Source organism: Clavibacter davisi (genome assembly GCF_052751415.1).
The window spans coordinates 1-57,671 of sequence record NZ_CP199882.1 but is presented as its reverse complement, the minus strand read 5'-3'; the positions used below and the strand labels follow the sequence as shown (position 1 = coordinate 57,671).

The 57,671-nt window shown below is 71.5% G+C and carries 48 protein-coding genes and 3 tRNA genes (1 of these 51 running past the window's edge); 15 read left to right on the top strand and 36 right to left on the bottom strand.

The window, feature by feature from the left end:
• Window positions 1-3,414, top strand: partial view of an urea carboxylase gene (uca, locus tag ACU4ZT_RS00255; RefSeq protein ID WP_445337561.1) — the 3' portion only. It extends 249 nt beyond the left edge of the window; only the last 3,414 of its 3,663 coding nucleotides appear in the window; its start codon lies beyond the left edge, outside the window; its stop codon occupies window positions 3,412-3,414.
• 96 nt (window positions 3,415-3,510) lie between these two features.
• A complete protein-coding gene (locus ACU4ZT_RS00250; protein ID WP_445337560.1) occupies window positions 3,511-4,236 on the top strand; it encodes a TetR/AcrR family transcriptional regulator in 726 nt (241 codons plus the stop codon).
• Between the two features lie 21 nt (window positions 4,237-4,257).
• Here the strand turns inward: ACU4ZT_RS00250 and ACU4ZT_RS00245 are convergent, their stop codons facing one another.
• From ACU4ZT_RS00245 to ACU4ZT_RS00225, 5 genes are all read right to left on the bottom strand, one after another.
• Window positions 4,258-4,848 (bottom strand): dienelactone hydrolase family protein, encoded by a 591-nt coding sequence (locus ACU4ZT_RS00245; protein WP_445337559.1) that lies wholly within the window; start codon window positions 4,846-4,848, stop codon window positions 4,258-4,260.
• An 84-nt stretch (window positions 4,849-4,932) separates the two neighbouring features.
• On the bottom strand, window positions 4,933-5,673 hold the full coding sequence (locus tag ACU4ZT_RS00240) for a HEAT repeat domain-containing protein (RefSeq protein WP_445337558.1): 741 nt from the start codon (window positions 5,671-5,673) through the stop codon (window positions 4,933-4,935).
• Window positions 5,674-5,978: 305 nt separating this feature from the next.
• Entirely contained in the window at window positions 5,979-8,906 is a 2,928-nt protein-coding gene (locus ACU4ZT_RS00235; protein ID WP_445337557.1) for an NACHT domain-containing protein, read from the bottom strand.
• Window positions 8,907-9,415: 509 nt separating this feature from the next.
• Complete coding sequence (locus tag ACU4ZT_RS00230) at window positions 9,416-10,525, bottom strand: Gfo/Idh/MocA family protein (protein ID WP_445337556.1); 1,110 nt, start codon at window positions 10,523-10,525, stop codon at window positions 9,416-9,418.
• Complete coding sequence (locus tag ACU4ZT_RS00225; protein WP_445337555.1) at window positions 10,522-11,328, bottom strand: sugar phosphate isomerase/epimerase family protein; 807 nt, start codon at window positions 11,326-11,328, stop codon at window positions 10,522-10,524. Before ACU4ZT_RS00225 ends, ACU4ZT_RS00230 begins: the two co-directional genes overlap by 4 nt.
• A gap of 237 nt (window positions 11,329-11,565) precedes the next feature.
• Here ACU4ZT_RS00225 and ACU4ZT_RS00220 point away from each other — a divergent pair, with 237 nt between their 5' ends.
• Complete coding sequence (locus ACU4ZT_RS00220) at window positions 11,566-11,955, top strand: VOC family protein (protein WP_445337554.1); 390 nt, start codon at window positions 11,566-11,568, stop codon at window positions 11,953-11,955.
• Here ACU4ZT_RS00220 and ACU4ZT_RS00215 read toward each other — a convergent pair.
• The 9 genes from ACU4ZT_RS00215 to ACU4ZT_RS00175 all read right to left on the bottom strand — a co-directional run bounded on the left by ACU4ZT_RS00215 (window position 11,952) and on the right by ACU4ZT_RS00175 (window position 21,296).
• A complete protein-coding gene (locus tag ACU4ZT_RS00215; protein ID WP_445337553.1) occupies window positions 11,952-12,695 on the bottom strand; it encodes a gamma-glutamyl-gamma-aminobutyrate hydrolase family protein in 744 nt (247 codons plus the stop codon). The two genes, ACU4ZT_RS00220 and ACU4ZT_RS00215, sit on opposite strands and share 4 nt — an antisense overlap.
• Window positions 12,692-13,651 (bottom strand): FkbM family methyltransferase, encoded by a 960-nt coding sequence (locus ACU4ZT_RS00210; RefSeq protein ID WP_445337552.1) that lies wholly within the window; start codon window positions 13,649-13,651, stop codon window positions 12,692-12,694. Before ACU4ZT_RS00210 ends, ACU4ZT_RS00215 begins: the two co-directional genes overlap by 4 nt.
• Window positions 13,651-14,445, bottom strand: a complete 795-nt coding sequence (locus tag ACU4ZT_RS00205) for a methyltransferase domain-containing protein (RefSeq protein ID WP_063070886.1) — start codon at window positions 14,443-14,445, stop codon at window positions 13,651-13,653. Before ACU4ZT_RS00205 ends, ACU4ZT_RS00210 begins: the two co-directional genes overlap by 1 nt.
• Complete coding sequence (locus ACU4ZT_RS00200; protein WP_063070887.1) at window positions 14,442-15,632, bottom strand: MFS transporter; 1,191 nt, start codon at window positions 15,630-15,632, stop codon at window positions 14,442-14,444. The genes ACU4ZT_RS00205 and ACU4ZT_RS00200 overlap by 4 nt, the downstream gene beginning before the upstream one ends.
• A complete protein-coding gene (locus tag ACU4ZT_RS00195) occupies window positions 15,629-16,852 on the bottom strand; it encodes an ATP-grasp domain-containing protein (protein ID WP_445337551.1) in 1,224 nt (407 codons plus the stop codon). Before ACU4ZT_RS00195 ends, ACU4ZT_RS00200 begins: the two co-directional genes overlap by 4 nt.
• Window positions 16,849-18,090 carry an ATP-grasp domain-containing protein gene (locus ACU4ZT_RS00190; RefSeq protein ID WP_445337550.1) on the bottom strand — a complete coding sequence of 414 codons (1,242 nt, stop codon included), beginning with the start codon at window positions 18,088-18,090 and terminating at the stop codon, window positions 16,849-16,851. The genes ACU4ZT_RS00195 and ACU4ZT_RS00190 overlap by 4 nt, the downstream gene beginning before the upstream one ends.
• Window positions 18,087-18,986: a diiron oxygenase gene (locus tag ACU4ZT_RS00185; protein ID WP_270980932.1), complete on the bottom strand. Its 900-nt coding sequence runs from the start codon at window positions 18,984-18,986 to the stop codon at window positions 18,087-18,089. Before ACU4ZT_RS00185 ends, ACU4ZT_RS00190 begins: the two co-directional genes overlap by 4 nt.
• Window positions 18,987-19,512: 526 nt before the next feature.
• Complete coding sequence (locus tag ACU4ZT_RS00180) at window positions 19,513-20,895, bottom strand: hypothetical protein (RefSeq protein WP_445337549.1); 1,383 nt, start codon at window positions 20,893-20,895, stop codon at window positions 19,513-19,515.
• 32 nt (window positions 20,896-20,927) lie between these two features.
• Entirely contained in the window at window positions 20,928-21,296 is a 369-nt protein-coding gene (locus tag ACU4ZT_RS00175; protein WP_063070892.1) for a PadR family transcriptional regulator, read from the bottom strand.
• A 122-nt stretch (window positions 21,297-21,418) separates the two neighbouring features.
• Between ACU4ZT_RS00175 and ACU4ZT_RS00170 the strand changes: the two genes are divergently transcribed.
• Window positions 21,419-22,471: an alpha/beta fold hydrolase gene (locus ACU4ZT_RS00170; RefSeq protein ID WP_270980934.1), complete on the top strand. Its 1,053-nt coding sequence runs from the start codon at window positions 21,419-21,421 to the stop codon at window positions 22,469-22,471.
• On the opposite strand, the gene glsA is transcribed toward ACU4ZT_RS00170, so the two are convergent.
• The 3 genes from glsA to ACU4ZT_RS00155 form a co-directional block, all read right to left on the bottom strand.
• Window positions 22,468-23,484 (bottom strand): glutaminase A, encoded by a 1,017-nt coding sequence (gene glsA / locus ACU4ZT_RS00165; RefSeq protein WP_270980935.1) that lies wholly within the window; start codon window positions 23,482-23,484, stop codon window positions 22,468-22,470. The two genes, ACU4ZT_RS00170 and glsA, sit on opposite strands and share 4 nt — an antisense overlap.
• Window positions 23,485-23,794: 310 nt before the next feature.
• Window positions 23,795-25,603, bottom strand: coding sequence for a RecQ family ATP-dependent DNA helicase (locus tag ACU4ZT_RS00160; RefSeq protein ID WP_445337548.1), 1,809 nt, complete (start codon window positions 25,601-25,603; stop codon window positions 23,795-23,797).
• 128 nt (window positions 25,604-25,731) lie between these two features.
• Window positions 25,732-26,808 carry a GTP-binding protein gene (locus ACU4ZT_RS00155; protein WP_445337547.1) on the bottom strand — a complete coding sequence of 359 codons (1,077 nt, stop codon included), beginning with the start codon at window positions 26,806-26,808 and terminating at the stop codon, window positions 25,732-25,734.
• Between the two features lie 41 nt (window positions 26,809-26,849).
• Between ACU4ZT_RS00155 and ykgO the strand changes: the two genes are divergently transcribed.
• Together ykgO and ACU4ZT_RS00145 are read left to right on the top strand one after the other, a co-directional pair.
• Complete coding sequence (gene ykgO, locus ACU4ZT_RS00150) at window positions 26,850-26,972, top strand: type B 50S ribosomal protein L36 (protein WP_063070897.1); 123 nt, start codon at window positions 26,850-26,852, stop codon at window positions 26,970-26,972.
• Window positions 26,973-27,065: 93 nt separating this feature from the next.
• Entirely contained in the window at window positions 27,066-27,647 is a 582-nt protein-coding gene (locus ACU4ZT_RS00145) for a hypothetical protein (protein WP_270980938.1), read from the top strand.
• Between the two features lie 31 nt (window positions 27,648-27,678).
• On the opposite strand, the gene ACU4ZT_RS00140 is transcribed toward ACU4ZT_RS00145, so the two are convergent.
• The 4 genes from ACU4ZT_RS00140 to ACU4ZT_RS00125 all read right to left on the bottom strand — a co-directional run bounded on the left by ACU4ZT_RS00140 (window position 27,679) and on the right by ACU4ZT_RS00125 (window position 32,105).
• Window positions 27,679-28,857: a sensor histidine kinase gene (locus ACU4ZT_RS00140; protein ID WP_445337546.1), complete on the bottom strand. Its 1,179-nt coding sequence runs from the start codon at window positions 28,855-28,857 to the stop codon at window positions 27,679-27,681.
• Window positions 28,858-28,864: 7 nt separating this feature from the next.
• Entirely contained in the window at window positions 28,865-29,563 is a 699-nt protein-coding gene (locus ACU4ZT_RS00135; RefSeq protein WP_063070900.1) for a response regulator, read from the bottom strand.
• Window positions 29,560-31,818, bottom strand: coding sequence for a bifunctional lysylphosphatidylglycerol flippase/synthetase MprF (locus ACU4ZT_RS00130; RefSeq protein ID WP_445337545.1), 2,259 nt, complete (start codon window positions 31,816-31,818; stop codon window positions 29,560-29,562). The genes ACU4ZT_RS00135 and ACU4ZT_RS00130 overlap by 4 nt, the downstream gene beginning before the upstream one ends.
• Before the next feature lie 200 nt (window positions 31,819-32,018).
• Window positions 32,019-32,105 (bottom strand) — tRNA-Leu (locus ACU4ZT_RS00125).
• A gap of 198 nt (window positions 32,106-32,303) precedes the next feature.
• Between ACU4ZT_RS00125 and ACU4ZT_RS00120 the strand changes: the two genes are divergently transcribed.
• The 7 genes from ACU4ZT_RS00120 to pknB all read left to right on the top strand — a co-directional run bounded on the left by ACU4ZT_RS00120 (window position 32,304) and on the right by pknB (window position 41,490).
• The gene (locus ACU4ZT_RS00120) at window positions 32,304-33,035 is read left to right on the top strand and encodes an FHA domain-containing protein (RefSeq protein ID WP_063070902.1); all 732 of its coding nucleotides are present in this window, start codon (window positions 32,304-32,306) and stop codon (window positions 33,033-33,035) included.
• Window positions 33,032-33,607, top strand: coding sequence for an FHA domain-containing protein FhaB/FipA (locus ACU4ZT_RS00115; RefSeq protein ID WP_063070903.1), 576 nt, complete (start codon window positions 33,032-33,034; stop codon window positions 33,605-33,607). The genes ACU4ZT_RS00120 and ACU4ZT_RS00115 overlap by 4 nt, the downstream gene beginning before the upstream one ends.
• Before the next feature lie 4 nt (window positions 33,608-33,611).
• Window positions 33,612-34,874, top strand: coding sequence for a PP2C family protein-serine/threonine phosphatase (locus ACU4ZT_RS00110; RefSeq protein ID WP_063070904.1), 1,263 nt, complete (start codon window positions 33,612-33,614; stop codon window positions 34,872-34,874).
• Window positions 34,867-36,264: an FtsW/RodA/SpoVE family cell cycle protein gene (locus tag ACU4ZT_RS00105; protein ID WP_063070905.1), complete on the top strand. Its 1,398-nt coding sequence runs from the start codon at window positions 34,867-34,869 to the stop codon at window positions 36,262-36,264. Before ACU4ZT_RS00110 ends, ACU4ZT_RS00105 begins: the two co-directional genes overlap by 8 nt.
• On the top strand, window positions 36,261-37,712 hold the full coding sequence (locus ACU4ZT_RS00100; RefSeq protein WP_063070906.1) for a peptidoglycan D,D-transpeptidase FtsI family protein: 1,452 nt from the start codon (window positions 36,261-36,263) through the stop codon (window positions 37,710-37,712). The genes ACU4ZT_RS00105 and ACU4ZT_RS00100 overlap by 4 nt, the downstream gene beginning before the upstream one ends.
• On the top strand, window positions 37,709-39,622 hold the full coding sequence (locus tag ACU4ZT_RS00095) for a serine/threonine-protein kinase (protein ID WP_063070907.1): 1,914 nt from the start codon (window positions 37,709-37,711) through the stop codon (window positions 39,620-39,622). Before ACU4ZT_RS00100 ends, ACU4ZT_RS00095 begins: the two co-directional genes overlap by 4 nt.
• 113 nt (window positions 39,623-39,735) lie before the next feature.
• The gene (gene pknB / locus ACU4ZT_RS00090; RefSeq protein WP_063070908.1) at window positions 39,736-41,490 is read left to right on the top strand and encodes a Stk1 family PASTA domain-containing Ser/Thr kinase; all 1,755 of its coding nucleotides are present in this window, start codon (window positions 39,736-39,738) and stop codon (window positions 41,488-41,490) included.
• A gap of 42 nt (window positions 41,491-41,532) precedes the next feature.
• Here pknB and ACU4ZT_RS00085 read toward each other — a convergent pair whose 3' ends face one another.
• Genes ACU4ZT_RS00085 through ACU4ZT_RS00075 form a run of 3 tightly spaced genes read right to left on the bottom strand, consistent with a single transcriptional unit; the run spans window position 41,533 to window position 43,129 of the window.
• Complete coding sequence (locus ACU4ZT_RS00085) at window positions 41,533-42,171, bottom strand: anthranilate synthase component II (protein ID WP_063070909.1); 639 nt, start codon at window positions 42,169-42,171, stop codon at window positions 41,533-41,535.
• Window positions 42,168-42,290 (bottom strand): hypothetical protein, encoded by a 123-nt coding sequence (locus ACU4ZT_RS00080; protein ID WP_302621240.1) that lies wholly within the window; start codon window positions 42,288-42,290, stop codon window positions 42,168-42,170. The genes ACU4ZT_RS00085 and ACU4ZT_RS00080 overlap by 4 nt, the downstream gene beginning before the upstream one ends.
• A gap of 38 nt (window positions 42,291-42,328) precedes the next feature.
• Window positions 42,329-43,129, bottom strand: coding sequence for a class E sortase (locus ACU4ZT_RS00075; protein ID WP_063070910.1), 801 nt, complete (start codon window positions 43,127-43,129; stop codon window positions 42,329-42,331).
• Between the two features lie 106 nt (window positions 43,130-43,235).
• On the opposite strand from ACU4ZT_RS00075, the gene ACU4ZT_RS00070 reads away from it, so the two are divergent.
• Complete coding sequence (locus ACU4ZT_RS00070; RefSeq protein ID WP_015488825.1) at window positions 43,236-43,475, top strand: cell division protein CrgA; 240 nt, start codon at window positions 43,236-43,238, stop codon at window positions 43,473-43,475.
• A 407-nt stretch (window positions 43,476-43,882) separates the two neighbouring features.
• Here ACU4ZT_RS00070 and ACU4ZT_RS00065 read toward each other — a convergent pair whose 3' ends face one another.
• Window positions 43,883-44,746, bottom strand: coding sequence for a rhomboid family intramembrane serine protease (locus ACU4ZT_RS00065; protein WP_270980945.1), 864 nt, complete (start codon window positions 44,744-44,746; stop codon window positions 43,883-43,885).
• Window positions 44,746-45,285, bottom strand: coding sequence for a peptidylprolyl isomerase (locus ACU4ZT_RS00060; RefSeq protein WP_414763844.1), 540 nt, complete (start codon window positions 45,283-45,285; stop codon window positions 44,746-44,748). The genes ACU4ZT_RS00065 and ACU4ZT_RS00060 overlap by 1 nt, the downstream gene beginning before the upstream one ends.
• 122 nt (window positions 45,286-45,407) lie before the next feature.
• On the opposite strand from ACU4ZT_RS00060, the gene ACU4ZT_RS00055 reads away from it, so the two are divergent.
• Complete coding sequence (locus ACU4ZT_RS00055) at window positions 45,408-46,034, top strand: hypothetical protein (protein ID WP_254654470.1); 627 nt, start codon at window positions 45,408-45,410, stop codon at window positions 46,032-46,034.
• Window positions 46,035-46,196: 162 nt separating this feature from the next.
• Here the strand turns inward: ACU4ZT_RS00055 and ACU4ZT_RS00050 are convergent.
• From ACU4ZT_RS00050 to dnaA, 10 genes are all read right to left on the bottom strand, one after another.
• Window positions 46,197-46,269, bottom strand: a tRNA-Ala gene (locus tag ACU4ZT_RS00050).
• An 80-nt stretch (window positions 46,270-46,349) separates the two neighbouring features.
• A tRNA-Ile gene (locus ACU4ZT_RS00045) sits at window positions 46,350-46,426 on the bottom strand.
• Window positions 46,427-46,474: 48 nt separating this feature from the next.
• Entirely contained in the window at window positions 46,475-46,882 is a 408-nt protein-coding gene (locus tag ACU4ZT_RS00040) for a DUF3566 domain-containing protein (protein ID WP_063070914.1), read from the bottom strand.
• A complete protein-coding gene (gyrA, locus tag ACU4ZT_RS00035) occupies window positions 46,875-49,562 on the bottom strand; it encodes a DNA gyrase subunit A (protein WP_254654471.1) in 2,688 nt (895 codons plus the stop codon). The genes ACU4ZT_RS00040 and gyrA overlap by 8 nt, the downstream gene beginning before the upstream one ends.
• Window positions 49,563-49,644: 82 nt before the next feature.
• On the bottom strand, window positions 49,645-51,690 hold the full coding sequence (gene gyrB, locus ACU4ZT_RS00030; protein ID WP_254654472.1) for a DNA topoisomerase (ATP-hydrolyzing) subunit B: 2,046 nt from the start codon (window positions 51,688-51,690) through the stop codon (window positions 49,645-49,647).
• A 188-nt stretch (window positions 51,691-51,878) separates the two neighbouring features.
• Window positions 51,879-52,391, bottom strand: a complete 513-nt coding sequence (locus ACU4ZT_RS00025) for a DciA family protein (RefSeq protein ID WP_063070915.1) — start codon at window positions 52,389-52,391, stop codon at window positions 51,879-51,881.
• On the bottom strand, window positions 52,388-53,602 hold the full coding sequence (recF, locus tag ACU4ZT_RS00020) for a DNA replication/repair protein RecF (RefSeq protein WP_063070916.1): 1,215 nt from the start codon (window positions 53,600-53,602) through the stop codon (window positions 52,388-52,390). Before recF ends, ACU4ZT_RS00025 begins: the two co-directional genes overlap by 4 nt.
• Before the next feature lie 7 nt (window positions 53,603-53,609).
• Entirely contained in the window at window positions 53,610-54,497 is an 888-nt protein-coding gene (gene gnd / locus ACU4ZT_RS00015; protein WP_063070917.1) for a phosphogluconate dehydrogenase (NAD(+)-dependent, decarboxylating), read from the bottom strand.
• A gap of 20 nt (window positions 54,498-54,517) precedes the next feature.
• Complete coding sequence (dnaN, locus tag ACU4ZT_RS00010) at window positions 54,518-55,669, bottom strand: DNA polymerase III subunit beta (RefSeq protein WP_063070918.1); 1,152 nt, start codon at window positions 55,667-55,669, stop codon at window positions 54,518-54,520.
• Window positions 55,670-56,237: 568 nt separating this feature from the next.
• A complete protein-coding gene (gene dnaA, locus ACU4ZT_RS00005; RefSeq protein WP_063070919.1) occupies window positions 56,238-57,671 on the bottom strand; it encodes a chromosomal replication initiator protein DnaA in 1,434 nt (477 codons plus the stop codon).

The following is a 57,671-nucleotide window of genomic DNA, read 5'->3' as shown; positions in this document are numbered from 1 at the left end:
GCCCGGGCGACCGGCGCCGGCCTCGTCCATCCCGGCTACGGGTTCCTCAGCGAGAACCTGGAGTTCGCGTCGGCCTGCGAGGAGGCGGGGATCCGGTTCGTCGGGCCGACCGCCGACCAGATCCTCGCGTTCGGCGCCAAGCACACCGCGCGCGAGCTCGCCGAGGCCGCGGGCGTGCCGATGCTCGCGGGCACCGGCCTCCTCGCCGACGCCGACGAGGCCGTGCGCGAGGCCGCGCGCGTCGGCCTGCCCGTGATGCTCAAGGCCACGGGCGGCGGCGGCGGCATCGGCATGCAGGCCTGCGCGACGCCCGAGGAGGTGCGCGAGGCGTACGGCCGGGTGACGCGGCTCGCGGAGTCGGCGTTCGGATCCACCGGCATCTTCCTCGAGCGCCTCGTGCGCCCGGCCCGCCACGTGGAGGTGCAGCTCGTGGGCGACGGCGCGGGCCGCGTGGCCGTGATCGGCGACCGCGACTGCTCGCTCCAGCGCCGCAACCAGAAGGTCATCGAGGAGGCGCCCGCCCCCGCCCTGCCCGACCGCGTGCGCGCCCAGCTGCACGCCTCGGCCCGCGCGCTCGCGGAGTCGGTCTCCTACCGCAGCGCCGGCACGGTCGAGTTCGTCTACGACCCGGTGCGCGAGGAGGCCGCGTTCCTCGAGGTGAACACGCGCCTGCAGGTCGAGCACCCCGTCACCGAGGAGGTGCACGGCGTCGACCTCGTGGAGCTGATGCTGCGGCTCGCCCGCGACGGCGCCTCGGGCCTGCCCGACGACCTCTTCACCCGCGAGTGGATCCCGCAGGGCCACGCCGTCGAGGCCCGCGTGTACGCGGAGGACCCGGCCAAGGGATCGCTGCCGTCGAGCGGACTCGTGACGCAGGCCGTGCTGCCGGCCGGCGCCGGGATCCGCGTCGACGGCTGGATCGAGACCGGCCTCGAGGTCTCCGCGTTCTACGACCCGCTGCTCGCGAAGGTCATCGCCACGGGCGAGACCCGCGACGACGCGCTCGACCTCCTCGGCGAGGCGCTCGACGGCACGCGGATCGACGGCATCGTCACGAACACCGGCCTCCTCCGTGCGCTCACCGACGACCTCGAGCTGCGCACGGCCACGCACTCCACCTCCACGCTCGACGTGACGGACGACCCGGCGCCGCGCATCGACGTCGTCTCCCCCGGCACCATGACGACCGTGCAGGACCTGCCCGGCCGGCTCGGCCACTGGCAGGTGGGCGTGCCGCCGAGCGGCCCGTTCGATCCGGTGTCGCTCGCGGAGGCCAACGCCGCGGTCGGCAACCCGGAGGGCGCGCCGGGGCTCGAGATCACGGCCGACGGCCCGGTGCTGCGGTTCTCGACGGCGTCCGTGGTCGCCGTCACGGGCGCGCCCGCGCCGGTCACGGTCGACGGCGAGCCCGCCGCCATGTGGGAGCCGATCGAGGTCGCCGCCGGGCAGACGCTCGCGATCGGCCGCGCCGACGGGCCCGGGCTCCGCCTGTTCCTCGCCGTGCGCGGCGGGATCGACGTGCCCTCGTACCTCGGATCCGCGTCCACCTTCACGCTCGGCCGCTTCGGCGGGCACGCCGGTCGGGCGCTGCTCGCGGGCGACGTGCTGCGGCCCGGATCCCCCGACTCCGACGCCGAGCACCCCGCGTTCCCCGCGGGTGCGCGCCTCGGGCTGATCGGCGGCCCGACGCCCGCGCACCGGCGGCCGGCGCTGACCTCCACGTGGGAGATCGCCGTCACCGAGGGCCCGCACGCGGCGCCCGGCTTCTTCACTCGCGACGACATCGACGTGCTGTACGCCACCGACTACGGCGTGCACCACAACTCGGCGCGCACCGGGATCCGGCTCATCGGCCCGCGGCCCGGCTGGGCGCGCGAGGACGGCGGCGAGGCGGGGCTGCACCCGTCGAACATCCACGACACCCCATACGCGGTGGGGGCCATCGACTTCACGGGCGACACCCCGATCATCCTCGGCCCCGACGGCCCGTCCCTCGGCGGCTTCGTCTGCCCGGCGGTGGTCGCGAGCGGCGAGCTGTGGAAGCTCGGCCAGCTGCGGCCGGGCGACACCGTGCGGTTCGTGCCCGTGAAGGAGGCCGACGCGGCGGCGCTCGTCGACGCGCGCGCCTCGCTCACGGTGATCCGCACGGGCGGCGACGGCGACGACGGCGTGATCGGCCGGCTGGAGGCCACCGACGCGCGCCCGTCCGTCGCGTACCGGCGCGACGGCGACGATGACGTGCTCGTGGAGTACGGCGACATGACCCTCGACATCGCGCTCCGGATGCGCGTGCACGCGCTCATGACCCGGCTCCAGGAGGAGCGGCCCGCGGGCGTGCTGGAGCTGACGCCGGGGATCCGCTCGCTGCAGGTGCGCACGGATCCGCGCGTGCTGAAGGCCACGGCCGTCGCGGGCCTGCTCCGGGAGCTGGAGGACGAGATCCCGCCGACGGACCAGCTCGTCGTGCCGTCGCGCACCGTCCGGCTCCCCCTCTCCTGGGATGACCCGGCGACGCGCCTCGCCATCGAGCGCTACATGGCGGGCGTCCGCGACGACGCGCCCTGGACGCCGTGGAACATCGAGTTCATCCGCCGGATCAACGGCCTCGACTCGGTCGACGACGTCTACCGCACGGTCTTCGACGCCAGCTACCTCGTGCTCGGCCTCGGCGACGTGTACCTCGGCGCGCCCGTGGCCACGCCGCTGGATCCGCGCCACCGCCTGGTGACCACGAAGTACAACCCCGCGCGCACCTGGACCGCCGAGAACTCGGTCGGCATCGGCGGCGCGTACCTCTGCGTCTACGGGATGGAGGGGCCGGGCGGGTACCAGTTCGTCGGCCGCACGGTGCAGATCTGGAACCGCTTCCGCCGCGGCGGGCTCTTCCAGGAGCACCCCTGGGCGCTGCGCTTCTTCGACCGGATCGAGTGGTACCCCGTGGGCGCCGAGGAGCTGCTCGAGCTCCGGGCCGAGACGGACGCGGGCCGCGGCGACTTCGCCACGGAGGACGGCGAGTTCTCCATCGCCGACCACCACGCGTTCCTCGCCGCGAACGACGCCTCGATCCGCTCCTTCCGCGAGACGCAGACGCGCGCGTTCGAGGAGGAGAAGGCGCGCTGGCGCCTCTCCGGCGAATTCGACGTGCGCGACGAGCCGGTCGTCGCGACGCCGGACGAGGTCCCGGTGCCGGCGGGCGCGACCGCGGTCACGGCGCCGTTCACCTCGACCGTCTGGCGGGTGGACGTGCGCCCCGGCGACGACGTGTCCGCGGGCGACGCGGTGCTCGCGGTGGAGGCGATGAAGATGGAGTCCGTGGTGGGCGCGCCGGTCGCGGGGCGCGTGCTGGAGATCCGCATCGCGCCCGGCGAGCAGGTCGCGCCCGGGCAGGTGCTCGCGGTGATCGGGGCGGCGTGATCCGGCCGCCGCGGGAGGCGGTCCGGGTGCGCCGCGTGTCCGGGGCCGCCGCGTGATCCCGGCCCTCGCGTGATCCCCACCTGCGAGGATGGCGGGATGGCCAAGGACGACAAGCCGGCCCGCGTCGGCCGCCCCCGCGCGGTGCCCGACGCCGGGTCGACGCTGAGCCCGCGCGAGCAGATCCTCGACGCCGCCGCCGCGCTCTTCGCGGAGCACGGGCTGAGCGGCACGTCCACGCGCCTCATCGCCGAGCGGGTGGGGATCCGCCAGGCCTCGCTCTACTACCACTTCGCCGGCAAGGACGACCTGCTCGTCGAGCTGCTGACGCGCTCCGTGCGCCCCAGCCTCGACGTCGTCCGCGGCATCGAGGAGGCCGTCCCCGACCGCGCGTCGGCGGCCGGCGCCCTGCACGCGCTCGTGATGGCGGACTTCCGCACGCTCGCCGACACCCCGCACAACATCGGCACGCTCTACCTGCTGCCCGAGGTGCAGGGCGAGCGGTACGACGGCTTCCGCACCCAGCGGCGCGAGCTGCAGGAGGCGTACGGGCGGATCGGCACGGCCGCGGCGAGCGCCGACGTGCGCCGCACCATCGGGCCGGAGGCGCTGGGGGCCGTGCTGATCCAGCTGGCCGAGCTCGTGATCCAGCTCCGCCGCCGCGGCGAGCCCGGAGACGCCGACCGCGACGCCATCGCCGCTACGTGCCTGCGCGCATGCGGGCTGGGGACGGCCGAGATCGCCGAGGCACGCCGCGACGCCGAGCGGCTGCTGGCGACGGTGCCCGCGGGGGTGGATGCGGCGAGCGCGGGATCCACGAGCTGAGATCCGAGGGGCGGGACGGCCTCAGCCGATGCGCGCCAGCAGCTCGAGCGACCGCTCGACCACGAGGGCGGTGGCGACCGGATCCGACGACGGCAGCGACGCGTCCGTGAACAGGTGCGCGTCGCCGTCGTAGACGAAGACCTCGGCGAGCTCGGGGCCGACCGCGTCCACGAGCTCGCGCGCGGCCTCGAGGTCGCCCTCGCCCGCGAAGTACGGATCCCGCGCCATGCCGTGCACCTGCACCGGAACGCCCGCGGGCCACGGCCCGAACGCCCACTCCGCCGAGAGCGACACGAACGACTCGTAGAGGAGCGCGCCCCGGGCGCCCGGCCGGGTCTGCGCGAGGCGCTGCGCGATGGATCCGCCCCACGAGACGCCCGCGTACACCAGCCCGGCGGGCAGGCCCTCGAGCGCGCGATCGGTGCGGGCGGCGACCACGCCGTCGTCGAGGCCGGCCAGGAGCGCGAGGCCCGCCTCGACCGTCTCGGGCAGCGCGCCGTCGAGCAGGTCGGGCACGTGCACGACGTGGCCGCCGTCGCGCAGGGCGTCGGCGAGCGCGTGGACGCCGGGCGTCGCGCCCTGCACGTGGTGGAACAGCACGATCTCGGCCAAGGGAGCCTCCCGCCCGCCGCGCGGACGCGGATCCGTCGGCGCGCGGACGTCGCGGGCCGTCGCTGCCCACGATAGGGACCGGGATCAGCGCGGGGAAGGGCGCCGGCCGTCCGTCTCCGCCGCGAGGTGGCCGCCGAAGGACAGGCGGCGCGCGTCGTCCACCGCGTCCTCGAAGCGGAGGGCCGGGTCGCGGAGCATCGCGAGGGTCGCGAGCGCGTGGATCCGCACCCGCCCGTCGGCCGCCTGCCGCGACCGCTCGACCACGGGCTGCGCCAGCCGGCCGACCGCGACGAAGGCGCGCGTGAGGCTGTGCTGCATCTCGGCGGGTCCGCGGCCGAGCTGCGACGCCAGCTCGCGGAGGAGGAGCCCGGCGCCGGTCGGATCGCGGTCGGCGTCGATCAGGCCCGACGCCGTCCGCCACGCGGTGCGGGCGACGTGCTCGTCGGGGTCCCGCAGGAGCTCGCGCCCGATCGCCGGCAGAGCACGCCGGTCGCCGATCTTGGAGAGCGTGTGCAGCGCCTGGCTGCGCGCCTGCGGCACGGGCGACGCGAGCTCGGCGACCAGCGGCGGGATCGTGAGCTCGCGGTCGTGCCGGATCAGCGCCCACGTGAGCATCTCGCGCACGTTGAGGTCGGGCTCGACCCGGCAGCGGTGGATCAGCCCCTCGACGAGCGCCGGATGCGGCCGGGTGCCCGCGGTGAGCGCGGCCTGGAGGCGGGCGGAGGCGTCGGGCGCGCGGAGGGCGGCGGCGAGGCGGGCGGCGATCTCGGCGTCGGCGGGGCGGGAGCGGTCTGGGCCAGCCGGGCGCTGGTGGGGTGCGGGCATGCGTCAAGTCTCCCCGCCCGTACATGGATCCTGCAGCAGTCAACATCTCGGGCTCGTCCTGCCGAAACACCACAGCCGGCTGCCGCCTTCGATGGTGTTCGGATTGGGGAGCAAGGTGGTGCCCATGCGCGGCAGCTCCGCCTGGAAATTCAAGACCAAACCGCGTAAGCCCTTTACACCTGGAGTGACGGACTCGATATTTCTGGTTCACCAAGTATCAGGCCCACAGCACTAAGCGCCTTACACGTGAACTGGCTCAATCCGCCAACGCCCGCTTCATCTCATTGGAACGGGCAAATTTACACTCACTTACCAACCTGCAAATACTCTTGCACGTTAGCAGGACTCATGGGTAGGAGTACATCAATAAGAGCACTGCTGTGCATTTTCGCCCTGTGCTTCCACTCCCGGATGAGACTTTCGCAGATATCTTCGCCCATCACCTGCAAGTCTTCTTCGATAAGCGTACGCGACAAGTACTCGGTGACGACGAGCAAAAAACCCAATACTCCCGCACTGCGCGTTAATTCTAGGTCTATATCTTTGACACGTGCTCCGTACGGGGTCATCAGACCATGTCTCGTACTATCACTTAGTTCCAGCGTAAAAGCCTTATTCTCACCAGTCAGGCGTGATACTAACCCCGTAAATAGAGCCTCAAATGACACCCCGTCGCTCTCTGCTGGATTGGGCTTCTGCCATAGCTCGAGTGACGCCCTTTCCATCATGAAAGAGACTGGCTGTCCACCATCGTACATTTGCGGTCGCTTTGGAAAGGCGCAGAGAAGCCAGTCAAATACACCGCTTCCCACGGAGGCAAGACGCTCTGCGGTAACTTCAGCGTCGACGTCCAAATGTAACCACATGTGGTAGATAAGCAGCCACTTCACTTCCCGTGACTCCACGCCCTTCTGATACATACTCTCCAGGACCTCTCGACAAGTTGCCTTATAGAAAGCGCGAACGGAGTGATCAAGGGAGTTGTACTGCATGTTCGCAATCACACTAAAGGCAGCAAATTGATCCAGGTCGCCTTCACTTTCTCCCCAGGCACGCAGACGTATAGCGACAGCATCGTCGATGACACCGTCGAACCTCTCATTTACATAAATTAGTGTGTGAATCGACAAGTGCGGCAGGGAACCAGCGCCATCCGCCAAACTACGAACTGAATCCAAACAAGCGGTTGTAAGCTCGGCAACAATGCGAGGCGATGTTGGTAAGTAATCAACGGTCCGTGCAAGAAAATTAAGGACATTCTCTCGGTAACCCCAGGATCGCGACTTAGACCCCTGAAGCATTGCTTTGATAGCAAGCTCCGCGCCCTGCTTATTCGACCGGTTACGGACATGAATCGCCAAGCGCGCCACAACATCCCACTCATTTCGGGCAACCTTAGGGAGCAAAGTGCGCCCGAGTTTGGCCGAATCTGAATATAGGCGAGAGAGTTCCACGGCCGCAAAGTACTCCATGAAAGTCCTGTGCGTGAATTTGAACAACGGCTCGTCGTCGACCGACAGACCCACTTCACTCAATACCCAAGCTCTACCTTTACAGAAATCCACGAACTCGTCCGCCGCTCGAATAGCGTTGGCTCGATCGGCGAAAGCTTCAACGGCAAAATAATCGGCCAACTCGGCCTTAAGCCGGTGTTCGGGTACGCCATCATTGACGGACGGCGTTGTGAACATGGAGTATGCCAGATGATTCAGAGCATTGTCGAGGAAAGGCTCAAATGAAGCATTGTATTTAATCCGACGACTTTTGTCCCAGGTCCGAAAAAGGAGTTCACTGCACTGCTCGTAAACGTCGAGGGCGTTACTTGGCAAGTACGACTGCCCCCGGTAGATGATGCATAACAGTGCGAGCAGCAGAGGGTTTGTTCGTAGATCGTCTATCTGAGCGCTTTCAGCGATAAATCCGGCCACCAAAACCGTCGCCTCGGCACTCGTCGTCTCGGCCTGCAAATGAAACCACTTGTCCACGTACTGTTCAACATCCGATATCAAATACGGCGCCAAAAGATGAGCACGAAAAGTACGAGGGTCTAGTTTCGCCTCCGCGTATCCAACCTTTCGCGATGTAACCAAAATGCGAACATTGGGGTACAAATTTGCAAAGAGCTCGATGTTGTCGGCGATATTCGACCGCTCGTGTGCATTCAGAAGCTCATCTAGACCGTCGAACACTATGGCAGCGTCGCCTGTATTCAGCAGCATAAGCAAAATTCCGTTCGGAAGCTCAGTCTGATACTTCGTGCGAATAACTGTGCTTATATAGTCAGTCAACGATTGGGTGGCGCTGACCTTACTAAAGTCTCGCAATTCGACAACTATTGGGACTGGGCCGTTATCGTTACTGGCGAGCGACAGCGCAATCGCATTGGTCGCCGTTGTCTTGCCTCCACCCGGATCTCCCAAGATGACATCACGGTCAAACATATCGCCAAGCGTGTAAACAGTGTAGTCCTCGAGCCGGCGAACATCTGTGTCTCCAGGCGGATATGCGGACAATCTACCAGGAATGTAAAGGTCGGTTAATGACACGTGTCGTTTTTCGCGAAAGTCGGGGATGGGAATTTTTCCGTGTTTGGCAACGGCTTGAGCCCTGAATTGATGCTTCCAATCGAAGACGAGCTGAGGACCAGGTGCTCCGTTTATCGACTTAAGAAGATCCTGGATTCGGAGCAGTAGCGCGAGTGCGACCTCTCCCATCGCGGATGTAATGGCCGCGGATTCATTGCGCCCTGCTGATAGGTACTCTTCAGCCCGAGAAACGCATGCTGCCGCAACGATGTCCCCCGCGGCCGCGGCCACTTTGAGTGCCCGATCATTTGTGAGGGCGTACGGAGCGGCCGTGAGAACGCGAACCAGCGATTCGTGAAACGATGACAACGCTTGAGATACGTACTGTACGTTATTAGGCACAAGATTCGCGGCAAAGATGTTTCGAGCGGACGTGGAGACTGCCGGACTGGACAGGGCGTCACTCAGCGCTTTTGCCGTTATTTTGCCATCGCAACTAGTCATTAATGCAACTAGGCTGATCTCACCAGTAATATCTTTGGCAGCGAGAGCCGTGTGCTCGAAAGCTCGAACGGGGCTTTTTCCTTTTCTGCGACTCAGGCTCATAGTGGCGCGCCCGACAACGAACTTGACCGCGTCGCTTATGAGATTGGATAGCGCTCCTGCTAGGACAGTATTTAGATCTACTTCCTCGTGTGATGCCATCATAGTGTCCTGCTTGTTATAAGATCATTACGATCGATTCGGTTACGCCTGCGGCACAGTGCGCTGATAGACCGTATCGACTGACTGCCTTGACGCGAAGTGGTCCAGTCTTTTTGACCCGCACTCTGGGGGCAGGGGTTGCTGATCCGACGATACTTATAGCTTCTCGCCAGCTGACTCCTTGCCAAGTTGGGCACTGAAGTCTTGCCAATGCGGCGCGTGATTCTACGGAGTAGCTTCACGGCCGGTGGTAGGAACACAGATCTCCGGACATAAGGTGAAGGCCCCTGCGCCAGGACATCGGCCGCGGGCTTTGACAGCTCGAGGGGCTGAAAAGGCGCATGACAATGGGATGACGCCTGCGCCACCGCGTGCAAATGTACAAACGGGCGTCCAGCGTTACTGCCGGTACGGAATATATGCCTGTCCTGGGAGCGGCCGACCACCCCGTCATGCGGGACGGCCCCGCATCCGTCGTGGGATGCGGAGCCGTCGGTCCGAACGGATGCGCGCTAGAGCGTCGCGGCCGCCGGGTCCCAGTCCTCGGCGAGCGGCGTCGGCTTCGTGACGCTCGACGCGACCGTGACGACCTCGCGGCTCTCGGCCGCGTCGCGGATCGCGAGCAGCACGTCGAGCACGTGGGCCGCGACCTCGCCGGATGCGCGCACCGGGTCGCCGCCGCGGATGCTGCGCGCGAGGTCGAGCACGCCGGAGCCCCGGCCGTACGTGGATCCGGAAGCCGTCAGCGTCTCCGGCTCCTCCTGCCCGAAGCGCCACAGCTGGCTGTCGCCCTCGAACGTGTTCGGGTCCGGGAGCACGATGGTGCCCTCGCTGCCGGAGATCTCGACGAAGCCCATGCGCGGCAGCGCGTTCTGGAAGCTGAACGTGGACTGCGCCGACTGCCCGCCCGCGAACGAGATGAGCGCCGCGTGGTGCGTGGGCACCTCGACCGGGAAGTCGGTGCCCGCGCGGGGTCCGCTGCCGATGGTGCGCGTGGTGCGCGAGGTCGAGGAGACCGCGCTCACCGTCTCGGCCGCGCCGAACGCGTGCACGAGCGTGGTGACGTAGTACGGGCCCATGTCGAACAGGGGCCCGGCGCCGTGCGCGAACAGGAACTCGGGGTTCGGGTGCCAGGCGTCCGGGCCGGGCACGTGGAACAGCGTCGTCGCGGTGAGCGGCTCGCCGATGTCGCCGCGGGCGATGGCGCGCATGGCCGACTGGATCCCCGCGCCGAGCACGGTGTCGGGCGCGCACGCGACCTGCACGCCGGCCGCGCGGGCCGCCTCCAGCAGGTCCTGGCCGGATGCGTGATCCAGCGCCAGCGGCTTCTCGCTCCACACGTGCTTGCCGGCGGCGACGATCCGCCGGCCGACCTCGGCGTGCGTGGCGGGCAGCGTGAGGTTCACGACGATCTCGATCTCGTCCATCGCGAGGAGCTCCTCGACCGTGCCGTGGTGCGGCACGCCGTGCTCCTCGGCGCGCGAACGGGCGCGGTCGAGGTCGATGTCGGCGACGAACAGGACCTCGAGGTCCGGCATCGCCGTCATGTTCTCCAGGTAGGTGCCCGAGATGACGCCCGCGCCGATGACGCCGACGCCGACGCGGCCGGTGCCGCCGGTCACTTGTCGTTCTCCTGCAGCCAGGCGAGCGACGCCGCGATGCCGTCGAACACGTCGCCCGCGTAGTCGTCGAACTCGACGACGCGCAGCGCGTGCGGGGCGGCCGCGAGCACGGCGGCGACGTCGACGTCGCCCTGGCCGGCGGGCTCCTGCATCTTGAAGGCCTGCGCGAGCTCCGGCGGCACGACGAGCGCGGACTCGGCGCTCGGCAGCACCTTGGCGATGGCGTCGGAGATCTTGCCGTCCTTCACGTGCAGGAACCGCACGCGGTCGCCGAGCCGCTTCAGCAGGGCGGGCGTGTCCATGCCGCCGACGGTCGACCAGAAGGCGTCGAGCTCGAGCACGACGTCGGCGTTGAGGCGCTCGACGAAGAGCTCGTAGATCGGACGACCGTCGACCGTGTTCGCGAACTCCCACTGGTGGTTGTGGTACCCGAAGGTGAGCCCGCGCGCGGCGGCCTGGATTTGCAGCTCGTTGACGCGGTCGGCGATCCGGTGCGCGTCGTCGGCGGTCTGCCAGCGCTCGCTCGGAATGAACGGGTCGATGACCGTCTGGATCCCGAGGGTCGCGGCGGCGTCGAAGGTGCGGGCGGCCTGGTCGTCGTCGCCGTCGATGACGGGCGCGTGGCCGGAGGGGGCGGTGACGCCGGACGCGGCGAAGGCGGCGGCGAACTCGTCGGCGCGCTCGACGAACGCGTACGGCTCGACCTGCGTGTAGCCGATCTCGGCGACGCGGGCGACGGCGCCCTGCAGGTCGGCGGAGACGGCGTCGCGGACCGTGTAGAGCTGGACGGAGGGGGCGGACATGGTCGCTCCTTTCAGGAGGGTGACTGGTGGCCCGACGGCCTCGCACGCTCCTGCCGTCGTCTGGACGGCTGAGCCACGATGCCCGCTGGGTGTCCGGCGCGGGAGACGCGCCGTGCCGTCAAACCTACCGGTGGTCGGGGTCTGAAGCCCAGAGGGGCGGGCGGTGGATCCCGGTCGCTGTGACGCCCCGGTGCCAGGGTGGACGCACCCGCTCGACGACGAGAGAAGGAGCAGCCCATGAGGATCCGGCAGACGATCGTGGTGCTCGACGCACCGGACCTGGCCGCGGAGAGCGCCTTCTGGGCGGGTCTCCTCGGCGGCGAGGTGGCCGCGGAGGACGACTGGCACAGCGTGCGCGTCGACGGCGAGTGGCGCCTCGGCTTCCAGCTCGCCCCCGACTTCGTGGCGCCGGAGTGGCCGGGCGAGGGTCCGCGCCAGCAGATGCAGATGCACCTCGACCTGTACGTCGACGACCTCGACGCGGGCCGCGAGCGCGTGCTAGCCCTCGGCGGCCGCCTCCTCCAGCCGGCCGCTGATCCGACGGCGCCCGACCGCTTCGACGTGTACGCGGATCCGGCGGGGCACCCGTTCTGCCTGTGCGGGTCGAGCGAGGACGCCGGGGCCTAGGCCCGCCGCCCCGGAGGGACGCGCGCGGCCTCGACGAACGCCGCGAGGATCCCGGAAGACGACGCGTCCGCCTCGGGATGCCATTGCACGCCGACCACGAAGCCTTCCGCCCGGGGTCCCTCGACGGCCTCGACCATGCCGTCGGCCGTGATCGCGGCGACCCGCAGCCCGGGGCCGGTGGTCGCGATGCACTGGTGGTGGTGGCAGCGCACGCGCACCTCATCGCCCATGGCCTCGTGGACGCGCGACCCCGGCGCGAGGCGGACGCGCGTCGTGCCGAGCACCCCGGGCGCCACCAGGTGCTCGTCACCCCCGGCGTCCCGCTCGATGTGCTGACGGAGCGTGCCCCCGCCCGCGACGGCGAGCAGCTGGGCCCCGCGGCAGACGGCGAGGACCGGGATCCGTGCGCGGAGGGCAGCCGCGATGAGATCCAGCTCGGCGGCGTCCCGCCGTCGATCCGGCCGGCCGGTCCGGGGATCCGCGGCAGCCCCGTAGCGTTCGGGGTCGACGTCCGGCCCGCCCGTGACGAGGAGCCCGTCGAGCCGCTCGACCAGGTCGTCGGCGGGCCCCTCCCTCGACGCGAGCGGCACCAGGACCGGGAGGCCGCCGTGCCGCGCGACGCCGTCGGCATACCGCGCGTCGGCGACGTCGGCGACGATGTCCCAGGACCCGAAGGCGGCGCGCTGCCGACCGACCGCCACGCCCACGAGCGGCGGCCGGCCAGCCGTCCCGGACGTCACAGGGGCGTGCGTGTCGCGTAGAGGCACTTCATGGCGAACAGGTCCTCGGCGCTCCACGTGGAGGTGTCCGCCAGGTCGCGGAGGCGGGCGGGCGTGAGCGGGACCAGTCGTCCCCGGGTGCGTCGGAAGCCCCGGAGCTCGTACACAGTCATCCCCGAGGAGACGACGCCGTCCAGGACCTCCTCCAGCGTGCAGTCCACCAGGTAGTCGGGCGTGTGCAGCTCGAGGAGCAGGTGGTCCGCCCTCCGCAGCACCTCGGGCATGCCGCGCAGCGCCGGCCCCTCTCCCCCGTGCACGTCCATCTTGATGACAGCTGGCCAGAACCCGTGCTCCTCCGCCCAGGCGTCGAACGTCGTGGCGGGGACCCGGTGGCTGGCGTCCACGTCGGCAGGAGGCCGGCGCCGCTCGCGGAGCGTCTCCGCCAGGATCGCGCGAGCGGAGTGACGCGGTCCGTCAGCCTCGCTCACCAGGACGACGTGGTCCTCGGCCGATGCGCGGCCGGTGGCGTGACGGACGAGCGAGCCCCGCATCGCCCCGACGTAGTCGCGACGCCACGGGGTGAAGCCGCCCTCCGGCTCGACCGTGCGCCCGTGGAAGTCGAGCGTGCCGATGCGGTCGCTCAGCGCGACCGCCGCGATCTCGAACGAGGAGGCCGCGCGTCGCCGGTTGCGCTCGAGGACCTCGACGTGCACGGGCTCGGGTTCGAACGCGACGACCCGGGTGGCGGGGCTGTGCCGGGCCGCCCAGCAGGAGAAGAAGCCGTAGAGGGCGCCGACGTCGGCGAAGGACGCGCTCCCCGCCCGCAGCGCCTCGTCGATCAGCGCCGCGACCAGGGGCTCGTAGGGCTGGCCCGGGATGGCATCGCGCGCGATGCTCCCGGTCGGGTCCTCGAACGGGAACGTCGTCCCGCGGACGGTGTAGTGGGTGATCGTGCGGCCCGGTGTCGTGGAGGTCATCAGGCGATCGCCAGGTAGCCCTCGAAGCACAGGTACTTCTGGATCGTCACGACGCTGCTGAAGCCCGCCTCGCGCAGGTCGGACAGGTTGCGCTCGGACGGAACCGGAGCCATGACCGACCGGAGGCTGCGAGCCTTGTTGTAGATGTCGTCGGTGTCGAAGCCGTTGAGGATCTTGTGCTCCTGGTACAGCTGGCCGATGATGTCCTGCGTCCGCGCGTCGGGCGCCAGGACCTTCTCGAACAGCAGCAGCGCGCCGCCGGCCTCGAGCCCCTCGCGGATCCGACGCAGCACGGCCAGCCGCCGACCCGGGGCGGCGAACTGCAGCGTGTAGTACATGATGACCGCGCCGGCGCCCGAGTAGTCGATGGTCTCGGCGTCGCCCTGCGTGATGTGCACGTTGTCGAGGTCCGCGCAGCGGTGCCGGGCCGCGCGCACCATGTCGGCCTCGATGTCGTAGCCGATCAGCTGCAGGCCGCGGCTGGTCGGCTTGTCCGCGAGCCGGTGCAGCAGCGTGCCCGTGGAGCACCCCACGTCGATGATGCGGACGCCGGGACGCGAGAAGAACTCGACGGCATGGTCGATGAGGAGGTGCCCCTCCCCGTAGAGCGGCACCGAGCGGTTGACGTGCGCGTCGAACTGCTCGTGCGTCTTCCCGCCGAAGCTCCATCGGGTGTCGGTGGCGACGATCCCGTCCCCGACGGCGATGTCGGCGGCGTCGTGCGCGGCGGGGACGTCCGCGACGGCGACGTCCCCGTCGTCCAAGAGCTGCTCTCCGGGGTGCGATGCGATCATGACGAGCTTCCTTCCCGTGGGGTGGTGCGATGGCGGATGACGGATGCGAGCACGAGGGCGGCCACGACGCCCACCACGGCCAGCCCCGCCATGAAGCGGGGGAGCGACCCGGCCGTCCCCAGGGCGGCGTGGACGCCGAGTACGGATCCCGCCGTCTCGCCGACGCCCATCGCGGCGGCCGTGAGCGTGAAGACCGCGGCGAGGCCGGTGGAGCTCAGACGCTCCGCGAGGTCGCGTTCCACGAACGGGAGGACGAGGCACTCGGCCAGGCTCACCAGGACGACGCAGGCGGCGATCGCCGCGACGTGCGTCGACACCGCGAGCACGCCGAAGCCGGTGGCGAAGAGCAGCGTGCCGAGCGGCCCGGACTGGCGGGCGAGCGACGGGAACCGGCGGGAGAGCCGGGCGACGGGCATCTGCGCGGCCAGGACGATGACGGCGTTGCCCGCGAACACCGCGCCGACCCACGCCACGCCGATCGTCGAGCCGACGACGAGCGGGAGCACGCTGGCGAGCTGGGCGTACATCGCGAAGGCGACGACCAGCGAGACCAGGGCGACGGCGACGTCGGGCTCGGCGGCGCGGCGCAGCGCGGACCATCGGAAGCGCTCGGTCGGGCCGATCGGGGCGACGGGCAGCCAGCATGCGACCGCGGCGCACGCGAACGCGGCGGCCGCCGCGACGAGCAGGGCCGTGCCCGTCCCGGGCCCCGCGAGCAGCAGGCCGGCGGCGGAGGGCCCGAGCGCCGCGGCGAGGTTGAGGGCCATCGAGAGCCAGGTCAGGATGCGCAGGCGGTCGTCCGTGCCCTCGGCCCGGCCCACGAGGTCCACCTTGATGGCGAGGACCACGGCCCCGTACCCCACGCCGAGGATGACGACGCCGACCCACGCGGACGCCGCCACCCGCTCACCCGCGGCGAGGAGGAGGAGCCCGACCCCGCTGAGCGCGTGGCCGACCACGACGGTCGCGCGGGATCCGCATCGGGACAGCGGTGCGACGAACAGGCGTCCGAAGCGCATGGAGAGCACGCCCGTCCCGACGAGCGCGGCGGTCGCCGTGGGTCCGAGGCCCAGCCCGTCCGCCGCGATGAGGCCGAGCACCGCCAGGACGCCGCGGGTGATGACGTTGGTCGCGAAGTAGAGGCCGAGCTCGCGTGCCGGCGGTCGATGCGTCGTCGCGGTGGTCACCCGGCCACCTCGATCCGCACGTCCGCCCGGACCTGCCGGACGAGCCGATCGAGGTGCTCAGGGTCGTCCGTGCCCACGACGACGAGCCCGGCCCGGCCGAACGAGTCGCGCGGACCCGCGACACGATCGCCCACCCGCACCGCCCAGTCCTCATGGAGGATCGTGCCGCCGACGAGTCCCGCCCCCCGGTGGATCGCCGTGACGGTCCCGGCGTGCGGTGCCACGACGCCGACGACCGCGGCAGCGCGCCCGGGGTCCGGGGCGGGGACGGATACGGGGGACGGTCCTCCGAGGACGTCGTCGAGGACCATGCCGAAGAGCTCGATGCCGGGACGTCGGTGCGCGATCAGGGCGTGGATCCAGTCGCCGCCGAGCCGCGCGTGCACCTCACCGCACACGACCGCGCCGTCGGCGGTGACCCACGCCTCCACGTGGAACAGGCTGTGCGTGAGGCCGACCGCGGTCACGGCTCGTGCCGCCGCCGACCGGACCTTGTCCTCCTCCTGCTCGGTCAGGCCGCTCGGCTGCCGGTGACCCAGCTCGACGAAGACGGGCGGCGCGGTCACGCTCTTGCCCGTCACCTCGAGGATCCGCGGCTCCCCGCCGAGCATGACGCCCTCGACGCTGACCTCCCGGCCGAGCACGTACTCCTCCACCAGGATCCGGTCGCTGAAGGCCGCCGCCGCGAGGACGGCCTCCGCGATCTCCCCCGGCGCCCGCACGAGGCGCACGCCCTGCGACCCGAAGGCGTCCCGCGGCTTCACGATCCGCGGCAGCTCCGCGTGCCGGAGGTGCTCGACGGCCTCCTCGACGGACGCGAACGCCTCCACCCGCGGCTGCGGCAGCCCGGCGGCGCGGAGGATCTCCCGGGTCGTGTCCTTCTGCCGGCAGGCGGCGACCTGGGCGGATCCGTTCCAGGGCGCGCCCGCCTCCTCCGCCAGCAGCGCGGTCGTGATCAGCGAGTGCTCGCGGAAGCCGACGACGGCATCCGGCGTCGGACGGCCGACGAGCGCGGTGCGCACGGCGGAGACGTCCGCGAAGTCCGCGGCGACGACCTCGTGCCGCGGGTTCCGGACGATCTCTGCGCCCACCAGGTTCTCGGCGCGGTCGACGACGAGCAGCCAGTGCCCCCGCGCCTCGGCCTCCATCGCGAGACGGCGCGACCAGTCGGCGACGTGCCCGCCTGCGCCGCCCGCGCCCAGGGCGAGGATGGTGCTCATCGGACGTCCACGCGGATCAGGGCGTCCGCCTCCCGGAGGATCCGTTCGAGCTCATCGCGGCTCCCGGCGGCGGCGAGGACGGAGCAGATGACGGAGCCGGTGAAGTCCTCCGGCGGCTGGCCGACGGGACGGCCGAGCGGGCCGTCCATGAACGCGCCGACCACGCCCGGCACTCCGAGGACCGCATCGAGGCCGCCCACGCCGTGCAGGTGGCCGGTGCGCGTCGTGAGGTGCTGTCGGGATCCGACGTGCAGCGTCGCCTCCCGCGCCGGCTCCACCTCACGGAGCCGGCACGCGGCGGCCAGGACCTCCGTCACGAAGTCGGATCCGCGGCTGAGGGGGATGAGGTGGGTGGTGATGTACCCCCCGGCCGTGCGCGAGTTCAGCTCGATGACGCGCACGTCGACGCCGTCGACCATGACCTCCAGGTGGATGGCCGTAGTGCCCAGGCCGAGGGCGTCGGCGACGGTCTGGGCGGCCGATCGGCACCTCTCGAGCACCTCGGGCGGGAGGGCCGACGGCTGCACCTGCTGCAGCTCGAGGTGGTACCCGGGGTCGACGAGCTTGTCGGTCACCGTCCAGAGCTCCAGGCGCCCGTCGACGACGATGCCGTCGACGCTGTGCTCCGTGCCCCGCAGGAAGCCCTCGAGGACGAGCTCGCCCGCACGCCGCCGGAAGACCGGGTCGTTCTCCGGCGTGGAGTAGCGCAGCAGCAGCGCGACGGCCGCGTCGAGCTCGACGCGGTCGCGCACGGTGAGGATGCCCTTGCTCGCGGAGGCGCCGACGGGCTTCACGACGGCGGGGAACGGCACCGCGCGGGCGGCGGCGTCCACGTCCGCCACCGAGCGGATGGCGGCGAACGGCGGGACCAGGGACGCGTCCACCGCGGCGATCGCCTGCCGCGCCGCGTGCTTGTCCCGGGCGCGGGCCGCGGCCTCCGGGGCGTTGCCCGGCAGGCCGAGCTCCTCGGCGACGTGGGCGACGCCCTCGACGTCGCGGTCGCCCCAGCAGACGACGCCGACGACCTCGTGGCGCTCGGCGACGGCGCGGGCCGCCGCACGCAAGGCCGGGAGGTCGAACGTGTCCACCATGACGAGCTCGGCGACCAGGCCGGCCGGCACGGGCGGCGTGACGTCGGCCAGGACGACGACATCGAGCCCCAGCCGTCGCGCGGCCCAGAACGGCGGCTCCGCCTCCGACCGCGTCGGCCGCGTGTTGACGAACAGGACCGTGCTCATCGGGCGGCCTCCCCCCTCCGCGCGGCGAGACCCGACGCGAGGAACGCGTCGTGGGTGCCCGCGTCCTCGAACACGTCGAGGTCGGCGAGGTAGCGCACGAGCAGACTGGTCGCCGCGACGCGGTCGGCGTGCACGACGTCGGTCGCGTACGCCCGGTCGAGCGCCTCGGCCGCCTCCGACCCGGGCACGCCGAGGCGCTGGAGCTCATCCCGCACATCGTCGATCTCCGGTCCGAAGAACGTGTCGATCATCGCGGGCACCTGTCGGCCGACCTGCCGCCGCTGATCGGCGTCGAGGCACCCCCACAGCTCCTTCAGGTACGTGGCGAAGAAGGCGTGGTGGCGGCCCTCGTCGCGGGCGTGGTCCCCGAGCGCATCAGCCACGCCGCCGTTCAACCCGGGGGTGCTGGCGACGTCGCGGAGGTTCGTCGAGATCAGCGTCTCCGAGACGATGACGAACATCAGCCGGAAGAGGGAGACGAGGTCATGACGCTCGGACGCGTCCAGGATCGCGTGCAGTCCACGGACGAGGGTCGAGCGCGGCATGCCGATCGTCCGGTCCTCGAGCCCCGTCAGCTCCTCGACCTGCAGCTTCACGTCGAACGCGACCAGCGAGTGGTGGCCCTCGTCGGTGTACATGCGCAGCGCGTCGCGACGGGCGGCAGCGGTCAGGGGGAGGCCGATGGATCCCGTGAACATGCCGAGCAGCACGGGGTTGACCACATGGGTCTCGAGGTGCGTCGTGAAGTTCAGGTACCGGTACAGATGCTGGACCGCGATGTGACGGCGGACCGCCGGGGACCATGAGTCGGCCGGGCCTCCCGCCGCGAGGACCGGGACCATCGACGGAGGGAACACGTCGTCGAGCTCGAGCAGGCGCCGCGGGGCGGACCGCACGGAGGAACGCTCATCCCACGAATCGAACAGCCGTCCCGAGCCGAACGCGTCCCCCTCGTCCAGCAGCCGTGCCGATGCGCCGCCGCCGGCCTCGCCGACCTCTTCCCCACCCTGCCCGTGGCCGTCCCGACCGCCCCCGCCGACGGCCCGTCGCGGGCACACGGCTCCGACGGCGCACCCCACGCTCAATCCCGCTATCCCGCACATGATCCGCACGCTCCCGCCCTCGTGGTGACCTCGCTCCGACCGCTGGGGCACCGGCGAGTGGAGGCGACGATACGAGCCGGATCGGCGGCTCGCGCGGGCGTCGAGATCGATTGACACATCCGATCTCGAGGAGTATGCGGCGTCGACCGCACGAGCGACGGGTCGCCCGCTGGACCATCGGGGTGGGCTCCTCGGGGATGAGGTGCACGCAGCCGACGACCGGCTCTCCGCTTCGACGTGTCCGCGGATCCGGCGGGGCACCCGTCCTGCCTGTGCCTGTCGAGCGGGGATGCTGCGGCCTGAGGCGGACCGCGACGGGCTAGGCGGGCTGCGGCCGCCGGGGCGCCCGCGCGCCCCGTGACACGAGGACGGCCGTGACGACGCCGAGCACCGGCGCCAGGAACGGGGCCGTGACGGCGATCGTCATGCCGAGGACAGCGGCGACGCCGATCGCGATGCCGACCGCCATCACCGCGCGGAGCAGGCGCCCGCGGGGCAGCACCGGGATCAGGAGGGCGGCTCCCGCCACGCCCACGAACGCGGCGGCGAGCGGCAGGAGCCGACCGGATCCGGCGTCCGCCCCCGATGCCAGGTGACCGACGACGACGGTCGCGAGCGCCGCGCCCAGGGCGACGGTCGCGGGGATGACCACGACGCCCAGCCGCGGCCGGAGCGCCGCCGCTCCCGCGACGATCGGCAGGAGCGCGACGATCGACCCCGCCGCGAGGCCCATACGCATGGCGTCCGTCGCGTCGCCGACCGCGGGCAGCCAGGCGCTCCCCGCGAGCGTGAAGGCGGCGCAGGCGAGCCCGAGGGCGCATCCGACGAGCGACGTGATCACGACGGCCCGGCGACCGGAGGCCGACAGCGGCGCACGGGCGGCGGGCGCAGACCCGGGTCCGGCTGCCGTGCGGGCGCCACCGCGCCCGCCCGAGCGCGACCGGGACCGGGACCGCGACCGCGACCGCGACCGCGACCGCGACCGCGCCGACGCGATCAGCGCGGCGATGGCGAGCGCCCACGCGCCGGAGGACAGGGCGACGAGGCCCACGAGCAGCGCCCCGGGCAGGGCGACGGCCACCGCGACGATCCAGCGGGCGACGGCCGAGCGGATCCGGAGCAACCCCGCGAGCACGACCGCCAGTGACGCCGCCCCGAGCAGCCAGGAGGCGAGCGTCAGCTCGGCGAACGCGGAGGCGAACGGGCTGAGCCGCACGCCCGCGTCGGCTTCGTCGAACCCGACCGACCACGATGCGGCGGCGAGACCGCCGAGGATCCAGGAGGGCACGGCGAGCGCCGCCGCCGCGAGCGCCGACTCGGCCCGGAGCCCCCCGGACCGGCCCATGAGCCCGAGCAGCGCGACCGTCGCGAGGAGGGCGCCGGCCCACGGCATAGCCAGGAGCACGGGCGATCCGAGGAGCACGGACGAGAACGCGGCCGCCGGCAGCGCCACGGCGAACAGGAGCGCGACCGTCGCGAGCACGAGGATCGCCCGCGGGGTCATCCGCTCGAGCAGCCCGTGGGCGCGGAGGGACCACGCCTCGCCGTGGGAGGGCATGCGGCGTCCCTCGGCGTCGGCGTGCTCCTCGAGGGTGTCGAGCATCACGTCCCCGTCGGCCCGGCGCCAGGCCGCGGGGTACCAGCGGAGGAGCCGTGCGTAGGCGGCGCGGCGGTCGTCGTCGTCGCGCGGGCCGCGGCTCACGTGCGGATCGCGGCCTACGCGCGGATCGCGGCTCACGCGGGCGCCGCCGTCGCGGTGGCGCGCGGGGTCGCGACCCGGCGCGGCCGGGCGGGCGCGGAGGCGGCGGCGATGCTCGCGCGGGCGGCCGCGGCCCGGGCCTGGAGGCGGTCGGCCTCCTCCTGCAGCTCGCCCCGGCCGGCGTCGGTGATCTCGTAGTAGCGCCGGGCGCGGCCGTCGACGACCTCCTCGCCCGCCGCGCGGATCCGCCCCTCCCGCACGAGCCGGTCGAGCGACGCGTAGAGCGTGGTCACCCGCAGCGTCACCTCCCCGTCGCTGAGGCGCGCGACGTCGGCGAGCACGGCGTACCCGTGGCGGCGTCCGGCGGCGAGCGCGGTGAGGATCCAGAAGGCGGTGGCGGTCATGGGCGGGACTATACCCACTACGGAAACATGCGTACCGGATCGACAGCCGAGGCACGCGGGGATGCGCGGCGCGCGTGCCCTAGCGTGGGGGCGGCGGACGGACCCGCCGCAGGAGGCACCGGATGACGCAGCACGGCCGCCCCGGCACCACCGTCCGCGTCACCCGCATCGTGCACCGCGGCCTCACCGTGCGGATCAGCACGCTCGGCACGCCGGACGACCGCGCCTTCGTGCTCGTCCCCGGCATCGGCGTGAGCTCCGACTACTTCGAGCGCCTCGCCCCGCACCTCGACGAGCGCGGCACCGTGCACGCGCTCGACCTGCCGGGCTTCGCGGGCGTCGCTCACCCGTGCCGCGCGCTCGCGATCCGCGACTACGCCGACCTCGTGGGCGCCGCGATCGACGCGCTCGGTCTCGACGACCCCGTGCTCGTCGGCCACTCGATGGGCACGCAGGTGGTGGCGGACCTCGCGGCCCGGCGGCCCGGGATCAGCACGGTCGTGCTCATCAGCCCGGTGGTGGACCCGGCCGCGCGCTCGGTGCCGCGCGCCGCCCTCCGCTTCCTGCGCTCCTCGGTGCGCGAGCCGAGCCGGATCAAGGTGCTCGCCGTCCGCGCGTACCTCGTCTGCGGCGTGCGCTGGTTCCTCCGCGTGCTGCCGCGGATGATGTCGTTCCCGATCGAGGCCCGGCTGCCCGAGATCCGCGCGAGCACGCTCGTGATCCGCGGCGAGCACGACGCCGTCGCCCCGCGCGCCTGGGTCGAGGAGATGGGCCGGCTGCTCCCGCGGGCGCGGCTGTGGGAGATCCCGGGCGCCGCCCACTCGGTGATGCACGCGCACGCCGACGAGGTGGCCCGCCTCTGCCTCGCCCACCTCGAGCGGCGGCCGGGCGACGGCTCCTCCACCGAGGACGCGTCGGCCGAGCTCCGCCGCTACCCGGAGGGCGAGGAGCAGCCGGACGAGGAGCACGCGGACTTCGCGCCGACGCTCCGCGACTCGATCCGCGGGATCCGCGCGCAGGTGGCCGAGGGCCTCGCGATCCGCCGCGACGACGACGCCGCGATCGGCCGCGCCAAGACCGCGCACGCGGAGGCGATGGCGGATGCGGCGGAGCGGGCCCGGCGGCGGGCGCGGCGCGCTGCGGGCGCCGGCGGTCGGGCCGGGTCGCGCCGCTAGAGCGATCCGGCGTCCGAGTCACGCGCGCCGCCGGCGAACCCGAACGCGTGCAGCCCCAGCCCGTCCGCGAGCCCCTGCGCGAGGCGCGCGCCGCGCACGCTCGTGCCCTGGTCGTCGAGCGGCGGGCTGAACACGGCGGCGCCGAGGCGGTCGGGCGCGGAGAGGACGATGGCGCCGGAGACGCTCGACTTCGCGGGCACGCCGACCCGCCGCATCCACCGGCCGGAGCCGTCGTAGACGCCGCAGGTCGCCATCACGGAGACGACGTCGCGCGCGACCTGACGGGAGACCACGCGTGACCCCGTCGACGGGTCACGACCTCCGCAGGCGAGCGTCGCGCCCATCGCGGCGAGCGACTCCGCGGTCACGAGCACGGCGCACGCCCGGACGTAGGCGGCCACCGCGTCGTCGGCCGAGACGTGCAGCGTGCCCTCCGAGCGCATGAGGTGGGCGAGCGCGTGGTTGCGGTCGCCGAGGAGCCGCTCGCTCTCCGCGACCTCCTCGTCGACCTCGAGGTCGCGTCCGGCGAAGGCGCTGAGTCCCTGGAGGATCCGCTGCGTGCGCTCCTCGAGGGTGGATCCGCGCACGAGGCTCGCCGTGAGGATCGCCCCCGCGTTCACCATCGGGTTCGGCGGCCGGCCGGTGCCGCTCTCCAGCTTGATCGCGTCGAACGACTCGCCCGTCGGCTCGATGCCCACGGCGTCGAGCGCGTCGCCTGAGGTGTCGGCGAGCGCCAGCGCGAAGAGGAAGGGCTTCACCGCCGACTGGATGGAGAAGGGGTGCGCGCTGTCGCCGGCCGCGTGCGTGCGGCCGTCGGGTGTGACGAGCGCGATGCCCGCGAGCGACGGATCCGCGTCGGCCAGCTGCGGGATGCTGTCGTCGACCACGCCGCCGTCGTCCTCCGCGACGCCCGCGAGCAGCCGGTCGACGTCGAGCGCGTGGGCGGCGTCGTGCCGGGCATCGCGCGGGGCGTCGTGCCGGGCATCGTGGGCGGCGGATCCGGGAGGCGTCATCCTCCGAGCCTGCCAGCGGCCGCCTCGCGCGACCGGGCGGGCCAGCGCCGCGCGTCCGGCCGGGGCCGCGGTGCCGCTCGGGAACGGCACCGCGGGAAGGGTGTGGCCCGGCCTCCGTGCACGGAGGGCCGGGCGGTCGAGCTCGTCTCCCCCCGGAGACGTCGACCCCCGCGAGATGTCCCACCCGAAGGGCCCATCCCGCTGATGACAACGTAGGCCAACGCCGAGATCCATGCATCTGCATCGACGCTATGCGGCTACTCCGACCGGTCAGCCGACGTCGCCCCGATGCGCGCCCGAGACCCGCCCCTCACACCGGCTGCAGCAGCGCCCCCTCCGCCACGAGCTTCCGCGACAGCACGCGGTACCCCTCCTTCTCGAAGAAGACGGTGATCCGGTCGTCCTCGGCGCTCATGACCGTGCCCGGCCCCCACTCCGCGTGGGTCACGGCGGACTGCGGCGAGAACGGGTCGTCCGCGGGAGCGTCCACGCCGTCGGCGACCGCCGCCCCCATCGCCTCCTCGTGCGCGTCGTCCTCCGCGAGCCGGTCGCACGCGTCGCAGTTGCCGCAGCGCTCCGGCGACTCCTCGCCGAAGTAGCCGAGGAGGAACTGGCGGCGGCAGTGCGGCGCCTCGGCGTAGCCGCGCATCATCTCGAGCCGCGAGACCTCGATCCGCTCGCGCTCCGCGGCCACCTCCTTCGCCCGCGACGCGGCCTCGCGCGGATCCAGCTCCTCGCGCACGAACGCGCCGTCGTGGGCGGATCCGAGCACGCCCGCGTCCACGAGCAGGTTGACCACGCCGCCGACCGTGCGCGGCGACATGCCGGCGCGCTCGGCGACCGCCGCGGGCCGCACGGGCCCGTCGACGCCCGCCACCGCGACCGCCGCGTACACGTCGCGGAGGCTCGCGGGCTTCGGCGTGCGCGCCGCGAAGAACCGGCGGAGCCCGAGGTCCTCGGCCCGGTAGTGCAGGATCCCGACGGCCGGCTCCCCATCGCGCCCCGCCCGCCCGACCTCCTGGTAGTACGCGTCGACCGACTCGGGCGGCGCCGCGTGGATCACGTATCGCACGGTCGGCTTGTCGATGCCCATGCCGAACGCGCTCGTGGCGACCACCACGTCCACGTCGTCCTCGTGGAACGCCTGCTGCACGCGCTCGCGCTCGGCCGCCGGGAGGCCCGCGTGGTACGCCGCGGTGCGCAGCCCCACCGCCTGGATCTCCTCGGCGTACTGCTCCGCGTCCTTCCGCGTCGCCACGTAGACGAGGCCCGGCTGCGTCTGCTCCACGACGTGGGCCGCGATCGCGCGCCGCTTCTCCGCCTCCTCGGTGTGCCGTCGCACCTCGAGCCGGATGTTCGGCCGATCGAAGCCCGAGGAGAGCACGAACGGGTCGCGGAGCCCCAGGCGCTCCTCGATCTCGACGCGGATCGGCGTGGAGCCCGTCGCCGTCATCGCCACGGTGGGCGGATGCCCGAGCGCGTCGACCACGCCGCCGAGCCCCAGGTAGTCGGGCCGGAAGTCGTGGCCCCACGACGCGACGCAGTGCGCCTCGTCGATCACCACGAGCGACACCCCGCGGGCCACGAGCCGCGCGACGACCTCGTCGCGCGCCAGCTGCTCGGGCGTGAGGAACACGATCCGCGCGCCGGGCTCCTCCACCGTGGCCCACGCCTCGTCGCGCGCCTTCCCGCGGATCGTGCTGTTGATCACACGCGCGGGCGGCGCGGCCGGCGCGTCCTCGAGGTTCTGCACCTGGTCGGCCTGCAGCGCGATGAGCGGCGAGACGACGACGGTCAGGCCCTCCATCAGCACGGTGGCGACCTGGTAGATGGCGGACTTGCCGTAGCCCGTGGGCATCACGACGAGCGCGTCGCGGCCGCGCACGAGCGGGCCGATGGTGCGCACCTGGCCGTCGTGCAGCTCGTCCCAGCCGAACGACTCGCGGGCGACGCGCAGCGCGTCCTCGGGCTCCGGGCCGGGCGCGGGCTCCGGGACCATGGCGGGGTCCTCGGCGGCGGGCGGCACGTCGGCGGGCCGGTCCTCGGCGGCATCGGTCCGGTGGTCGGTGCGGTCGTCGGTCGTGCGGGTGCTGCCCTCTGCGGCGCGGTTCTGCTTCACCTCCCCACTGAACGCCGGAGGTCGAGCAGTGCCCAGGTGCGCGGATCCGCTCTCGGCTGGCCGTCACCATCGCCCGGCTGCCGGGCGCGCCGCCGCGGCCGGGAGGCCCTCGGAGCCGGTCGCGGAGCTCAGCCCGCGTCGACCCGCGGGAACGGATCCGCGTACCGCGCCCACGCGTCGGGCCCGGCCGCGAGCTCGTCCGGCGTCAGCACGGCCCGCCCGATCGCGCGCCGCAGCACGGCCGGCCGCAGCCCGATCCCGAAGAACGCGATCTCCGTCCCGACGGGCGCCCCCTCGGTCCACGGGTCGATCCCGGTCGGCTGCAGCGTGAGCATCGACCCGACGCTCGACCAGCCGCCCACCTCCCCCGGCCGCGACGCGAGCGACACGAAGCCCTTGGAGCGCAGCACGAGCCCGGCGCGGTCGGGCCGCAGCTCCTCCTCCACCGCGTCGGCGAGGCGCTGCGGGTGCAGAGGACGCGGGTCCCCCACGACGACGGATCCCACGGGTCCCGTCAGCCGCTCGAGGTCCGCGGGACGCGCGGCGACGCCCGCGGCGGTCAGCTCGCGCATCCACCCGGCCGAGGCGGCGAGGCCGGCGACGTCGCCCCAGCGCGGCAACCGGTCGAGGGCCAGCGGGCGGCGCGCGTCGAGCACGGTCGCCCGCGGCGCGAGCCGCCGCACGAGCGCGACGACGAGGCCGCGCGCCTCCTGCGGCACGCGCGCCATGCCCGTGAGCACCACGACGGTCGCGTACTCCACGAGATCGACGAGGGTCTCCGCCTCCGCGAACGCGTCTTCCACGCGGCCGAACCCGATGACGTGCAGGCGGTCGGCGGGCACGACCGAGACCACGTGGCGCAGCCCGAAGCCGGATCCGATCCCGCCGAGCGCGCGCTGCAGCCGCCGCTCCTGGCGGAGGAGGAGGTCGAGGCCCATGCCGGTCGCGCGGGCGTCGGAGGTGGCGGGGATCCCGACGACGGCCTCGGTGCCCGGCCCCCGCTCGGCGAGGTCGTCGAGGAAGCGCGCGATGGGCTCGACCGGATCCGCCTCCTCGGGCGGCAGGACGAGGAGCGAGGCCGCGGAGCCGGCGACGGCGTCGCGCAGGACGGAGCGGAGCGCGGATCCCTCGCCGACGACGAGCACGACGCCGGACGGCGGCTGGGGCTGCGGGTGCACGGGGGTGGATCGGTCGCGAGCGGGCATGCCGCTAGTCTATTGAGAACTGTTCTCACGAAAGGACCACCATGAAGGTGCGCAACTCGATCAAGGCCCTGAAGAAGCTGCCCGGCGCGCAGGTCGTGCGCCGACGCGGCCGCGTCTTCGTCATCAACAAGAAGAACCCGCGGAACAAGGCCCGCCAGGGCTGACTCCACGTCGGGCGGGCGCCCCAGATCTGGGGCGTCGCCGCCGGACTCCGCGCCGATACGGTGGGGACCAGCCGAACCACGGGGGGTCCGCGCATGATCGTCGTCGTCATCATCGCGTGCGAGATCGGCTTCTGGGTCGTGCTGGCTGCCGGGCTCGCCGTCCGCTACGCCCTCCGTCGCCCGCGCCTCGGCGCCGTGCTCCTCGCGTGCGTGCCCGTCGTGGACCTCGTGCTGCTCGTCGCCGCCGCCATCGACCTCCGCGGCGGAGCCACCGCCGACTGGACCCACGGCCTCGCCGCCGCGTACCTCGGCGGATCCGTCGCGTTCGGCCACGCGATGGTGCGCTGGCTCGACGCGCGCTTCGCCCACCGCTTCGCCGGCGGACCGACGCCTGCACGCCCCGCCCGGTCCGGCCGCGCCAAGGTGCGCTACGAGTGGCGGATGTGGATCCTCACGGTGGTCGCCTACGCGATCGCCTGCGCCCTGCTGCTCGCCGCCATCGCGTTCGTCGGCGACGCCGCGCGCACCCGGGCGCTCGAGGACTGGATCGCGCGCCTCACGGTGCTCCTCGGCATCTGCACCATCTGGCCCGTCGGCTGGACCATCTGGCCCGGCCCGGAGCCGGCGACCGACGTCGAGCCGGCCGCGGTCCCCGCCTCGGCGGCCGGCCGCTGAGCTGCGCCGACCTGCCCGGCGCCGACCCGCCTCAGAGCGGGAAGCGCAGCTGCAGCAGGTGGGATCCGTCGGCGCGCGTCTCGGCCGTCAGGGTGCCGCCGAGCAGCTGGGCCCGCTCACGGAGCCCGGTGAGACCGTGGCGTCCGCTCGGCAGGTCGAGCAGCGGGAGCGTCGGCGCGCCGGCATCCACCTCGAGCACCACGTGTCCCGCGTCGAGCCGGCCGGTGATCCGCACGGCCGCGCCGGTCGCGTGCTTCCGCGCGTTCGTCAGGCCCTCCTGCACCGTGCGGTAGACGGCGCGCTGGGCGGCCGCGGGCAGGTCGCCGGGGAGGTCGATGGCGGTCTCCACGCGGATCCCGCTGGCCGCCACGAGGGCCGCCACGTCCTCCAGCGTCGGCTGCGGCGCGAGCTCCCGCCGCTCCCCGCCCGCCGCGCGGAGCAGCTCCACCATGCCGCGCAGCTCCTCGAGCGTGACCGTGCTGAGTCCGCGGATCGTGCGCGCAGCCTCCCGGGAGCGCTCGTCGGCCGCGCCCACCTGCATCGCCCCGGCCTGCACGGCGATGAGGCTGACCTGGTGCGAGACCACGTCGTGCATCTCGCGCGCGAGCACCGCCCGCTCCCGCGCGAGCGCGACCTGCGCCGCCTGCCGCTGGCCGAGCGTCTGCGCCTCGCGCAGCTCCAGGAGCTGCGCGGCCGCCGTGCGCCGCTCGCGCAGGAAGGCGCCGAGGAGCGGCGGACCGACGGTGTAGATGGTCGCGTCGACCAGCGGCTCGAGCAGGAACTGGAGGTCCTCCGGCGGCCAGAGCGGCGAAATGTAGGCGACCACGGAGGCGCCCGTCGCCACCGCGACCTGCCACCGCGGCGCGCGCGAGAGGCCGAGGTCGAAGAGGGCGATCATGAGCGGGACGTACGCGACGCTGACGTAGAAGGCGGGCAGCGCGGCCAGCACGCTCAGCCACGGCCAGCGGCGGCGGAACACGAGGCCGAGGCAGGCGACGATCCCCGCGGCGACGTCCCCGGACGCCTGCGCGGCGGACAGGAAACCGTAGGAGAGGGCCACGGCGACCCCGGCCACGAGCAGGTCGACGAGCACGGCGCGCACGCGGTCGGCGGCGGTCGGGCGGCTCACGGGATCGGCGGCGGCGGCATCCGCGTCGGTGGCGGCGTCGGTGGTCGTGCCCGCGGCGAGCGCCCGCCTCGTCAGCCGCATGGCCGGATCACCGCCGCGGCACGAGCCCCGCGCGGTCGGCGACGACGGCCGCCTCCACGCGCGAGCCGACGCCGAGCGCCTGCACGATGGAGCTCACCGTCTCCTTGACCGTCCCGAGCGTCAATCCGCACTCGGCCACGATCTCCGCGTTGGAGAGCCCGCGGGCGAGCGCCTTCAGCACGGTGGTCTCGCGGTCGCCGAGCCGCGCGACGCGGGCGCGCTCGGCGTCGTCCTCGAGCGAGCGGAAGAGCCGGCCGGGCCGGAGCCCGGGCGCGAGCACGATGCCGCCGGACGCGAGCGTGAGCACGTGCCGGGCGAGCTGCTCCGGGTCCGTGTCCTTGAGCAGGAAGCCCGACGCGCCGCGGTGCAGCGCCTCCAGCACCTGGTCGTCGGTGTCGAACGTGGTGAGCATCGCGACGACGGGCGGGCGGGGCTCCGCCATCAGCTCGGCGAGGATCGTGAGGCCGTCGGGCGCGGGCATCCGGATGTCGAGGAGCACCACGTCGGGCGCGTGCTCGCGGACGGCGGCCACCGCGGTGTCGCTCGAGACGGCGGCCCGCACGGCGATCCGCGGCGAGGCGCCGAGCACCATCGCGATGCCCGAGCGCACGAGCGACTCGTCGTCGACCACGACCACGGTGACGACGGCGCCGGGCGGCGTGGAGGGGACGGCCGCGTCGTCGCGCGCCTCGGATGCGTGGCTCACGCGTCCCGCCTCCCCATGGCGGATCCGACGCCGACGCCGGTCGCGCCGCCGCGGTCCCCCGCGAGGCCGAGGCTAGCGCCCCGGGCCGCGCGCCGGGCCGCCCGGGTCGCGCGCCGGGCGTCCCGCCGGGCGGTGCCCGCCGCGCGCAGCGCGCCCACGAGCTGCCGGATCCGCAGCGTCGGCACGTAGGCGGAGGTGAGCGCGCGCCCGATCGGCGCGAGGTCGGCCGCCGTCGGGCAGGCGAGCCAGAGCGTCTCGTAGCGCGGGTCGAACTTGGCCTTGAAGCGCAGCAGCGACGTGAATCCGTAGGACGGCTCGAGCACCCGGCCGGTCGCAGCCAGCAGACGTGCGACCACCCGGTCGACGGGCCCGCCGGTGAGGCCCCGGCCGACGCCCGCGAGCGGCGTGCCCGACAGGCTCAGCGTCTCGAGTCCCTCCTCCTGGAAGGCGCGCGCCGCGGTCGCGATGAGGAACTCCATCACGCCCGGCATCGGATCCGCGCCGCGCCGCATGACGTCGAGCGTGCGTCCCACGAGCCGGCCGTCGCGGAAGACGGGCAGCCAGCTCGTGACGCCGTGCACGCGGCCGGTGGCGTCGACGGCGAGCAGCATCCGCACCTCGGGGTCGTCGAGCTCGGGCAGGCCGCCGAGCGTGAAGCCCATCTCGGGCAGCGCCTTCGCGTCGACCCAGTCGCCGCTGAGCGCGTCGACCGCCCGGCGGAGGGGCTCGGGCAGCCCGCGGTAGGTGCCCCACAGCGCGTCGACGCCGTCGCGCGCCGCGCGGTTCGTCGCCGTGCGGAGGTCCTGGCGGCGCTTGCCCGAGGTGGAGAAGCCCGCGAGGTCGATCACGGCCTCCTCGGCCACCGGCGTGACGCTCCAGCCGAGCTCCGCGAAGACCGGCAGGTGGGACGAGTGGATGCTGTAGAACGCGGGCACGAGACCGCGCGCCGAGCAGTGCCGGGCGAAGGCGCGGATCGTGGCGGGCGCGTCGGCCGCGGTCGCGATCGGATCCGACACCGTGAGGGCGACGCCGTGCGCGGCGCGGTACGCGACGGCCCCGTGCGCGGCCTCGCCTTCCGAGGAGGAGGAGGCGGCGTCGTCGTCGTCGGCGAACCAGTGGCTGCTGCCGGCCCAGGTGCCCATGAAGCCGAGGGATCCGGCATCCGCTCGCGCCAGCTGCGCGAGCACGCGTTCGCGCCCGGCGGAGCGCTCCTCGGCGGCGGCGCGCATCGTGAACGATCGGCGGCGGACGACGAGCACGACGAGCGCGGTCGCCGGCACGAGCCAGGTGCTGAGCATCAGCACGGGGAGCTCGAGGTCGGTCCACGACGCGACGGTGAAGGTGAACCAGTCCTCGGCGAGCGGGATGACCGTGTAGTACCAGCCGAGGAGGCCGGTCACGAGGAGGAGGGCCGTGATCCCCATCACGAGCCCGAGGCGCCGGCCGCGGAGCAGCAGGGCGACCGCGAGGATGAGCGCGCACAGCACGGCCACGGTGCTGCCGGGGTCGAGCAGCGAGCCCATGGTGCTGAGCACCCCGATCGCGTCGCCGGACACCGCGGCGATCCACCAGCTGAGGGTGACCGTGCCGAGCATGGTCGCGGCGACGACCCGCGCATGGGAGGTGGCGGCGTCGTGCCAGGCGGGGCGGCGGGAGAGCGGCACGAGGATGCGGCCGAGGCCCAGTCCGATGAGGAGGGCGACGCCGCGCGTGAGGTCGACCCCGTGGCCGCCGGCCAGCAGGCCCGCGAGCACCGCAGCGAGGACCGCGGCGCGGAGGCCGTCGCGGTGGGCCGGCGCGAGGCCGCGGCTGGCGGCGGCGGCGACCGCCACGATCACGACGGACGGCGCCCAGAGCCGGTCGGCCGCGTCGAGCTGGGAGTAGAGGTCGCCGAGCGCGAGGCCCACGGCGAGGAGGAGGGAGGCGACGGCGACCGGCGCGAGCGAGCCGATCGCGGCGACGACCGCGGTGCGCACGATGCCGATGCGGCTCTCCGACCAGGCCAGCACGGCCACGACGACGGCGAGCGCGATGGCCGTCGCGGCGGGGTGCGCGAGCTCGCCCAGCCCGGCCATGACGCCCATCCACGCGCTGCCCGCGGGGACGGCGATCGCGGCGAGCGGGTGGCGGGCGAGGGTCCGGAGGACGACCCGCGCGGCGCCGGCCGGGGGCGCGACGGCGGGCACCGCGGGCGGCAGGTCCGCGCTGTCGGCGAGGATCGGGCGGGCGGCGGGGGCGAGCGTCGAGTGCGTCACGTCCCCAGTGTGCGGAGCCTCGGCCCTCCACCGCGTCGGCCGCGGGATCCGATCCCTCCGCCCATCGGCTGACCCGGGCCGCCGATCGGCTGACGTCGGCGGGGAGTCCGCCGCACGACCCGCGGCACCCCCGCGGTACGGGCCGAGGGACTCCCGGGACGCGAGAAGGCCCCCGGTTCCCCGGGGGCCTTCTGCTGTGCTGGTGCGCGAGGGGGGACTTGAACCCCCACGTCCTCACGGACACACGGACCTGAACCGTGCGCGTCTACCAATTCCGCCACTCGCGCCAACCGGACGACATTATCACGTCGGGGAGCCGATCCCGCGCCGCGACCGCCCCGCCACCGCGCCCGGGCGGCCCGCCTCCCGCCCTCCCCAGGGGCCATCCGCACCCACCCGGCGGCCCGTGTCCAGGGCGTCGCCCCTCGAGTTGGCTAACATCGCACTATTCATCCGCGGAAGGACCGCGCGAGGACGGATCACACGTGGGAATCCTGGACAACTTCGAGAAGGGCCTCGAGCGCGCTGTCAACGGCGCCTTCGTGAAGACCTTCAAGTCCGGCCTGCAGCCCGTGGAGATCGTCGCGCAGCTGCGACGCGAGCTCGACACGCACGCCGCCATCGTCGACCGCGACCTCATCCTCGTCCCCAACTCCTTCACCCTCCGCGTCTCCCGCGCCGACCACGAGCGCATCGAGTCCATCGGCTCCACGCTCGTCGACGAGCTGCGCCAGGCGGTCGAGCGGCACGCGTCCACGCAGGGCTACCAGTTCGCGGGCGTCGTGCAGGTCTCCTTCCGCCGCGACGACCAGCTGTCGGAGGGCGTCCTCGGCATCGACAGCCGCACGGTCGAGGGCAGCGTCACGTGGATGCCCGTCGTCGACGTCGCCGGCACCCGCCACCCGCTCGCGGTCGGCCGCACGGTCATCGGCCGCGGCAGCGACGCCGACATCACGGTCGACGACCCGGGCACCTCCCGCCGCCACGTCGAGATCGCCTGGGACGGATCCCGCGCCCAGGTCCGGGACCTCGGCTCCACCAACGGCTCCGAGCTCAACGGCGCGCCGGTCACCAAGGCGCCGCTGCCGCCCGAGTCCGTCATCCGCATCGGCCGCACCGCCATCACCTTCCGCGTCGTCCCGCACGCCACCGAGGAGCGAGGCGGCCGCGAGCCGCAGCGCCAGCGCAGCGACGACGGGTTCTGGGGAGCGTCATGACCGAGCTGACCCTCCTCGTCCTCCGCCTCGCGTTCCTCGCGGTGCTCTGGCTCTTCGTCTTCGGCATCGTCTACGCGCTCCGCTCCGACCTGTTCGGCCAACGGGTCCGCAAGCTGCGCGAGGAGACGGGCGCCGGCGGCGCATCCCCGTTCCCCTCCTCCCCGTACGCCGCATCCGCCTCCGCGCCGCGCGCCGCGGCCGTGCAGCCGCCGCCCATCTCGTCGATGCCGTCCGGCGCCAACTCCGGCGCCGTCCCGTCGCGCGCCAAGGCCACGACGTCCACGGCCCGCCACCTCGTCATCACGTCGGGCGCCAAGGCCGGCACCGAGATCCCGCTCGGCACCGAGCCGCTCACCATCGGCCGCTCGAGCGAGTCGGGGCTCGTCATCCGCGACGACTACACGTCCACGCACCACGCGCGCCTGCTGCTCTGGAACGACGAGTGGATGATCCAGGACCTCGACTCCACCAACGGCACCTTCCTCGACGGCAAGCGCGTGAGCGTGCCGACGCAGGTGCCGCTCGACACGCCGATCCGCATCGGCGCGACCAGCTTCGAGCTCAGGCGGTAGCGGCATGGCGACAGTGACGCAGGCCGCTGCCGTCTCCCACGTGGGCAAGGTCCGGTCGAACAACCAGGACTCCGGCTACGCGGGGCGGCACCTCTTCGTCGTCGCCGACGGCATGGGCGGGCACGCGGGCGGCGACGTCGCGTCCGCGGTGGCCACCAAGCGCATCATCGAGACCGACAAGCCCTACGCCTCCGCGCACGACGCCGAGTTCGCGCTCCAGGCCGGCCTCGTCGCGGCCAACCAGCTGCTCGCCGAGACCGTGTTCGAGCACTCCGAGCTCACGGGGATGGGCACGACCGTCAGCGCGCTGGCCCGCGTCGACCGGCATGTCGCCATCGCCCACATCGGCGACTCGCGCATCTACCTGTTCCGCCGCGGCGAGCTCAGCCAGATCTCCGCCGACCACACGTTCGTGCAGCGCCTCGTCGACAGCGGCCGCATCACGCCGGAGGAGGCGCTCGTGCACCCCCGCCGCTCCGTGCTGATGCGCGTGCTCGGCGACGTCGACGCGGCCCCCGAGGTCGACACCCAGGTGCTCGACACCCACACGGGCGACCGCTGGCTCCTCTGCTCGGACGGGCTCAGCAGCTACGTGTCCGAGGAGCGCATCACCGAGATCCTCGCGACCGCGGGCACCCCGGAGACCATCGCCGACGCGCTCGTGAAGGAGTCGCTCGACCACGGCGCTCCGGACAACGTCACCGTGGTGGTCGTGGACGTGCTCGACGAGGACGACGAGGCCGCCGCCGCCCGCCCCGACCCGGAGCCCGTGCTCGTCGGATCCGCGTCGCAGCCGCTCGCCTTCGGCGACGAGCCCTCCAAGCGCGCCGTCCGGATCCCGTCGCTCCTGCTCCACCCGCTGCGCGCGAGCACGGCGGCGCGCGACGCCCAGTTCGAGCCGGAGTCGGACGAGTACCTCGAGGCGCTCATCGCCGAGGACCGGCGGCGCGCGCTCCGCCGCCGCATCACCTGGCTGGTCGGCGTCGCCCTCATCCTCGCCGGCCTCGTGCTCGCGTGCGTGCTCGGCTACCGCTGGACCCAGTCGCGCTACTACGTGGGCGAGTCCGAGGGCTCGGTGGCGGTCTACAACGGCGTGCAGCAGACCATCGGCCCGATCCAGCTGTCCCACGTCTACGCCCGCACCGAGGTGCAGGTCGCCGACCTCCAGCCCTTCTACCGCCAGCAGGTCGAGCAGACCATCAACGCGGACTCGCTCTCGGGCGCCGAGGAGATCGTCGACCGGCTCCAGGAGGCCGCGGGTGGCTAGCGCCGGCGCGGCGGTCGCCTCCGCGCGCGGGCGCGAGAAGGCGCCCAGGGTCCCGCGGATCCGCGTGCCCCGCCGCCTCCGGAACCTCGAGCTCGCGCTGGTCGTGCTGGCGTCCGTCATCAACGGCGGCGCCCTCTACCTCGTGCAGCTCGGCGCGCTCGGCGCATTCGACCGGAGCTTCTTCCTCCCGGCCACCGGCCTCGCCGTCCTCGTGCTCGGCATGCACGTGGCGCTGCGCTGGCTGGCGCCCGACGCGGATCCGTTCATCCTCCCCATCGCCACCGTGCTCAACGGCCTGGGGATCGCGGCCATCTACCGCCTCGACCTCGCCGGCGGGTACTCCGGCTGGGACAGCGTGGCCGTGCGTCAGATCGTGTGGTCGGGCCTCGCCATCGTGTGCGCGCTCGCGGTCATCGTGCTGCTGAAGAACCACCGCGTGCTGCAGCGCTACCGCTACATCGCCATGTTCGTGGGCCTCATCCTGCTGCTGCTGCCGATGCTCCCGGTCCTGGGCCAGAACATCAACGGCGCGCGCGTCTGGATCCACATCGGCGGCTTCTCGTTCCAACCGGGCGAGATCGCGAAGATCTGCCTCGCGGTCTTCTTCGCCGGCTACCTCGTCACGGCGCGGGACAGCCTCTCGATGGTGGGCGTCAAGGTCCTCGGGCTGCGCTTCCCGCGCGTCCGCGACCTCGGACCGATCCTCCTGGTGTGGGCCGTCTCGATGAGCGTCCTCGTGTTCCAGCGCGACCTCGGCACGTCGTTGCTGTACTTCGGCCTCTTCATCGTCATGACCTACGTCAGCACCGGCCGCATCGGCTGGGTCGTCCTCGGCGCCGTCCTGTTCCTCGGCGGCGCGTTCGGCGCGAGCACCCTCGGCTACGTCGGCGGGCGCGTCGACGCGTGGCTGAAGCCGTTCGACCCCGCGGTCTACGACGCGAACGGCGGCAGCTTCCAGCTCGTCACGGGCCTGTTCGGCATGGCCGACGGCGGCCTGTTCGGGCGCGGGCTCGGCAGCGGCATGCCCAACCTCACGCCGCTCGCCAACAGCGACTTCATCCTCGCCAGCCTCGGCGAGGAGCTCGGCCTCACGGGCGTCTTCGCGATCCTCGCCCTCTACCTCCTGCTCGTGTCCCGCGGCTTCCGCATCGGCTTCGCGGGCCAGGACGACTTCGGCAAGCTGCTCGGCATCGGGCTGTCGTTCGTCATCGCCCTGCAGGTGTTCATCGTCATCGGCGGCGTCACGCGCGTCATCCCGCTCACCGGCCTCACCACGCCGTTCATGGCGGCGGGCGGGTCCTCGCTGCTCGCCAACTGGATCATCGCGGCCCTGCTGCTGCGCCTGTCCGACACCGTCCGCAACCAGCCCCGATTGGTGGTCGAGTCGTGAACCGCGAGCTGAAGCGCGTCTCCGTGTTCGTCCTGGCCATGTTCGTGGCCCTCTTCGTCGCGGCGTCGATCATCCAGGTGGTCGCGGCGCCGACCCTGCAGGCGGATCCGCGGAACTCCCGCACCATCATCGCCAGCTACTCGGCCGAGCGCGGGGCGATCCTGGTCGACGGCACCCCCATCGCCTCCTCGGTCCCGGTCGACGACCGCTACAAGTTCCTCCGCACGTACGCCCAGCCCGACCTGTACAGCGCGGTCACCGGCTACTACACGCTCGGCCAGGGATCCACGGGCCTCGAGTCCGCCATGAACGACGTCCTCACCGGCACGAGCGGCACGCAGTTCTTCGACAGCCTCACGCGCACCTTCACGGGCCAGGAGCCGAAGGGCGCGTCGGTCGAGACCACCATCGACCCGAAGGTCCAGCAGGCGGCGTACGACGCGCTCGGTCGGCTGCGGGGATCCGTCGTCGCCATCGAGCCGTCCACGGGCAAGATCCTCGCGATGGTGTCCAAGCCCGGCTACGACCCCAACGTCCTGGCCTCGCACGACCGGGCCGCCGTGAAGCAGAGCTACGCCTCGCTCCTCGCCGACCCCGCGAACCCGCTCATCGACCGGGCCGTCAACAGCCTCAACCCGCCCGGATCCACCTTCAAGCTCATCACCACGGCCGCGGCGCTCGAGTCCGGCCGGTACACGCCGGACTCGCTCCTACCGAACCCGTCCACCTTCACGCTCCCGGGCACCGGCACGGTCATCACGAACGCCGGCGAGGGCGCGTGCGGCAACGAGCCCGAGGTGTCGATCGCCACGGCGCTCCGCCTCAGCTGCAACATCCCCTTCGCCCAGCTCGGAATCGCGCTCGGCTCCGAGCGGATAGCGAAGATGGCGGAGGCGTTCGGCTACGGGAAGTCGATCGCCGTCCCCATGGCGAGCGCGAAGAGCGCCTTCTCCCCCGACCTCGACGACGCCCAGACCGCGCAGTCCGCCTTCGGTCAGCTCGACGTCCGCGCCACCCCGCTGCAGACCGCCATGGTCACGGCCGGGATCGCGAACGGCGGTGAGGTGATGAAGCCCAGCGTCGTCGACAGCGTCCTCAACCCGGACCTCAGCGAGCTGTCCGGATTCTCCCCCAGCCGATTCGCCGACCCCATCTCGAAGGAGACCGCCGCCACCATGACGCGGATGATGATCGACAACGTCCAGAGCGGCGTCGCCACAAATGCGAGAATCTCCGGTGTCGACGTGGCGGGCAAGACCGGCACCGCGCAGAACGGCGCCGACGACCCGTACACCCTCTGGTTCACCGGCTTCGCGCCGGCTGAGTCCCCGAAGGTGGCGGTCGCGGTCCTGGTCGAGGACGGCGGCGGACGAGGACGATCGGGCTCGGGGAACACCCTCGCCGCCCCCGTGGCGAAGAAAGTGATTGAGGCGGTGCTGGACAGATGAGACCCACGAGCGGACTGACCTTCGGAGGGCGTTACCAGCTGGGCGATCGCATCGCCATCGGCGGCATGGGCGAGGTGTGGGAGGCGACCGACCTCGTCATCGGACGCAAGGTCGCCATCAAGATCCTCAAGGACGAGTACCTGGGGGACCCCGGGTTCCTCGAGCGATTCCGGGCCGAGGCGCGCCACGCGGCGCTCGTCAACCACGAGGGCATCGCCAACGTCTTCGACTACGGCGAGGAGGACGGCAGCGCCTTCCTCGTGATGGAGCTCGTCCCCGGCGAGGCACTGTCGACCATCCTCGAGCGGGAGCGCGTGCTCTCGAGCGACAAGGTGCTCGACATCATCTCCCAGACCGCCCTCGCGCTCCACGCCGCGCATCAGGCCGGTCTCGTGCACCGCGACATCAAGCCGGGCAACCTGCTGATCACGCCCGACGGACGCGTCAAGATCACCGACTTCGGCATCGCCCGCATCGCCGACCAGGTGCCGCTCACGGCCACCGGCCAGGTCATGGGCACGGTGCAGTACCTCTCGCCCGAGCAGGCGAGCGGGCACCCCGCGTCGCCGTCCACCGACGTGTACTCGATGGGCATCGTCGCGTACGAGTGCCTGGCCGGCCGCCGCCCCTTCACGGGCGAGTCGCAGGTCGCCATCGCCATGGCGCAGATCAACGAGCAGCCGCCCGAGCTCCCCGTCACGGTGGCGGAGCCCGTCCGCAACCTCGTCATGTCCTGCATCTCCAAGAAGCCGGCGGACCGCCCGCAGAGCGCCGCGCATCTGGCGCGCGCCGCGCAGGCGCTGCGCCGCGGCGACGTCGCGACCGCCACCATGGCCGTCGCCGCCGTCGCCGGTGCTGCCGCCGCGGATCCGGGCACGCCCACCCAGGCCACCCAGCTCATGCCGTCCGACCGCCGAGCCGACACGAGCGCCACCACCGTCCTGTCCTCCGCGCCCCGCGCCGGAGCGGCGTCGCCCTTCGACTTCGACGAGGTCGACGCGGAAGACGAGGAGCCCGAGCAGCCGCGCGCCAGCAAGCGCGCGATCTGGATCTTCGTGGTCGTCGCCGTCCTGGTGGTCGCCGCGATCATCGCCGGGCTCATCGCCGCCACCGCGGGCAGGCAGTCCGACCAGACGGCCCCCGTCCCCACGGAGACCAGCGCCGAGCCGAGCCCCACGCCGAGCGCGTCGCCCACCCCCACCCCGACGCCCACCCCGACCACCGTCGAGATCAAGCGCGAGGACTACATCGGGCGCGACCAGAAGACGGTCTCGAACGAGCTGACGGCCCTCGGCCTCAAGGTCACCGTCATCACGGGCAGCGCGGCACCGTCCGGTGAGGAGGAGGGTCGCGTCACCGCGATCACCCCCACCGGCAGCGTCGCGAAGGGCGCCACCATCCAGATCACGGCCTACGGCGCGCAGACCCTGCCGACCGCGGCGCCGGTCACCCCCACGGTGAACCCCACCACCGTGCGCGCCGGACAGGCGGTCGACATCTCGTGGCCCGCGTACTCCTGCCCGGCGGGCCAGACGCTGAACGGCTACCAGATCCAGGCCGACTCGGTCTCCGGCGGCGCCACGGGCACGTGGGGCGGGAGCACCAACCCGACCAACGCGCAGACCACCTCCGGGGAGATCAAGGCCGGCAACAACACGGGATCGTTCACGGTCAAGTACCTCGCCATCTGCGGCACGAACGAGTCCCCCTACAGCAGCACCGTCACCGTGGCGGTCGAGGCGGCACCAGGCGGCACCACGCCGGGCGGCGGCACCGGAGGCGGCACCGGAAATGGCACCGGAGGCACCGGAGGCGGCACCGGAGGCGGCACCACCGGCATGGCGCCGACGCCCCCTCCGGGCAAGGAGGATCGGCATTCGCTGATCTCCAGCACGCACCGCATGCCCTGATCGGCATGCGCCGCGCGAGCACTCCCCCGCCCTCCGCGCTCCGCCCCGGATCCCCAGCGGAGCCCGGGTAAGCTCATCCCCGTCCTGATCCCGAACCCGACGAGAGGCAGACCGTGACCGACACGCGTGTCCTCGGCGGACGCTACGAGATCGGGACGCTCCTGGGCCGGGGCGGCATGGCCGACGTGTACGAGGGCGTCGACGCGCGACTCGGTCGACGCGTCGCCGTCAAGATCCTGCGTCGCGGCCTCGCGGAGGATCCCGCCTTCCGGAGCCGCTTCCGCCAGGAGGCCCAGGCGGCCGCGCGCATGTCGCACCCCACCATCGTCCGGGTCTTCGACGCCGGCGAGGACGTCGTCACCGACCAGGACGGCGCGTCCCACACGGTCCCCTTCATCGTCATGGAGCGGGTCGAGGGCCGCCTCCTCAAGGACGTGATCACCGACGGCCCGCTGGAGCAGGAGGAGGCCGTCCGCATCATGGGCGGTGTCCTCACCGCACTCGAGTACTCGCACCGCGCGGGCGTCGTCCACCGCGACATCAAGCCCGGCAACATCATGGTCACGCCCACCGGCCAGGTGAAGGTCATGGACTTCGGCATCGCCCGCGCGGTCTCCGACACCTCCGCCACCATCGCGCAGACCACCGCCATCCTCGGCACGGCACGCTACTTCTCGCCCGAGCAGGCCAAGGGCGAGTCCGTGGACGCGCGCACCGACCTCTACTCCGCCGGCGTGGTCCTCTTCGAGATGCTCACCGGGCAGGCGCCCTTCCGCGCGGACACGGCCGTGGCCGTCGCCTACCAGCACGTCAGCGAGACGCCCGTCGCACCGAGCACCGTCCAGGAGCACGTCTCCCCGCAGCTCGACCAGGTGGTCCTGCACGCCATGGCGAAGGACCGCTACGCGCGCTTCCAGACCGCCGCGGACTTCCGCACCGACCTCGACCGCGCCGCCGCGGGCACCCTGCCCGAGCGCGAGGCACCCACCACCGACGTGGGCGCCACCCTCTTCGGCGCACCCGCGGGCCCGTCCTCCTCCCAGCAGGCGCTCCGCCAGCTGGGCGTCGACGACGACCGCACCGTCCGCACCCAGAGCCGCCCGCCCGTGCCGTGGATCTGGGCCGGCGTCACCGTCGTGGTCGTCATCCTCATCGCCGTCGTCATCTGGGTCACCAGCCTCAGCTCCATCGCGCCGCCCGACATCAGCCCCACCGTGCCCGACGTCGCGGGATCCACGTACTCGAGCGCGGCGGGCGCCCTGCAGGAGGCGGGCCTCGTGCCGCTCGAACGCGAGGAGGCGAGCGCCACGGTCCCCGCGGGCACGGTCCTCCGCACGAATCCCGACGCTGGCGAGAACGTCGCGACGAAGACGGAGATCGATGTCTTCGTCTCCTCCGGACCACCCAAGGTCCAGGTCCCCAACGTCACCAACATGGACGAGGCCACGGCCACCGCGGGCCTCCAGTCCGCCGGCCTCAGGGTCGGTGAGGTCGTGAGGCAGTCGTCCCCGACGGTCTCCGACGGCGTCGTCATGCAGACTGATCCTGCCTCGTCCGCGCAGGTGGACAAGGGCTCCACCGTCAAGCTCGTGCTGTCGAACGGCAAAGTCTCCATGCCCGACGTGCTCGGGCAGCCCCTGGTCGAGGCGCAGTCGCTGCTCGAGGCCTCCGAGCTCACGGTGACCACGCGGAGGGACCCGTCCTGCGTCCGCGCGGACGGCTCTCCCGTGAGCCAGCAGTCCGTCCCCCCGGGCGACGTCGCCCAGCGCTCGACCGTGGCCCTCACGTACTGCACGGGCGCGGGCCGCGGAACACCCGCGCCGGCACCCACGGCTCCGGCGCCGACGCAGGCCCCTCCGCGCGGCTGAGCGGCGGTCGAGACCCGACGCACCTCGGCCTGCGGAGCCGTGTCAGCCGATGCGGACCAGCGGCGACAGCCGGGACGACGTCTCTCGCGCCCCGCCCAGTCCCGCGCCCTCGAGCCAGTTGCCGAGCATCCGGTAGCCGCCCTCCGTGAGCACGGACTCCGGGTGGAACTGCACCCCCACGATGGGCGCGGCCTCGTGCCTCAACCCCATGATGACGCCGCCCTCGGTGCGCGACGTGACCACGAGGTCGGATGGGATGGTGCCGTCGACCACGGCGAGGGAGTGGTACCTCGTCGCCGTGAACGGCTGCGGCACGCCGAGGTAGAAGTCGCCGTCATCGTGCGTGACGAGCGAGGTCTTGCCGTGCATGAGCTCCTCGGCGTTGGTCACCGTCGCGCCGAACGCCTCCGCGATCGCCTGGTGTCCGAGGCACACGCCCAGGAGCGGCGTGCCCGATGCGAGTGCCGCACGCACCGTGGGGATCGACACCCCGGCGTCCGCGGGCTTGCCCGGTCCCGGCGAGACCAGCACGGCGTCGTACTCCGAGATGACACCCGCCATGTCCGCGTCCGCGTGGTCGTCGTTGCGCATGACGACGGTCTCCGCGCCGAGCTGCTGCAGGTAGCCGTCGAGCGTGTAGACGAAGCTGTCGTAGTTGTCGATCACGAGCACGCGCGTCACTGGTGCACCGTCACTTCCTGGGTGTTAACGATCGAGTCGACCCAGGGGAAGACCCAGGTGACGAGGCAGTAGAGGATCGCGGCGACCGCGATGAGCAGGATCAGGAGCCGGACCCACACCGGCCCGGGTAGGACGCGCCAGAGCGCCGCGTACACGTTCAGCCCGCCTTCGCGAACGACGTGCCGGCCAAAGCCGCGGGCGTGGAGGCGTCCGACCGGGGCTGCCACGACTCGAAGACGCTGTACGCCACGACCCGCTCCGCTGCGGAGAAGAGGGGATTGCAGCTCGTCATCGTGAGGATGCGGTCCCCCGCTTGCGCGTCGGGGGCCTGCGGCACCTCGTTGAGTACGTCGACTCCGGTGGGCTTCACGTACTCGAGTGTACGGAAGCGGTACGTGTACCAGCCGTCCTGCGTCTCGACCACGATGGCGTCGCCGACGCGCAGGTTCGTGATCTGGTTGAACGGCTTGCCGTAGGTGGTGCGGTGCGCGGCGACCGCGAAGTTGCCCACCTGTCCGGGCATCTGCGTCTCCCTGTAGTGGCCGACCTTGCCGAGGTTGAGGACGTCCGCCAGGCCCACTCCCGTGGCTACGGGCACCACGTAGTCCGGCCCGAAGCGCGGGATGTAAATGTTGCCGAAGTCGGTGGCGTTGGACGCAGGTGCGGCCGTGATGACCGGGTCGCCCGGGGCCGCGGGCGACGCGGTCGGGTCCGGCGTGGCCTCGGGGGCGGGTGCGGCCGTCGCCCACGAACGGCTGTTCTCCAGGGCCTGGTCCCGCTGGCCGCTGCTCACGACGATGTCGTTGAACCACAGCTGCCATCCGAGGAACAGCATGATGAGGACGCCTGCGGTGAGGAGCAGCTCGCCGAAGACGCCGACGGTCCCGAGGATGGCGTCCCCGCGTCGCGCCCGCCGCCGCGTGGCGCGACGGGATGGGGCGGGGTGCGGTGCGCTCATGTGCCGATTGTAGGCGGCGGGGATGCGCGGTCACCCCCTGCCGGGTCCCCGTGGGATGCGGGAGGCTCCCGGGGCCGGTGGAGGAGCATCCCGCTAGAATCTCCGCATGGCCCGCGACAAGACGACGAGACCCTCCCGCCAGGAACGCGTGCGGGATGAGGACGCCCCGAACCCGGTGTGGTTCAAGCCCATCATGTTCGGCTTCATGCTCGTGGGCCTGGCCTGGCTCATCGTGTACTACGTCAGCCTCAACGCGTTCCCCATCCCCGACCTCGGCGTCGGCAACATCCTCATCGGCTTCGGCCTCATCCTGGTCGGCTTCCTCATGACCACCAGGTGGCGCTGACCGCTCCCGCCCCCTGACGAGCCCGTCGCCATCTCCGGATGGCGGCGGGCTCTTCTCGTGCTGCCGCCTCGGCCGTCCTCCCACGTCGTTGTCCACAGCTGCTCTGTGCACAACCGTCCCCACATGTGGACAACGCATCGGAAGCGCTCGTGCGGGCCCACCGGCCGTGGCGGTTACCGCGCGCGCCCCACGGGACGGGCGATCGGAGCCGCGGAGCTCCTCTGTCCCCGAGAGCGGATCCCGCACCGCGCTCGGGAAATGACACGCGTGTAACTATCCCCACTGTGGAGGAGCCTGTGGATAACCATCCGGCGGCCCTGCAGCAGGACGCGTCGAGCCGAGGCCCGACGGACAGAGCCAGCGCGGTGCCCGCACCCCTCCGCTCAAGCAGGGCGGGACGAAGACCCTCAGAACGTGACGGGGAAGAGCGCGGCGGCGGCCACGATCGCCACGGCCAGGCCGGCGAGCGATCCGACCTGGATGCCCGGCCGACGGGCGTCGCGCGTCCTGAGGAGCGCCAGAGCCACCACGGCGCCGGTCACGAGGCCGCCGACGTGGGCCTGCCAGGAGACGCCCTGGATCACGAAGCCGAGGAGGAGGTTCACCGCGATGACGCCGAGGAGCGGGCCGACGTTGCCGCCGAGCTTGCGCGCGAGGACGAAGTACCCGCCCATGAGCCCGAAGATCGCTCCCGAGGCCCCGACCACGGCCTGGAGGGGCTCCCCCATGGTCGCGCCGATGACCTCCACGGCGAGGGATCCGCCGAGCGCGGAGATCAGGAAGAGGGCCAGGAACCGGGCGCGTCCGAGCATGGGCTCGAGGACGCGGCCGAAGACGAACACCGACAGCATGTTCAACAGGATGTGGAAGATGCTCGACGAGGAGTGCGTGAAGGCGCTGGTGAGCATGCGCCAGGGTTCGTAGTCACCCGACGCCATGCTTCCGTAGACGGGCGCGAACCACAGTGCCCGCGTGACGGTCTCGCCGAGGATCGGCAGCACCTGGAGGATCCAGACCACGGCGCAGACGGCCATGATCGCGTAGGTCACGACGGGACCCGAGCTCCGGGTAATCCGCGTGACGAACGGCGCCCGGGAACGAGGAGCGGTGCGACGCTGCTCCTTCATGTCCTCGGGGCAGATCACCCCGACGGCGGCCGGCGTCTGGCACTCCGGGCAGATGGTCCGCCCGCATCGCTGGCACAGCACGAAGCTCTGCCGGTCGGGGTGCCGGTAGCAGCGGTCGGCCGCCGTACGGGGTGAATCGGTCATCAGACCTTCTCGACGGTGACGCTCTCGATCACGACGTCCTCGCGGGGGCGGTCGCGGCCGTCGGTCGCGACGGCGTTCAGCGCGTCGACGACCTTCTTGGACGCGTCGTCGGCGACCTCGCCGAAGATGGTGTGCTTGCCCTGGAGCCACGTGGTGGGCGCCGTGGTGATGAAGAACTGCGAGCCGTTGGTGCCGCGGCCGCCCTGGGTGCCGGCGTTCGCCATGGCGAGGATGTACGGCTTGGAGAAGTCGAGGTCGCGGCTGATCTCGTCGTCGAACTGGTAGCCGGGACCGCCGGTGCCCTGGCCGAGCGGGTCGCCGCCCTGGAGCATGAAGTCCTTGATGATGCGGTGGAAGACGACGCCGTCGTACAGCGGGTCGTTCGACTTCGTGCCCGTCTGGGGGTGGGTCCACTCCTTCTCGCCGGAGGCGAGGCCGACGAAGTTCTCGACGGTCTGGGGCGCGTGCGACCCGAAGAGGTTGAGGACGATGGTGCCGTGGTTGGTCGTCATGGTGGCGACGTGAGTGTGCGCAGACATGGAGCAATGGTCTCACGGCGGAGCTGGGACTCGGCGGACGCACAGGGTCCGCCGTGTTTGCCCGCAGAGGCACCCGTGCCAGACTGGGGATTCCTGGCGATATCACACCGATGGAGGTCCCCTTGGGTCTGTCACGCAAGAACAAGAAGGAGTTGGCGAAGCTCCGCACCCACGCGGCCGCCGTCCTCAAGGAGCAGCGCGAGGTCCTCGACCGGGCCAACGTCGTCGTGGCCGAGGCCGCGCACACGGCTCGCAGGCTCTCCGACCAGCACGTCGTCCCCGCCGTCAAGCGCGGCGTCGACGACCACATCCGTCCCGGCTACGAGGCGGGCGCCGAGCGCGCGCGCGCCGCCGCCGACTCCGCGTACAAGGGCTTCACCCACACGGTCCTCCCGGCCGTCGCCGGTGCCGCCGGATCCGCGGTCGCCGCGACCGAGGGCATCCGCAACAGCAAGCAGGTCAAGGACGCCATGAAGAAGGCCGGCAAGGTCTCCTCCAAGGCGCAGGAGTTCGGGAAGCACTACGTCGACAACGGCCGCTCCTACGTCGGTCGCTACGTGCCCCAGGTCGCACCGGCGAAGAAGGGCCTCGGCTTCGGCGGAGTCGCCCTCATCGCACTGGGCGTCGTCGTGGTCGGTGGCGTCGGCTACGCCCTGTACCAGACGTTCCGTGCCGACGACGACCTGTGGATCGCCGACGACGAGCCCGAGGCCGTCTCCACCACCGCGAAGGACCAGCCCTCGAGCTGATCCGCGCGGCGACAGCACGACGAAGGCCCGGCCACCGAGAGGTGGCCGGGCCTTCGTCATGCGGGCGTCGTCTCGACACCGGTCGACCGCCGGCTCGCCGGCGTCACGAGCCGGATGGAGCCGTGACTGCGAGGAGGCGAGGGCCCGGATCCGGGCGGAATGTGGAGTCACGGGGAATCGAACCCCGGACCTCCTGCTTGCAAAGCAGGCGCTCTACCAATTGAGCTATGACCCCGAACGGCGAGACCCGCATCGCGATGCCCTCGGCCGACTCGATTCCCGCCAGGCCCCCGGATCGTGCTGATCCGGGGGTGTTGGTGGGGATACCAGGATTTGAACCTGGGACCTCTTCATTATCAGTGAAGCGCTCTAACCAACTGAGCTATATCCCCATCGGGCAGGACTACGTTACCGTACGCCTGCCCGTTTCTCCCAATCGGCTACGCGTTGGTGAAGCCGACGAGGACACCGCCGGTGATGCGCACGCTGAGGTTGTAGAGCAGCGCGGCGACGGCACCGAGGACGGTGCCGACGACGATGTTGAGCACGGCCACCACGATGGCGAATCCGAGGACCTGGCCCAGGCCGAACACCTGCTGGAGGGAGAAGTCCGCGGATCCGGACACCTCCTGGAAGAGCTGGTCGACCGTGCCGAAGACGTTGGTGGTCTGCAGCACGACGTAGATGAGGAACGTGGCCACGACGGTGATGATGCCGAGCACCACCGAGAAGAGGAACGCGAGCTTCAGCGCCGACCAGAAGTCGACGTACACGAGCTTCAGACGCACCTGCTTGGTGGTGGTCGCTCGCGAGGACTTCTTCGCGAGCTTCTCGGCGACACTACTCATCGGGGGTTTCCTTCCCAGCAGCGGTACCCTCGGACGCGTCGGGCGCAGCTTCGGGGACCACCAGGTTGCGTTCGGAGTTCTTGGCCAGTGAGATGATCCTGTCGTCGTCCGCGAAACGGGCGAACACGACACCCATGGTGTCTCTGCCCTTCGCCGGGACCTCGGCCACGGCAGAGCGTACCACCTTGCCGCTGGCGAGCACGACGAGGATCTCGTCCTCCTCGCCCACGATCAGGGCTCCCGCGAGGTCGCCGCGGGCATCCTGCAGCTTCGCCACCTTGATGCCCATGCCGCCACGGTTCTGGACGCGGTACTGGTCGGCGGCGGTGCGCTTCGCGAAGCCGCCCTCGGTGACCACGAACACGAAGCCCTGGTGTCCGACGACCGAGGCGCTGAGCAGCGTGTCGTCGCCGCGGAAGGTCATCCCCTTCACACCGGAGGTCGACCGCCCCATGGGACGCAGCGCGGAGTTGTCGGCGGAGAACCGCAGCGACATCCCCTTGCGGGAGACCAGCAGCAGGTCGTCGTCCTCGTTCACGAGGAGGGCGGACACGAGGGCGTCGCCGTCGCGGAGGTTGATCGCGATGATGCCGCCCGTGCGGTTGGTGTCGTACTCGGTGAGCGCGGTCTTCTTCATCAGCCCGTCGCGGGTGGCGAGCACGAGGTACTGCGCGACCTGGTAGTCGCGGATGTCGAGGACCTGCTGGATCTCCTCGTCCGGCTGCATGGCGAGCAGGTTGGCGACGTGCTGGCCCTTGGCGTCGCGGCCGGCCTCCTGCAGCTCGTACGCCTTCGCCCGGTAGACCCGGCCCTTGTCCGTGAGGAAGAGGAGCCAGTGGTGCGTGGTGGTGACGAAGAAGTGCTCGACCACGTCGTCCGCGCGGAGCTGCGCGCCGCGCACGCCCTTGCCGCCACGGTGCTGGCTGCGGTAGTTGTCGATGCGCGTGCGCTTGATGTACCCGCCACGCGTGACGGTGACCACCATCTCCTCCTCGGGGATGAGGTCCTCCATGCTCATGTCGCCGTCGAAGCCGAGCATGATCTCCGTGCGCCGGTCGTCACCGTACTTGTCGGTGATCTCCTGCAGCTCGGTGCTGATGATCTCCCGCTGCACGGACGGCGTCGCCAGGATGTGCTTGTACTCGGCGATGCGCTCCTCGAGCTCGGCCGCCTGGTCCTGGATCTTCTGGCGCTCGAGCGCGGCCAGCCGGCGGAGCTGCATCTCGAGGATGGCGTTGGCCTGCAGCTCGTCGATGTCGAGCAGCTTCATCAGCCCGCTGCGCGCGACCTCGACCGTCTCAGACCGGCGGATGAGGGCGATGACGTCGTCGAGCGCGTCGAGCGCCTTGAGGTAGCCGCGCAGGATGTGGGCGCGCGCCTCGGCCTCGTTGAGGCGGAACTGCGTGCGGCGCACGATGACGTCGACCTGGTGGTCCACCCACGCGGAGATGAAGCCGTCGAGCGCGAGCGTGCGCGGGATGCCGTCGACGATCGCGAGCATGTTCGCGCCGAAGTTCTCCTGGAGCTGCGTGTGCTTGTAGAGGTTGTTCAGCACGACCTTCGCGACCGCGTCGCGCTTCAGGACGATGACGAGGCGCTGGCCGGTGCGGCCGGACGTCTCGTCGCGGATGTCGGCGACGCCGCCGAGCTTGCCGTCCTTCACGAGCTCGGCGATCTTGATCGCGAGGTTGTCGGGGTTGACCTGGTACGGGAGCTCGGTGACCACGAGGCACACGCGGCCCTGGATCTCCTCGACGGCGACGACCGCGCGCATCGTGATGGAGCCGCGGCCCGTGCGGTACGCGTCGATGATGCCCTTGGTGCCGAGCACCTGGGCGCCTGTCGGGAAGTCGGGGCCCTTGATCCGCTCGAGGAGCGCCTCGAGGAGCTCCTCCCGGTTCGCGTCCGGGTTGGCGAGCAGCCACTGGGCACCCGACGCGACCTCGCGGAGGTTGTGCGGCGGGATGTTCGTGGCCATGCCGACCGCGATGCCCACGGATCCGTTGACCAGCAGGTTCGGGAAGCGCGACGGGAGGATCTTCGGCTCGAGCGTGCGGCCGTCGTAGTTGTCCTGGAAGTCGACCGTGTCCTCGGTGATGTCCCGGACCATCTCCATGGCGAGGGGCGCCATCTTGGTCTCGGTGTACCGGGGGGCCGCGGCGCCGTCGTTGCCGGCGGAGCCGAAGTTGCCCTGGCCGAGCGCGAGCGGGTAGCGCAGGCTCCACGGCTGGACGAGGCGGACGAGCGCGTCGTAGATGGAGGAGTCGCCGTGCGGGTGGAACTGGCCCATCACCTCGCCGACGACGCGGGCCGACTTGAAGAAGGAGCGGTCGGGCCGGTAGCCGCCGTCGTACATCGCGTAGATCACCCGGCGGTGCACGGGCTTCAGGCCGTCGCGCACCTCGGGGAGCGCGCGCTGCACGATCACGCTCATCGCGTAGTCGAGGAACGAGCGCTGCATCTCGAGCTGGAGGTCGACCTGCTCGATGCGGTCGTGCGTCACGACCACCGTGGCGTCGGGGTCGATGATGGCGCCGGGCAGCGAGTCGGACGCGGCGGCGGCGGAGGACGCCGGCGTCACGCCCTCCTGGGGCAGGGCGTCGTCGGTCGACGGCGCCTGCGCGTCGTCCGGGGTCGCGCCCGTGCCCTGCTCGTCGTCCGGAGTGGTGTCGTCGGCCATGGAGGTCCCGTTCAGATGTCGATGGATCGTGGAGTCGGTGCCGGGCGGCGGCGGGCGCTGAGCCCCGCCGCCGCCGCGTCGATCAGATGTCGAGGAACCTGACGTCCTTGGCGTTGCGCTGGATGAAGCTGCGGCGGGACTCGACGTCCTCGCCCATCAGCGTCGAGAAGACCTCGTCGGCGCCGGCGGCGTCGTCGAGCGTGACCTGCATGAGCGTGCGGGTGGCCGGGTCCATGGTGGTCTCCCACAGCTCCTTGTAGTCCATCTCGCCGAGGCCCTTGTAGCGCTGGATGCCGTTGTCCTTCGGGATCCGCTTGCCGTTCGCCTGCCCGTGCGCGAGCAGCGCGTCGCGCTCCGCGTCCGTGTAGACGTACTGGTGCTCGGCGTTCGACCACTTGAGCCGGTACAGCGGCGGCTGCGCGAGGTACACGTAGCCGAGCTCGATGAGCGGCCGCATGTACCGGAAGAGCAGGGTGAGCAGGAGGGTCGTGATGTGCTGGCCGTCGACGTCGGCGTCGGCCATCAGCACGATCTTGTGGTACCTGACCTTCTCGGCGTCGAAGTCCTCGCCGATGCCCGCGCCGAACGCGGTGATCATCGACTGCACCTCGTTGTTCTGCAGCGCGCGGTCGAGGCGGGCCTTCTCCACGTTGAGGATCTTGCCCCGCAGCGGCAGGATCGCCTGCGTCGTGGGGTTGCGCCCCTGCACCGCGGATCCGCCGGCCGAGTCGCCCTCGACGAGGAACACCTCCGACAGCGCCGGGTCCTTGCTCTGGCAGTCCTTGAGCTTGCCGGGCATGCCGCCCGACTCGAGCAGCCCCTTGCGCCGGGTCTGCTCGCGTGCCTTGCGGGCGGCCAGCCGCGCCTGCGAGGCCTGCATCCCCTTGCGGATGATGTCCTTCGCCTGCGCCGGGTTCTTCTCGAGCCAGTCGCCGAGCTGCTGCCCCACGATGCGCTGCACGTAGGCCTTCGCCTCCGTGTTGCCGAGCTTCGTCTTCGTCTGGCCCTCGAACTGCGGCTCGCCGAGCTTCACCGAGATGACGGCGGTGAGGCCCTCGCGGACGTCGTCGCCCGTGAGGTTCTCGTCCTTCTCGCGGAGCAGCTTGTTCTCACGCGCGTAGCGGTTGACGAGGGTGGTGAGCGCCGCACGGAACCCCTCCTCGTGCGTGCCGCCCTCGTGGGTGTTGATGGTGTTGGCGTAGGTGTGGACGCTCTCCGTGTAGGAGGTGGTCCACTGCATCGCGACCTCGAGGCTGATCTTCTTGACTGTGTCCTCGGACTCGAACGCGATGACGTCGGCGTTGACGACCTCGGTCTTCTTCGCCTTCACGAGGTGCTCGACGTAGTCGACGAGGCCGCGCTCGTAGAGGAACTTCTCGGTGCGGTGCTCGGCGCCGTCGACCTCGCGCTCGTCGTGCAGCGTGAGGGCGAGCCCCTTGTTGAGGAACGCCATCTGCTGGAAGCGCGCGCGGAGGGTGTCGAAGTCGAACTCGACGGTCTCGAAGATCTCGCGGCTCGGCCAGAAGGTGATGGTGGTGCCGGTCTCGGTGGATCCCTCGCCCTTCTCCAGCGGCGCGTCCGGCACGCCGATGGTGAAGCTCTGGCGCCAGACGGCGCCCTGACGGCGGACCTCGACGTCGAGGCGCTCCGACAGGGCGTTCACCACGGAGCTGCCGACGCCGTGCAGACCGCCGGAGACCGCGTATCCGCCGCCGCCGAACTTGCCGCCGGCGTGCAGCTTGGTGAGCACGAGCTCGACGGTGGAGATGCCCTCGACCGGGTGGATGTCGACGGGGATGCCGCGGCCATCGTCGACGACGCGGATGCCGCCGTCCTTGCGCATCGTGATCTGGATGTCGCTGGCGAACCCGGCGAGGGCCTCGTCGACGGAGTTGTCGACGATCTCGCTCACCAGGTGGTGGAGACCGCGCGGACCGGTCGACCCGATGTACATGCCGGGTCGCTTGCGCACGGCCTCGAGGCCCTCGAGCACCTGGATCTCGTTGGCGCCGTAGTCGTTGCTCACCTGCTGGCGGGTGATGTGGTCGGAGTCGTTGTGCGTCTCCTCGACCTCCACCTCGTCCGGGGTGGAGTCGTCGGGGAGGTCCTGTGAGGCATCCGATGTCATGAAGTGGTGGCTCCTGCCGCGTCGACGCGCCCCTGCCCGACGGCGGACGCGCGCGGATCACGAGGTGATCCGGGGACCGTCGTCCCTTGGCTGCGGGCGACCCCTCATTCTATCGCAGGAGTACGCTTCGCACCGCCTATCCGGCCGTCTGACGCCTTTTCGCGCCGGGGGTGACCTGATTCGCCTCCCTAGCCGTAGGTATCGCGCGGGCCCCGCCCTGGGATCGACCTGGGGCCCTTTTTCCAGGACGGGGCGTTCGGCCCCTGAAAGCGGATCGACCGGATGCCCGCGTCGGGGAAGCGCTCCGCGATGCGCGTCGTGATCTCCACGCGCATCAGCCGGAGCTGCGTCGCCCACGCCGTGGACTCGCACTCGACAGTGAGGAGGCCGTCCTCGATCCCGACGGGAGAGGAGTGCACGGCGGTCTCCTCGCCGGCGATGGTCGTCCACGCCGCCATGAGCTCGGCCTGCGAGAGCGACGACGTCCAGCCCATCCGCGAGGTGAGCGAGTCCATGACGTTCCCGAGCGAGTCCGGATCCCGGCCGGGCTGGAACGGGGAGCTGCCGGCCTTCTGCTCGCGGCGCTTCCGCGCGGACGGCGAGCGTACGGAGGCGTCCCCGAACACGCGGCGGAAGCGGCGGTAGACCGCGACGGCCTCCGACTCCGGGAGCGGCCCGCCGTCGGCCGCGCGGGGGATCACGCCGGTCCCCCGGTCGCGTCGGTGTCCGCGGGCGCGGATCCGGGTGCGTCGACGATCTCCCCCGCGCGGATGTGCACGGCGTTCGCGGCGAGGTGCGCGGGCACGTCCTCGAACACCGCGGCGGTGATGAGGACCTGCTCGAACCCGGTGACCGCCTCCGCCAGACGGCCGCGCCGCGCCTGGTCGAGCTCGGCGAACACGTCGTCGAGGATCAGGACGGGGTCGCCCGTCTGCGAGTCCCGCCGCAGCAGCTCCGCCGACGCCAGCTTGACCGCCAGCGCGAACGACCACGACTCCCCGTGGCTGGCATAGCCCTTCGCGGGTAACCCGTTGAGGCGGAACAGGACATCGTCTCTATGCGGGCCCACCAGCGTGAGACCCCGCTCGAGCTCCCGCGGGCGCATCCGGGCGATGGCCGAGGTGAACACCGGCACGACGTCCTCCGTCCGCGTGAAGCGGCCGCCGTCGCGCGCCCCGGTCTCGTCGGCGACGTCGTCCTCGCCCGGGTCGTCGGCCAGGATGCTCAGCTCCGGGCGCGCCGACGGGCCGTGGTCGGATCCCGCCACGGCCAGGTATGCCCGTGCCAGCTCGGGCTGGAGCGCCTCGACCAGCGCGCCGCGTGCCGCGATGATCTGCGAGCCGATGGCGACGAGCCGCTCGTCCCAGATGTCGAGCGTGCCGAGCTGGTCGGCCTTCATGCCGCGCGCCCGTGCGGACTTCAGCAGCGTGTTGCGCTGCTTGAGCGCCCGGTCGTAGTCCGACAGCACGCCGGCGAGCCGGGGTGCGCGCAGCACGAGCAGCTGGTCGAGGAGGCGCCGACGGCCGGACGGATCGCCGCGCACGAGCGCGAGGTCCTCCGGCGCGAACAGCACGCTCGAGAAGTACCGCGGGAGCTCCCGCGGCTTCGTCGGCGTGCTGTTGACCTGCGCCCGGTTCGCTCCCGATCGGTTGATCTGCACCTCCACCCGCAGCTCGCGTCCCGCGTGCTGGAGGAGGGCCCGGATCACCGCGGACTCCGCACCCTGGCGGATGAGCGCCTGATCGGTGGAGACGCGGTGCGACCCGAGCGTGCTCAGGAAGCCCAGCGCCTCCACCAGGTTCGTCTTGCCCTGCCCGTTGCTCCCCACGAAGAGGGTCGCACCGGGCTGGAGCTCGACGTCCGCGCGGGTGTAGTTGCGGAAGTCACCCAGGGAGAGGTGACGGACGATCATCCGGTGGTCAGGACTTCTTCTGCACCGAGTGGCCGCCGAACTGGTTGCGCAGCGCCGCGACGGCCTTCATGGCCGGGGAGTCCTCCTGGCGGGAGGAGAAGCGCGCGAAGATCGACGCGCTGATCGCGGGCATCGGGACGGCGTTGTCGAGCGCCTCCTCGATGGTCCAGCGGCCCTCGCCCGAGTCCTGCACGAAGCCCTCGATGTCCTCGAAGCCCGGGTCCTCCTTGAGCGCCTTGACCAGGAGCTCGAGCAGCCAGGAGCGCACGACGGTGCCGCGCTGCCATGCCTCGAACGTGCCCGTGACGTCCTTGATGATGTCCTTGCGCGCCGCGAGGAGCTCGTAGCCCTCGGCGAACGACTGCATCATCGCGTACTCGATGCCGTTGTGGACCATCTTCGCGTAGTGGCCCGCGCCGGAGTCGCCCACGTGGACGAAGCCCTCCTCGCGAGGGCCCTCGGGACGCAGCGCGTCGAAGACGGGCATCGCGCGCTGGACCTGCTCGGCCGGGCCTCCGACCATCAGGCCGTAGCCGTTCTCGAGACCCCACACGCCGCCGGAGACGCCGGCGTCGACGAAGTCGATGCCCTGCTCCTTGAGGAGGCCGGCGTGGGCGAAGTCGTCGGTGAACTTGGAGTTGCCGCCGTCGATGACCAGGTCGCCGGGCTCGAGGATCCGGGCGAGGTCGCCGACCACGTTCTGCGTGACCTTGCCGGCCGGCACCATGACCCAGACCAGGCGCGGAGCGGGAAGCGCGTCCGCGAGCTCCTGGAGCGTGGCCACGTCCGAGACGTCCGGGTTGGTGTCGTACCCGGTCACCTCGATGCCGTTCTTCTCGAGGCGCGCGCGCATGCGAGCGCCCATCTTGCCGAGTCCGACGAGTCCGATGTGCATGTTCTCTCCTTGGTCGCGGTCTAGCGCAGCAGCAGGTTGGGCTGCAGCAGGTACCGGTAGTTGTCTGCCCCAGCCTGGTCCTTGGACGACTGACTCGTGATCAGCACGGGACCGGGCTTGTTCGGGTTGTCCGTCTTCGTGAACGAGAGGCGGACGAACTCGGAGTGGACGGCGCCGAGGCCGTCCAGCAGGAACTGCGGCTTGAGCGAGACCACGGTGTCCACGCCGGTGAGGAGGGCGTCGATGCTCTCCGATGCCTGCGCGTGCTCGGAGCCGATGGCCTCCAGGGTGAGGCCGTCGATGGTGAAGGTGAAGCGGAGCGCCGCCTCGCGCTCGAGGACGAGCTGGACGCGTCGCGTCGCCTCGATGAGGTCGGCGGTGTTGATGACGGCGTAGTTGTCGACCGTCTCGGGGAACAGGCGCTTGACCGGCGGGAAGTTGCCGCGGATCAGCAGCGACGTGACGGTCTTCCTGTCGGCGCTGAACGCGATGAGCTGGCGGTCGTCCGTGTCCGTGATGGCCACGGAGATGGTGCCGCTGTGGCCGAAGGTCTTGCCGATCTCCTGCAGCGTCCGGGCCGGGACGAGCGCGGTGCGGCTGGTGCCGTCCGTGGTCGAGTCGCCGCCGTCCCAGTCGATCTCGCGCACCGCCACGCGGTAGCGGTCGGTGGCGATGAGGCCGAGGCTCGTCTCCCCCACCTCGAGCTGCACGCCGGTGATCACCGGGGTCACGTCGTCGCGGGAGGCGGCGACGGCGACCTGGGACACGGCGGCCGCGAACTGCTCCGCCGGCAGGAGCCCCGACTGCTCGGAGATCTGCGGCAGCGTCGGGTACTCCTCGACGGGCATGCTCAGCAGCGTGAAGTGCGCGGATCCGCACGAGACGGTGATCTTCGACTCGTCGGTGGTGAAGCGCACAGGGGCGTTCGGGAGGCGGTTCGCGATGTCGGCGAGCAGTCGGCCGGAGACGAGCACACGACCGGCTTCCTCGATGTCCGCCTGGATCTGCGTGCGCGCCGACACCTCGTAGTCGAACGACGACAGCGTCAGCCCGTCCTCGGTCGCCTCGATCAGCACACCGCTCAGGATCGGGAGGGTCGTGCGCTGCGGCAGGAGCTTGACGGCGAAGGACACCGCCTCGCTGAAGACGTCCCTGTTGACTTGGAACTTCACGTTGTGGACCCCTCGATGAGCGGAAGATTTGTCGGTCAATGCTAGCCGTGCCGACGAGGGGGCCAGCGCCCCGAGGTCCATCCACACCCTGAGGTTCTTGGGCGACATCCAATGAAGGGTTTAAGGATCAATAGTCTTAACCGCTGTGGAATCTGTGGACAACTCCCGGAGACCCCGCGGTTGAGAGGGAACTACACGTCTGGAAGTTGTGGGACGGGTGTGGAGCCGCCTGGGGACTCGGCGGATCGTCGCCGCGACGCGATCGCCGGTTCCACAGGCCGGTCGGTCGAACCCACATCGCGGACGGCGGTTCTCCACAGTTATCCACACCCTGTACACACTGTGGGGAACGGCTCTTCGACCGCATCGGGAGGTCGGGAACACGTCGATCGGTCCGAGGAAGGCGTCCCTGCTTCCCTCGACGGAGCTCGTTCACGCCGTCTGGAGACGGACGAAGGCGCTGGACAGTCCGCTGAAGAGCGCGCGAAGAAGGGGCCGGACCTCACGGTCCGACCCCTCGTACGCGCTCGTCAAGCCGCCACCTCGACGCGGAGGCGGCGGCACGGCGTCACATCTTGCCGTAGCGGTGGTTCTGCTTGATGCGGCTCGTCAGCTCGGTGACCTGGTTGTAGATGGACCGCCGCTCCTTCATGAGCTCGGTGATCTTCTTGTTCGCGTACATGACCGTGGTGTGGTCGCGGTTGCCGAACAGCTGGCCGATCTTGGGCAGCGACAGGTTCGTGAGCTCGCGACACAGGTACATGGCGATCTGGCGGGCGGTGGCCACGGCCTGCGAGCGGGACGATCCGTACAGGTCGTCGACCGTGAGCTTGAAGTAGGCCGCGGTGTGGTTGATGATGTCGACCGGCGCGATGACGTTGTCCTCGTCCAGCGTGATCAGGTCCTTGAGCACCGTCTGCACCAGCGACAGGTCGACGGGCGTCTTGTTGAGGCTCGCGAACGCCGTGACCCGGATGAGCGTCCCCTCGAGCTCCCGGATGTTCGAGGTGACCTTGGTGGCCATGTACTCGAGGATGTCGTCCGGGACCTGCAGCTTCTCGCTCTGCGCCTTCTTGCGGAGGATGGCGATGCGGGTCTCCAGGTCCGGCGCCTGCACGTCGGTGATCAGGCCCCACTCGAACCGCGACCGCATCCGGTCCTCGAAGCCGGTCAGGTGCTTCGGCGGCAGGTCGCTGGTGATGACCACCTGCTTGTTGTGGTCGTGCAGCGTGTTGAAGGTGTGGAAGAAGGCCTCCTGGGTGGAGTCCTTGCCCTGGAGGAACTGGATGTCGTCGATCAGCAGGATGTCGTTGTCGCGGTAGCGCGACTGGAACAGCGACGAGCGGTTGTTGGCGATCGAGTTGATGAAGTCGTTGGTGAACTCCTCGGAGCTGACGTACCGCACGCGGATGCCCGGGTAGAGGCTGATGGCGTAGTGGCCGATGGCGTGGAGGAGGTGCGTCTTGCCGAGACCCGAGTCGCCGTAGATGAAGAGCGGGTTGTACGCCTTGGCCGGGGCCTCGGCGACAGCGACCGCGGCGGCGTGGGCGAACCGGTTGGATCCGCCGATGACGAACGTGTCGAAGCCGTACTTCGGGTTGAGCCGCGAGTCGCCTCGAGAGGGAGAGGCGGGCAGACCCGGGTTGTCCGCCGGCGCCGTGATGGTGGGCGTCTCGATGTACGGCTGCTCCGTGGCCGGTTCGGGATGCTGGGCGAAGGCGTCCTGCGCGATCTCCGGGTTGACCACGATCGCGAAGTTGCTCACCCCGGCCGTCTCGTCGAGCGAGCCGATGGCGTTGAGGAGGGGGACGCGGATGCGCTGCTCGAGCATCCCGCGGGTGAGGTCGTTGGGCACCTCGAGGTAGAGGGTGCCGGTCATCACGCCCTTGGGCTCGACCAGGCTGATGAAGCCGTGCAGCTGCGGGGTGATGCGGTCGTCCGCGGTGAGCGCGGCCAGCACGTTCTGCCAGATCGCGTGCGTCGGGTCGGAGCGGTCGGACAT

Excerpts from the sequence above, each read along its gene's own strand:
- ACU4ZT_RS00250 (WP_445337560.1), top strand. The coding sequence starts at position 3,511 with ATGGCCAAGGACGACAAGCCGGCCCGCGTCGGCCGCCCCCGCGCGGTG.
- ACU4ZT_RS00240 (WP_445337558.1), bottom strand. The coding sequence starts at position 5,673 with ATGCCCGCACCCCACCAGCGCCCGGCTGGCCCAGACCGCTCCCGCCCC.
- ACU4ZT_RS00235 (WP_445337557.1), bottom strand. The coding sequence starts at position 8,906 with ATGATGGCATCACACGAGGAAGTAGATCTAAATACTGTCCTAGCAGGA.
- ACU4ZT_RS00225 (WP_445337555.1), bottom strand. The coding sequence starts at position 11,328 with ATGTCCGCCCCCTCCGTCCAGCTCTACACGGTCCGCGACGCCGTCTCC.
- ACU4ZT_RS00220 (WP_445337554.1), top strand. The coding sequence starts at position 11,566 with ATGAGGATCCGGCAGACGATCGTGGTGCTCGACGCACCGGACCTGGCC.
- ACU4ZT_RS00210 (WP_445337552.1), bottom strand. The coding sequence starts at position 13,651 with ATGACCTCCACGACACCGGGCCGCACGATCACCCACTACACCGTCCGC.
- ACU4ZT_RS00205 (WP_063070886.1), bottom strand. The coding sequence starts at position 14,445 with ATGATCGCATCGCACCCCGGAGAGCAGCTCTTGGACGACGGGGACGTC.
- ACU4ZT_RS00195 (WP_445337551.1), bottom strand. The coding sequence starts at position 16,852 with ATGAGCACCATCCTCGCCCTGGGCGCGGGCGGCGCAGGCGGGCACGTC.
- ACU4ZT_RS00190 (WP_445337550.1), bottom strand. The coding sequence starts at position 18,090 with ATGAGCACGGTCCTGTTCGTCAACACGCGGCCGACGCGGTCGGAGGCG.
- ACU4ZT_RS00175 (WP_063070892.1), bottom strand. The coding sequence starts at position 21,296 with ATGACCGCCACCGCCTTCTGGATCCTCACCGCGCTCGCCGCCGGACGC.
- ACU4ZT_RS00170 (WP_270980934.1), top strand. The coding sequence starts at position 21,419 with ATGACGCAGCACGGCCGCCCCGGCACCACCGTCCGCGTCACCCGCATC.
- glsA (WP_270980935.1), bottom strand. The coding sequence starts at position 23,484 with ATGACGCCTCCCGGATCCGCCGCCCACGATGCCCGGCACGACGCCCCG.
- ACU4ZT_RS00155 (WP_445337547.1), bottom strand. The coding sequence starts at position 26,808 with ATGCCCGCTCGCGACCGATCCACCCCCGTGCACCCGCAGCCCCAGCCG.
- ykgO (WP_063070897.1), top strand. The coding sequence starts at position 26,850 with ATGAAGGTGCGCAACTCGATCAAGGCCCTGAAGAAGCTGCCCGGCGCG.
- ACU4ZT_RS00145 (WP_270980938.1), top strand. The coding sequence starts at position 27,066 with ATGATCGTCGTCGTCATCATCGCGTGCGAGATCGGCTTCTGGGTCGTG.
- ACU4ZT_RS00140 (WP_445337546.1), bottom strand. The coding sequence starts at position 28,857 with ATGCGGCTGACGAGGCGGGCGCTCGCCGCGGGCACGACCACCGACGCC.
- ACU4ZT_RS00115 (WP_063070903.1), top strand. The coding sequence starts at position 33,032 with ATGACCGAGCTGACCCTCCTCGTCCTCCGCCTCGCGTTCCTCGCGGTG.
- ACU4ZT_RS00110 (WP_063070904.1), top strand. The coding sequence starts at position 33,612 with ATGGCGACAGTGACGCAGGCCGCTGCCGTCTCCCACGTGGGCAAGGTC.
- ACU4ZT_RS00095 (WP_063070907.1), top strand. The coding sequence starts at position 37,709 with ATGAGACCCACGAGCGGACTGACCTTCGGAGGGCGTTACCAGCTGGGC.
- ACU4ZT_RS00075 (WP_063070910.1), bottom strand. The coding sequence starts at position 43,129 with ATGAGCGCACCGCACCCCGCCCCATCCCGTCGCGCCACGCGGCGGCGG.
- ACU4ZT_RS00070 (WP_015488825.1), top strand. The coding sequence starts at position 43,236 with ATGGCCCGCGACAAGACGACGAGACCCTCCCGCCAGGAACGCGTGCGG.
- ACU4ZT_RS00065 (WP_270980945.1), bottom strand. The coding sequence starts at position 44,746 with ATGACCGATTCACCCCGTACGGCGGCCGACCGCTGCTACCGGCACCCC.
- ACU4ZT_RS00060 (WP_414763844.1), bottom strand. The coding sequence starts at position 45,285 with ATGTCTGCGCACACTCACGTCGCCACCATGACGACCAACCACGGCACC.
- ACU4ZT_RS00040 (WP_063070914.1), bottom strand. The coding sequence starts at position 46,882 with ATGAGTAGTGTCGCCGAGAAGCTCGCGAAGAAGTCCTCGCGAGCGACC.
- gyrA (WP_254654471.1), bottom strand. The coding sequence starts at position 49,562 with ATGGCCGACGACACCACTCCGGACGACGAGCAGGGCACGGGCGCGACC.
- gyrB (WP_254654472.1), bottom strand. The coding sequence starts at position 51,690 with ATGACATCGGATGCCTCACAGGACCTCCCCGACGACTCCACCCCGGAC.
- recF (WP_063070916.1), bottom strand. The coding sequence starts at position 53,602 with ATGATCGTCCGTCACCTCTCCCTGGGTGACTTCCGCAACTACACCCGC.
- gnd (WP_063070917.1), bottom strand. The coding sequence starts at position 54,497 with ATGCACATCGGACTCGTCGGACTCGGCAAGATGGGCGCTCGCATGCGC.
- dnaA (WP_063070919.1), bottom strand. The coding sequence starts at position 57,671 with ATGTCCGACCGCTCCGACCCGACGCACGCGATCTGGCAGAACGTGCTG.